Consider the following 57,671-nt stretch of genomic DNA (forward strand, 5'->3'; position numbering starts at 1 on the left):
CGAATCGTCTCCACGAAGATATTTTTCAATAGCTGCAATTTTTTCTTCTCCTGAAATTTTGGCCTTATGAGACATGAAAAAGCTCCTCCTTGTAATAGACAGTTTTATTATTTAAACTGTCTACCACAAGGGGAGCATATCAATTCAAAAATAAGTGAAGGCTTTTGTTTTTAATCCTTCTCCAGGGTTAAATTTTATAAGAAGCTGTAAAGGGTGTCTGATACTTTGTCAATCAACATCTGGATATCCTTTGTTACAGCTGTTAAATTGTCATCAATCGTTTTAACATGGATATAGAGTACTACATCTGCACCGTTATAAATAGCAGCTTCCCCCTTTAATGTACTACCTCCAAAAGGATCGCTACCATTGGGCTCCCTTCTCATTGAAGTTAGATAGTACCTATACCCATTGATATGTTCACCCTTCTTTGCCCAGAAATTACTACCCATTTCTTCGAATTCTGCCCGGGCAGATTCACGGTCCTTGTAAATAACTAGGCCCCCTTCAATGGCACCATACTCTAGCCCCTTTTTCGTAATCTTATAATTTGTTAAATATTTATCTTCTTTTGAGGGATGTACATCTTTTTCAACAAATTCCCACTGATTGTCAGTTAAAATCTTTTCAAGGGCAGATATTTTGGGCTGTTCCAAGCTTCCACTTATAACAGGTATCAGCCTAGACATGCTTTCAAAATTCAGGTTAATGGACTTAAACCAATGTCCATACAACAGAATGCCAATGATTGGTAAGGAAAATATAATGGTTATAAAAAACAACCTTAGCTTTCTTACCTTAAACTTTCTTTTCCTACGTCTCAACTTCAGCTTGCCCCTTTATTATGATAATAAAAATATATGAATCTCACTTAGAGTTCAATGATTTTTGTAGCAATATTATTGCAGAACTCACGGTCATGCTCTACAAAAAGTAGGGTTGGTGAGTATTCAAGCAATAACTCTTCGATTTGCATGCGGGAGATAATATCAATATAGTTTAGGGGTTCGTCCCAGATATGCAAATGCACCTTTTCACTAAGACTTTTGGCAATCAGAACTTTCTTTTTTTGCCCGCTGCTAAAAGAAGCTATATCCTTTTCAAATTGGATTCTGGAAAAATCAAGTTTCCTTAAGATAGCCTTAAACAGGCTTTGATCAATCCCGCTATTGGCAGCATAGTCTGTTAAATTGCCCTGTATATGGGATGTATCCTGTGACACATAGGAAATTTTCAGTTGACTTGCCTTTCTGAAATTGCCTGTGTACTCTAGGTCTTCACCACATATTAGCTTGATAATACTTGATTTTCCGGAACCATTCTTACCTAAAAGGGCAATTCGATCACCCTGCTCAAGGGTAAGGCCTATATCCTTACAGACCATCTTTTCTCCATAAAATATTGAAACACCTTCAAGTTCAGCAAGCTTGGTATTGTGATAGTCAAGTTGTGAAATCTTCAGGCTCTCGGATCGTTCGAGGTTTTTAAGGAGGTTGGACTTTTCATCAATGGCGGACTGCTGTCTTTTTTCAATTGATTTAGATCGCTTCATCATTTTGGCTGACTTGTGTCCAATATAACCTTTATCCGGCTTAATGCCGGAGTTTTTTGTTCCAAATTTTGTTTTTTCCACTTCCTGTGACCATTTGTTGGTTCTTTTGGCAGAATCCGATAGGCGTTTTATATCTCTTTTGAGTTTTTCGTTTTCCGCAAGCTCAAAATAATCCTGCCGCTTTTTATTTTCCCACCAGGAAGAAAAGTTTCCTTTTTGGATTTCTATATTGGTTTTATTGATTGCTATAATATGATCAACGCAGTTGTCCAGAAAGGACCTGTCGTGGGATACAAGTATAAAACCACTCTTGCTATTGAGATAATCACTGACAAGCCTTCTAGCCTTCATATCAAGGTGATTGGTTGGCTCATCTATTAGCAGAAAACTATTTTCCTTAAGAAACAGGGTGGCAAGCAATACCTTGGTTTGCTCTCCATGGGATAATGTATCAAAGGGGCGATATAGGGTATCTTCTGAAACCTCCAGAAATGAAAGTTCCCGCATTAATTCCCAGTGAAGATATTCCGGGTAAATGTCGCCGACTATATCAATGGTATGGCATTCCTTGTCGTCGACCTTGTATGGAAAATATTCAAAGCAGACATTTGCAGAAATTTTTCCGCTGTATTCATATTTACCAAGCAATAAATTGAGAAAGGTAGTCTTTCCCCTTCCATTTCTCCCGGTAAAGCCCAGCTTCCAATCAGTATCTATTTGAAAGCTTACATTCTCAAATATATTATCGTAACTGCCCTCATAGCCAAAGGTCAGGTTTGAAACCCTTATTAGTGACATAAATTAAACCTCCTGTTGTCGAAAAAATGAGCTGCAAGAAAGTTAATCCTTGCAGCTCATCAAATACGGCAAAGCCATACCCATATTGGGTGTGACGAGGTTTATTTTCTGAACGAAAAGAATTAGTATCTTTCTTGCATTAGCACAATAAAAAGCAAGCGGTTTTGTCCGCTATGTTACTTTATTATGCTTGGAAAAAAATTAGCAAGAAAGATTAATCATCTTTTCAACTCCAATCACTCTAATTAAAAATAACTATATCATACTGTTTAGGAAAACTCAACACACTCAGCATCTAGTAGAATTGGTGATTGTAAATGTAACAAAACAAAGTAATTACCATATAATGTATTATTCCAAGGTAAAGGAGGATTAACACATGGGATACGGAGTTGGTGGAACAGGATACGGTGGTTTTTATGATCCTGCATTCCTGATCTTTTTAATCCTTATTTTGCTTCTGCTTAGCACTCCCTGTGGCCCCTTTGTAAGAAGCGAATAATATTGAAAAATAGCTAGCTAATCCTCGTGGTTAGCTAGCTATTTTTTATTTAGCCATTAGGCACTCTATGTTTTTAGTTTCTTAATATGATATAGCCAACATAACCTATATACGATGCAGATAAAATAATCCCTTCTACCCTATTGACCCTATGGTGTGTCAAGGAAAAGAAAAAGAGGATAAGGGTATAGATTATCATAATAATTGCATCAAACAGGTACTTGTCCTCAACTGTTAAGGGAGTAATTACGGATGAGATACTTAAGATAAACAATATGTTGAATATATTACTGCCAACAATATTTCCTATGGCGATTTCGCTTTCCTTTTTCAGAGCAGCCGTAATAGAGGTGATTAATTCTGGCAAAGAAGTACCAAAGGCTATAATTGTCAGGCCTACCAGGGTTTCAGACATTCCTAGCTGCAGGGCAATGCTGGTACTTCCCTTTACCACCAGGTTAGCACCCAAAATAATTCCAACCATACCGCCCACTGCATAGAAGACATTTAGACCCATAGGCTTCGAGTCAGGTGTCAATTCATTTTCACCTGATAAATTTTCCCGGCTGTTTAAGGCAATTTCAAATAAATAGTAAAGGAATATTAAAAAGAATAAAAATAAGATCAGTCCATCGGCCCGGGAAACTATATTTTCATTTAGTGCTTGTAAGCTTTTGTCAGCAATCAATATATATACTGCAATGCTGGCCAGGAGAGTAAAGGGAATCTCTTTTTTTATGGTTTCTCTTTCAACTCTAAGTGGTGAGATTATGGCTGTCAGTCCGATAATAAAGGCTATATTAATAATATTGCTTCCTATTACGTTGCCTAGGGTAATACCTGTTACACCCTTAAGTGATGCATTTATACTAACTGCAGCTTCCGGAGAGCTAGTACCAAAGGCCACGATAGTAAGTCCTATCAGCATAGGTGGAATTCTTAAAAGCTTAGCAATACCAGATGCACCTGTGATAAAATAGTCCGCACTCTTTATTAATAATATAAGGCCTATTAACAGTAATACATATGCCATAATAAAGCCTTCTCCTTAAAAATATTTACCCAATAAGGTAAATATCAGTATTATCCGATTTAAGAAAAATTACCCCTTTGCCATATATATTTTTATTTTGACCAAATTTAGTTTACCAATAATTTTATTATGTAAACTAAATTTGGTCAAAAAATGAAGCTGGACAAACTTACAGTCCAGCTCCCGGCATTCCCGCTTTATAATACTTGATATTCAGGTTTAAGGTCATCTTTAATCAGGCTCAGGGGTATTTCAAATTCAGGTATGCCTGAAGAATATGGGGCGATTTCATAGAGTGAAAAATAGACTACAATCTTCCCTTCCTTTAGGTAAAAGTTTTGTTCATCAGAAATTGTATTAAAGCCCATCTCTCCATCAAAATAAATCTCCGGCTGTTGAGCTATTTGATTCCTAATCTCCTTATTAATTATTTCTTTATAGTCTACACCTTCATTAAACATTGCTTGAAGCGGAATTATATTTCCCGAATTAATATCTATATTGTAGGTTGTTTTTCCAGTTAAGCCATGGGCTCCACCTGTAAAGGAATAGACAGTTGTAGTCAGGCTTAAATAGCCCCGCTGATTGTAAGAAACATTGTATTTAGAGAACAATTCATAGGGCCAAAAAGGGAAGCCCTGTTGTTCTGAATAAATGGCAGCTTCCTCAGCCTCCCTCTCCAGGGTTTCCTTCAACTCATAGACTGAATCAAACTTTTTGTTGAATTCTGCCTGGGCCTCCGTATTCTGCATGTCAGTAATCTGAGGTATTTGCAACTGTATGTTGATGGTTTCGGTCTCGATATTTTCAGTTTTTTCAGTGATAGTCACCTTTTCCTGCTTTGTTACATTATTGTCAGCAGCACCACAACCAGAAGCGGTAACTAAAACAGCAAATAGTATCAATAGCAATATTTTTTTCATGATGTCTCCCCTAAATCACTACATATTTTTGATGAATAGACTAAATATATTGGCGCCGGCAACAAAGGTTCCCAAGGTACTTCCCAAATTTGTAAAGACAACTATAAGTAAAATACGAGTCACCTTATTTGTCCAAAACCCTTTAATTGATATTACGTCATCCGCTAGGCTTTCAAAATCCTCCACCTTGGGCCGACGTATATAGGCTTGTACAAGACCGGAAAACCAGCCGGCCGCCAGGAGCGGATTTAATGAGCTAAAGGGAGCTACCAGAAATGCTGTCATAATGGCTAATGGATGTCCACAGGCAATGGCTGCGCCTATTGCTGCAAATAAACCATTCCACAACAGCCAACTCATAGCTTGATTGTACCCGGCAATGGGGTTTAAATAAAAGGTATATCCAATTATCCCCAGGATTATTAGGGGAATTGACCAGGCAATAATCTTAGGGGCTTTGGATTTGGGAGGAATACGATTTAATTTTTTTAAATCATGTTCTTTGTCGATTTCCTTTTTTATCCCTGGTACATGTGCAGCCCCTACAACAGCAACAACCTTATTACCCGGAGCCTCTTTAATTTTTTGGGATAAATATTGATCTCGCTCATCAATTAAAGGTGTTTTTAAATCAGGAAAGGAATGGGAAAACTCATTCAGCATGGCATCCAGCATATCCTGGGTTTTTAGCTGCTCAAGCTCTTCTTCAGAAATGTCATCTTTACTGAAAATACCCAGGGATATTTGGGAGAGTAATTTAATCTTTCCCCAAAACCCTAGGCCATGCCATATACGTGAAAAGGTAATCTGAATATTCCTATCTGCCAGAACCAGCCTAGAGCCGATCTCTTTTGCTGATTCTATTCCTTGAATCATTTCTTGCCCAGGTTTAATACCCATTTGCTTGGCCAGTCGTTTTTGATAGGAGGATATAAAAAGGTTGATCAAAAGAAAAGTAGCTCTCTTATCCTTAATAACCTTAAAGATATCCATCTTCTTCCACTGGTCATCCGCCATGATTGATTGATATCTCTGCTCATCCAATTCAATACAAACCGTATCCGGCCTTTCTAATTCTATAACTTCTTTTACCTGCTCAGCACTATGCTTAGAGACGTGGGCGGTACCAATAATAATAATTTCCTTGTCGCCCTGGTATATTCTGGTGATGTTTTGCTCCGACATTAGATACCTTCCTTATAATAGAATTCATCTTTAATAATTGGCGATTTATCGTCTGCATTCCTTCCATTTATAATTAACTATTTTAAGAGAATATAGCTAGTATTACCATTCCTGACCCTGACTTTACACCTTAAAGTATAGTTCAGTAATCAAAAACTACCTGAACCATTGGCCCAAGTAGTTTTTGATTACTGAACTATTATTTGTTTAGTATTGCTGCCAAATCTTCTTCAGCAGTGGTGATTGGTTTAATGTCAAAGTTTTTGACTAAAACATCCAGTACGTTTGGTGAAACAAAGGCCGGTAAACTTGGGCCCAAGCGAATGTTTTTAATGCCAAGATGCAGCAGAGTCAGCAGGATCGCCACTGCTTTTTGTTCATACCAGGATAATACCAGGGATAAGGGTAGTTCATTTACTTCACATTCAAAGGCGCTGGCTAAGGCTACAGCGATTTGGATAGCTGAATAGGCATCGTTGCACTGGCCAACATCCAGCAAGCGCGGTATGCCACCGATATCACCTAGCTTCTTATCAAAGAAACGGAATTTACCGCAGGCTAAGGTCAAGATTACAGTATCCTGAGGTGCCTTTTCCACAAACTCGGTATAGTAGTTGCGTCCGACCTTAGCTCCGTCGCAGCCTGCCACCAAGAAGAAATGTTTAATATCTCCACCCTTTACTGCCTCGATAACCTTTCCTGCCACACTCATAACAGTATTTCTAGCAAAGCCAACCAATACACTGCCCTTATCTATGTCCTCCTCAAAACCAGGTAAAGCCAGGGCCTGTTCAATTACGGCACTAAAGTCTCCCTTATCAACATGTTTTACTCCGGGCCAACCCACCAAGCCGGTGGTAAAGATGTTATTCAGGTAAGCCTGGGGGTCTTGAATACAATTTGTAGTCATCAGAATAGCACCCGGGAAAGCAGCAAACTCTTTTTTCTGATTTTGCCAGGCTGTCCCGTAATGACCATAAAAATGCTTGTATTTTTTCAATTCGGGATAACCATGGGTTGGCAGCATTTCCCCGTGGGTATATACATAAATTCCCTTACCCTCTGTCTGCTGCAATAGGTAGCTGAGGTCTTCCAGGTCATGCCCAGATATCAGAATGCATTTACCTTTCCTTTGCCCCAGGGGTACCTCTGTTGGAACTGGGTGACCAAATTTTCCTGTGTTACCGGCATCGAGCAGTTCCATTGTTCTAAGGTTGACTTCTCCACACTTAAGTACAAGGCCTACCCACTCGTTTAAGCCTAGCTCCTTGTTTGTTAAAGCTTGAAGTCCCTCATATATAAAGTTGTATACCACTTCATCTTCTTGACCAAGGATTCGGGCATGGTCGGCGTAGGCGGCAATGCCCTTTATGCCATAAACCAAAATTTGCTGAAGTGACTGTATGTCTGGCAGTGCTTCATGGTCATTAACCAAGCCAACCTCTTCACCCTGTTTAACAAGTTCGGCTAAGTCAACTGCAGGGCTAAAGGTGGTTGATTTATCGGTAGAAGTTATATTTCCCCCGGCGGCTGCTACCTTTTGTTTTAGCATTTCTCTATATGTAACAGTTTGATTAATCAGCTGCTGAAATCTGGCTGGATCAAAGTTTACGTTGGTAAGGGTACTAAATAATCCCTGAATAGTAAAACGATCAATCTCTCTGTCATGAACACCTACCTTTATTCCCTCCCAGGCATAAATGGACAATCCCTTTAGAGCATGCAGCAATAAATCCTGCAAAGCTGCAACCTCCGGTTTTTTACCACATACACCCACTACTGTACACCCAGTGCCCTTTGCTGTTTGTTCACATTGATTACAGAACATCGTAAAACCCCCTCTTCCTAAATCGTTGACCAATTGGCATTGCTTATATCGCAATTTTCAGTTAATTTATCATACATTAGTTTTATAGTTCCTACTGTGATATACATCACACTAAGTCTGGATTTAAAAAAATAATAGCCACCGCAAATTTGTACAACTTGCACCTTGAGTTATATTATGGTAATATATAAAAGCTAAATCAAATCCTTGATTCACATATTCTAAAGGATTTTCATTTGCGCAATGGAATCTTTTACAATGTGTGATTTTTTATTTTTTGGTGAAAATAAAAATGCATATTAATACTATTATGGAGGTTATACAATGCAAGGTATCGTAAAATGGTTTAATTCAGAAAAGGGCTTTGGCTTTATCGAGGTAGAAGGAGAAAAAGATGTATTTGCCCATTTCAGTGCAATCACTGGTGATGGCTACAAATCATTAGAAGAAGGTCAGCGTGTCGAGTTCAATGTTGTTCAAGGTAATCGCGGACCACAGGCAGAAAATATTGTAAAATTATAATAAAAATAATTGCTGCAATATAAAGCATTAGGGACCACTTTTTATATAAAAGTGGTCCCTTCTAATTATTAATAACCTGATTTAATAAATCAACAGCTTGTTCTTCTTCAATTCCTTTTACTAATACTAGTTCGCTTATTAGTATTTGTATAGCATTTTCCAGCATTGTTTTGTCACCTGTGGAAAGATTCCTTTTTTTACTCATTAGAATTAGGTCACGGATTACTTCAGCCCCCTGATAAATGTCGCCGGACCTCATTTTATTCATATTACTGCGGTATCTTTGGTTTGGCTTAAGGCTTAAATCAGACTCCCCATCATTAAAAGTCATAAATACGTCGTCCAATATATTGGAATCCACAAGAGGTCTTATTCGCATATCAGACTCCATGGGAAACATTACCTGCATGTTTCTGATATTCATCACATAGTAAAGTTGCTTATTCCCAAGTATCTCCTTTTCCTCAATTGCATCAATTATTCCAGCCCCGTGCATTGGGTATAGAACTTTATCACCAATATGATACATTAAGCACACCTCCATTTTGTCTACTAGCTATTATACCACAGATATGCTAACGCATCAAAATTAATATTTTACACTTAATTCATGGTACCGTCAATATTTATGTTTGTCACTTATTTGTTTTCTGATGTTATGGAGTTATTTTATTGACATATTAACCGTCCGAGTTAATTCGTCCCAACTAATATCAGCACCTAGCATATTTGCAAGTTCCCTTAACTGAACCCAATTATCGCTTAATAGAGCCTCTGTCCGACCGTCCATAATACGCAGCGGCACATTTACAAGCCTACCGTTAACAATAAGTTTAACCAGCTGACTAGTTATGTTCTTAAACTTATCTAATGGGAAAAGAATTCCAGGACATTGGGTGGAATCAGTGTCACTGTGTCCAACAATGTTAATTAATGGGTATTTATGTAATAGGTAGCTATTGATCAACCATTCAAGACTGACCAACTGTATTTCCGACGGTTGGTATATGGTAAAATCCCCAGCTAAGCATATACCAATAGACCGCGCGTTTACCGTTAGGCTGTGTGCTCCAACGGCCCACTCCGGCCTCCCCCTTTCGATTGTTCCGTCATGGCGTATAAAGAAGTGATATCCACAGCCGACCCACCCGTTATTTAGGTGCATCTGATGAATATCAGCTACTGTTGCATTTCTATTTCCTGCCGTATGATGGATAACAACCCGGTCAGTCTTTGCTCTTTTCTCCAAGTTCTTGAATTGGAGGTTCGTTTCATTTATTTTCAATAAATTCACCTTCTCTTACCCTACTAATTACTGCATAATTTTTAAACTGAGAAAAAGAGGATGTCCACAATGAGTGGACACCTCTTTTTCTCAACGGAAAATATTCTGTTGTTTATTTCATGTTGGGTTTAGAGTATCCCTTGCAGGCCATTCTATATAATTTGATGCATATTTTAAGTCGGTTACGTATTTGCAAGTTATCTCTTTACTTACCCGTTCTTTTAAATCGTTTTTATTCATTACTTTGCAATTCGATCTTGTTCTTTTAGCAAATCATATATCTCAGATAGTCGGGCGTTAGTATCATTAAGGTATTCATATAAGTCTTTATTTGTTGGATTGATTTTTTGATTTCTAAAACGACCCTTAATACGAACCTCCCTTTCCTTTTTTGCTAGATATTTCTCCGATGCATTAATAACAACCTTCTTAACCATACACAGTCACCTCTAATTCTGCGTTTTTAGCACCTTCATTTGTAGAAGCAATTACATATTTACCAGGTTCAAAACTGGAAAATTCAATAACTTCTCCTGGTTCCACATCTAGTTGATTCCCTCCAATGTAAACATGAATTTTATCAATGTTATTATTATCAACAACATAGTCTGCGGTGATTGTATTAAAAATATAATGTTTAAAAACAATATTAGTAATTTGTCCTACAGAAATTGTACTATTATTACATTCTGCAATAATACGCTTTGACAATCCTACAAACTGTTTCATAACGTATTCTTCTAATTCTTTTACTATATATAGTTTGTTGTCATTCTCTATACGATATTCAATATTCATAAGACACACTCCTTATCTATTTATAGTTCCACCATATGAATATCTACAATGAGATGTAGAACTATTATAGTCAATTTCAATTTTTAAATTAGTTTTATATACTAATGGAGAATGAAGTATAAACAATTTTTCATATTGTAAAGCACTATGTGGGAATAATCCATCAAATACACTATTCATAATTGAGCCAACGTAATATATTCCTGTATACGTGTCACTAAACCATAACATTGCAGGGTTAAATAATCCAACCACATTTGGGCCAGCATAACTACCCTGCACATATAAAACTACTTGACTATCAATAGTTATTCTAATTCGATGTGAAAACCCACCCGTTGAATATGTTCTTGAACACGCATGACTAAGAGTGCCAGAACCAGTAATATTAAGAACTGTTGTAAACCCTCCTGTATTATTAATAGAACCCTGATAACTGAATAAATCATTCCTAGGCGAATCCAAGCCACTAATAGCACTCTTAATATCCTTCAACTTTCCATGGACACTACCGCTAGCACTAGCGGCATCAGCATTAGAACCTACGTTTACGTTAACCGTAGAGAGTAAAGCTTTGATGTCTTTAGCTTTGGCGTGGACACTCCCGCTAGCCGAACTTGCGTCGGCATTAGAACCAACGTTAGTATTTATCGTGTTAACCGTGGTTAGGTCCGCGCGGCTAGAGATGTTTGTATCTATCCTGTCCCGGTGGGTAGTAGTCCCTGGCATACGACTACTTACTGCAGCATCCAAATTATCTATCTTTGCAGTCCTGGCACTACTTAGATTTGTTTTCAAGTAGTTAACTATTTCCGCTGCCTTTGCAAATACCACCCACATTTAAGCCACCGTCCTTTGTGCACTGGTTAGTTCACCAGCGGTGTAAGTTAATGTATCTGTGTACTCTGAGGTGACTGTAGTCCCATCAGGTGCATACAGCTTGACGTTGACGCTAACAAGGTCATCGCCAGTATAGGTTAAGGTGGTTCTTTGCCTTAATACCCCACCAATCTTATCGTCAACCCTTGTTAACTTACCGCTGGTATAAACCAAATCAGAAGTATGATTAAACCTTCCATGCGGAGATAAATCGGCCAAATGCGTATCTAATTTATCTTGAACTGAAATATGATCACTCATAATCACATTTGAGGCTTTTGTTACCGGGTGCAACTCAACCCAATCTGTTCCGTTCCAATACTTTTGAAGGACATTTTTTGCTGGCATCACTTATCCCACCTTTACACTAATTCTTCAATCCAAATATCTGCTCCCGTAGGCTCCGTTGCACTTACAACAATTTTAGATTTTTCCGATGCGAGGTCATAGGTTACCTTAACAGCGTTAGCTGTGGCTGCCAGTGAAGTGCTTGTACTGTTTGTTGTATTGTTTAACTGCACTGCTCCCTTTGCAGTGGTGCTTGAGTTAGGAAGTCTTGCAGCAGATATTGTACCGCTTGTGATGCTTTCCCCTGAATGAAGGTGTGATTCAGGTGTGAATTCAGAAGGTTTGCCAATAATACCTGCCCAAGGAACACTGTCAGCCTGTTCAGCTGTATCCACTTTCCCATTATTGTTTAAATCATATACAGACTTAAGCATATCCCCTCCGCCAAGATTGGCAGTCTGTGCCGCAATTGCTTGTTTAGTTCTCTGAGGGGTCATATACTTGTTAGTCACGGTTCCAGCCTCAGACTCAGCCTGTGTAGCGATAGAGTAATTTTCTACATTACCTAAGCCTACATCGCTTTTAGTCAGTGCTACTGCACCTGTTTTATTTGCTACACTGGTGACTGAGTTTACCTGAGCCGCAGCCTCAATTCCTTCCAGCTTTGTTTTTTCAGCGAACGTATAATCTTCTGTGGATAGTCCCTTACCAGTAACCTTATCTACCTTATTATTTAGAGCTGTATCTAGCCCTTCAACTACTTCCACGTTAGTTTTAGGAAAAATATTATCCCAGTTTTGTCCATTTTTAATTTTTATCTGAACTTTTTTATCTGCCAATACTCTCGCCTCCTAAATATTTCTATCAAACCAAATTTCTTTATCGTTATCCATACTGGCGTTTCCTATTATTAAGCCACCACCAGCCAACTCAATAGACTCTCCTAAATCTTCAAACCAGTAGGTGCTTGCATTGGATTCAGGAGGTGTTTGTGACACTATTACCCTCAAATGTCCACTTAAATGGGCATTAAGCTCAGATTTCTTGGCAGCGTTTTGATCAATCAGATCCAAATTCTCGTTATATGCCTGCCGATTAACGGTCTCATTACCTAGTGGTTTTTTCAACCCTAAGTTCGGAGTAATATTAGGCATTCAGCCACCCCCCTGTTTCATAGTCATCCCAGGTTAAGTTTTTAGTGTCCAACTGGTTCCAAGTTAATTTCTTAGCATCCAGCTCATTCCATAAGAGATATCTGTATTCATATACAACTGAAAGATGTGCAGGCTTAATTTCTTCAATGAGGGCTTTAAGATCGTTTATGTTTGGAGGTATGCCACGTGTATCGATGAACTTAACTGTAAACTGATATATTAGTGGCCCCTTTGTGATTTCAACTCTGCCACCATCATAGGCTTCAGCGACATTCTTTATTAAGTTGATGGTGACTGTCCCGACACCTCTAATTTTAGATTTAATAACAGCCCTGCGTTGGTCATCAGGCTTGCCTGCATTAGATTTGATTGCAAGTTCTTTTTCCCAGTTATCAAGACCCCAGGTTGCAGTGTTAACATAATTTTGCTCAAGTATTTCATTTAAAGCATTTCTTAACTTATCAACCTCTGTACCTTGAGCAGCTATTACTGACTTGACTATCTTTGATGTCTGATAATAACGGGGCAGGTATGACAACATTTCCTGCCCTCTTTTACTAATCATTTGATAGCTGCTCATACAATGTCACCGTTCCTTTAACAGCCACTTCACCCTTACTTGCATCTATTAAGACTCTCTCTGTACTGTTGTTTACCTTTAAATCTGTGAAGTCTTCAACTCCGTCAGTAACTAACAACAGAGATCCTATCTTTGTATACTTAACATTTGGATTAGCTGTAAAGGCAATGCTTCCAAGGTATTCCGTCAAGGCAGTCTCAAAGGCTGTTTTTATCTCCATTAGTGTCCTAGTACCGGTTAATTCCACAGTGGCGGATATTTCTATGTCAATCGCCTCTGCAGCTGCCACTGTTACATTTGCCCCAATGGGGGCTTTCCCTTCACCGGTCCCCAATGAAGGTGCTATATAGTTCTGAACATCATTGACTAAATTTTCATTTGCAGGATATTTATCCGTACCAATTAATACGACTTTGACACTACCAGGACCATCCCAAAGAGGAATAACGTGAACTCCGCCAACTCCAGGCACTTCACGTGCCCAGTTAATATAGTCTGCTTTATTACCGCTGGTTCCTGGTGAGCGTACTTTAGAGTAATACCTGACTAAGAGGTCTTCGTCACTTTCTTGGTCACTGCCGCCACTTGTTTCGTTTGGGTTTGTGACGCCGGCTATGCCGGTTACAGGAGTTACCATAACACTAATACTTTGGGCTCCCACATTCCCTGCCTTGCCTGCTTCAATGGCTTCTACTTCAACATAGCCAACCCCTGAACCATCAAGGATAGCATCTGTATTAGTAACAAATTTTACTGATGGGTTGTTGGTAGCCGGATCGGACGGTGTTGCCACTGTTGTTCCTGCAGGAATTACCGTACCTGCGGCACCTGAAAACATGACCTGGCCAACTGCCTTTACGGCAGGCAGCCTGGTAACTCCGTGCTCATCACACCTCAAATCTAGATATGGGCCAAAGGTAGAACCGGCAAAACTCATTTTTAAAACATCCTGAGCCCACAATGCTGCAAGGGCTAACTCTATGGCTGCAGGAGACAATGAGTCCCAAATAAAACTGCCCTCGGATTTATCTAAATTCGAGGGCAAGCTATTAAACATTTTCTGCCTTATAGCTTCTTCTGTCTGGCTAGTTAAATATTCGGGTAAGGTTGTCAATGAATCACCTCCCATTATTCCTTCGATTTGTATTTTTCCGCTTCGTTTTTGATTTGAATAAGTGCTGCTTTTAGTGGTTCCGGTATTGCCATTCCTGCCCTAGCCATATTTTCCAGCATGGATAGGCCTTCATTGGCTATATAGAAATAGGTGATTAGATTCCGCAAAAATCCTGGTGAATCGAAGGCCATATCCATCTTATGGGCCACTGCTATCAAAAGAAATATAAACAGCTTTTTGGCAATACCGCAGAACCCAACCTGACTGGAAAGTTGGCCTTGTGAATAAGCGGCATATAAGCCAGTAATGTAGTCAATTACCACCATAAAGACCAACAATTCCAACGTTGGAGACCACCCCCCAAATAAATATGTAGCCACCGTGCTAATTGAAGCAACAGTGGCCTTAATACCGAATTCCCGCATTACCCTACCTCCCTATCGATGTCAATCAGAGGGTAAAATTTGTTATTCTGGGTATAAAAAATGTCCGCTCTACAGCATTGATGTTATTTTGTATACTTGTGTTTTTGTTTTTCAAGCCCTAGCATTGGATTATAATTATATTTTTAATAAAAGATATATGTTTGCTCAATGCTTCGCATTTTAAGTCTATTATGTAGTTGTGCTATAAGCTTCTCCGGTAATCTCCTCAAATTCCTCGCCGGTGATCACGCTGTACTGAACGTACATTTGCACCTGGACCACAGTAGCCCAGCCCTTCTCAAAATAATACTTCACCCGTTCTAAATTACTCACTTGCAGTCCCTCCCATTTCTAAATTTAGTAGCCTTAAATCCATGTCGACCAATTGTTGTTCTTGCATTTGATTTTCTAAAGTAAGCTCCAGGTTGCTTAGTTCAAGTCCAACCACCTGGCCACCTAACATAGTGTTTTGATTTTGCAGTTCTAGGTTTTGTAGTTCTAGTCCTACAACCTGCTGGCCAAGTAGTTGATTTTGACCTTGTAATTCCAGTATTTGTAGTTCCTTGTCGACTAACTGGCGACCAACTACTTCTATTTCGCTGGGCGGCTCCGGTACCGGGGTTGGGTCATGGGATTCGACCTCCTCCCCAATAGCATCTAATTCCTCCTGAGTTATGCCAGGGTAGACATAGATGGTGACTGATTCCTCTGTTCCATATACCGTACTGGTTCCATTGGGCTGTAGGGGTTGGATGAGGTTTTGAGCTAACAATTCGTCAGCTAGTTTGCTGAGGTTGACGGGTTTTTGGATGCAAATGGGTAAGTAGTTCATGTTAATCACCTACCTTAAGTATTATTAATCTTGCATAAGTTAAATTTATTGCATTCCCTGAGTTTTGGTATACCTGTAAACTTATTTGTTGGTTAGGTGTGGTTATTTTAACTATATCGAAAACAGAAACAAAAGTATTTCCTATACTTACAGCGTTCGTATTTTGTCTAACTAAAAAGTTGTCATTGTACATTATAGTTAAAGTGCGAATTCCAGAGGTACTACCTGCAAATGTGGCATATCCTGTAATCACATACGTACCAGGTTCTTTTATAATTATTGAACTAGAGACCAGATTAGCTAAACCATGAGTATCTTGGTTTACGTAATTAAGTCCTACTTTTGTATCTGTTGCTGTTGGTATACTTTGAGCATAATCTGTTTGTATTGAGCAATGAAGTAATTTATTCAACAATCCCCTATTCCTCAACGCCACCTCCAAAGCACCAACATCCGTAGTTACTTTAGCCAATTCATCCACCAGAGTATCTACCGTAGTCTTTAGATTATTATCAACCGTGCACTCGACACTAATCAACGGGGCTGTAAATTCCTCTGGTAATGCTAGATAGGTTACTGAGTATTGGGCGGTTGGGTCGAAGTTACTACCTAAAATGTATGCATATACCCCATTAATCCATCCCGTTACTGTACCGTCAGCACCTAGTACCCAGCTAGAATCTAACTTACTATTCTTAAACACTTGCAGTATTTGCTTTGGTTTGTGGGTTAAAGGGTTACTAGGGTAACTACCAGCGGTATTAGCATTGATTGCATAATATGGACTAGCTGCATAGTTGCTATGTTTAGACGGATTAGCCAGCTCCCTAACCACAACGCCTTTAAACACTTCCACCTGATTTAATCCTTCATTTACCACCAACTTACCTTCTACCTGTACTTCTTCAACAATTGGTGTTGCTAGTTGGTAGTGTAGTTGGTAGGGTGTGTAATTTGGAGCTAGCGTTGTAGGCAACGTATTAACGCTACCGTCTGGTTTACCGACCCACGCCCACTTTTTAGTACCAGCGCCACTGTATGTCGTTCCTAGTGACGTGCTTGCGGTATACAAATCCCCGTTATACATTCGCCAACCCAGGAAAAACGCCTTAATCTCGTCAACTGTCGGTGTGTAATTTTCGCCCCATCCGGAGTCACTATTAAGGATAATGATATGCAGATGGTTAGTAGTGATAATATGTTCTTCTTGATCGCCCCAAGGTTGAATAAAATTAGATACCAAATTACCATTGTATTTAATTAAAAAACTGTTAGGGTTATTATTTACCCCATCTGTTGCATTTGGTAAAAAACTTACAGGGATAGAGACACGCTTATAGTTTGTATAAATAACAGTATTTACAAAATCCAAACTCCCATCTAATACAACCTTTTCCCACTTCTTAGTTCGCAGCCACTTGCCGTCAATTTCCTCCAAAGTTTCACCTTCATAAAGAGGGGTTTGAAGATAGAGAAAGGATGTATTATATGGTTTGAATTCTGTTGATAAGGTGTCGCCAAGGACTAGCATTGGATTAGAGAAAGTAAATGTACCTGTTGTAGTATTAGACGCTTCTATGTAAATTGCATTACAGTTAGCAGGTGTAGTAAATGTAGCCTTTCCAGTACCAATAGTAACGGCTATTTCTGCACCACTAGCTACATTTTTTACATATAAACCACAATTACTTGGATGGCTACATAAAATTGTATACTTGGTATTTGTTACTACCTTTACGGTCAGATTTGTTGATTGCCACGCACTGCTAGCGTTTAGCTCCAACTTATACGGCTCGACAACTTTAGCATTAGCATGTACATCCCATTGACTAAAGGGTGGCAGTAAATTAACCCCTTCAACCCTTACTGCTGGATTTTGCACACATTGAAAACTATCTACATAAGGATAGCGTTCGGCTATTTCTTCTGAGGTTAGGGTACCTAGTTCGTTGTATTCAGCTTGGGTTATTTCATAAACTCGTATACCGTCCATATAACAATACTGCCCTGAAGCACCTGCACAGCTTACTTCTGCATGTAATTCACCTACTGAACCACCCGTTCCAAACTTTACATAGGATAAAGAAAATTTAGAAGTATCAGTTACATTATTCCCGTGCACATAATTACTACCATAATTAAATCTTATACGTAACCCATCCGCAGCGTTTCCATTCTTTAAGTCCCCTAACAGAATATAAAAAGAATTAGGTTTTACCAATTGCGTAATAGTGCTATATAGTGCGGTAGCTGTATACCCATTTAACGTTAGCTTAATGCTATTACTCCCGTAAACTTTATTATTAGCATCCAATTCTTTCGCAGCACCTGTATAAGTTGACCATTTATTTACATCCTCACAATTCCCATCACTACCTAACAAATTCACCAATTGCCTACCCTTGAACTTAGGCTTTAAAACCGAAGACCTGCCAGCATTAACTAAACTCAACCCGTGGGGTAAAGTTAGCGACACCGGAGATGCATCCCCTAAGATGGCCTGCAGGCCATGAGCATCATCCTGAACACCATCGGCCAAATGCGCAGCAATAGCGTCAGACTGTGCTGCATCAGTTACCTTAATCTGCCCTATTTCATTATCAATCTTATCCCAGTTATCATTCAAATGAGTATCAACATTAAAAGTATGAGCCCCGTCTGTTTCCGGGTTTATCTTATAAAGTCCTATCTTAGGTGTGTTGCTTCCCACTAGTAGCCACCTCCTGCGAATTTGTGTAGCGGGGTTGACTGGAGTTCGTTTATGGTCATGGTTTCGTGTATATCTCTGATAAGCAGGTATTTAAAGATAAACCGGATTACTAAATGGGCCGGTTTTATTTCTTCCAAGGCCCCTTTAAGATCTGACAAGTTCTGGGGTACTCCGGTTGTATCAAAAAATTCTACCGAGATTTGATAAATTTCCGGCTGCTCGGTAACTTCTACAGTTCCGCCGTCATATGCTTCGGAAACGGTTTTGATTAGCTCTGTGGTTATTGTGCCGATTCCCCGCAGTTTAGATATGATTAAGCTGCGCCGCTGTTCAATGGGCTTACCGGCTAAGCTGGTTAAACCCAGCTCCTGCTCCCAAATGTCCAGTGCCCAGGTTGCAGTAGGGGCAAAGAACTGGTCCAAGGTTTCCGCAATACCTTGCTTAAAAATATCTAGCTCCGGACCAACTGCTTGTAAATACGACTTAAACACCCGGGAGGTTTCGTAATATTGGGGACAGTAACCAAGCATTGCTTTACCCCTTTGCGATGATATAATATTAGACACTCAAATTCACCGTCCCCATAACGGCTACCTGTCCCTCGCTTACTACTGCGTTACTCTCCGAACCGTTAACTAATAGGTTAGAATAATCTTTAACCCCTTCCGTATCCAAGAGAAGAGAACCAATTCGAACATAGCGTGCAGTCGGATCGCTGCTAAAAGCTATGCTTTTTAGATATTCTTGAAGTGCCTTTTCAAAGGAAATCCTAATATCAGACAGTGTTTTTGTTCCGGTACACTCCACGGCTGCGGAAATGTCTAAACTAATTGCCGCAGCCGGAACGACCGTAACATCGGCTCCTACCGGGGCCTTCCTTTCGCCGCGGGCCGGCTCCGGGGCTATATAAGCCTGTACTGTATCAACTATTGCTTGTCCTGCAGGTTTGCTTTCCGTATCAAGTAAAACAACTTTTACTGTTCCGGGGCCGTCCCATAGGGGTATAACCTGGGCATTTCCAACTCCGTTGACCTCTAATGCCCAATTTAAATAATCCGCTTTATTGCCGCTGGTTCCAGGGGTTTGGACCTTTACTAAATAGCGGGATAACAAAGCGCTGTCACTTTCTAAATCACAACCTCCGGTTGTAGTAGATTCATTTATTACTGAAGAAATACCTGAGACAGGTATGGCCATAAGATTAATTTTTCCGGCGGAAACATTGCCTTTTACTCCTGGCTCCACTGCTTCTATTCCCACATAAACACTTCCATCAGCAGCTATTGTTGCCGTGGCGGTGGTGGCAAAACTAACAGATCTTGTATTGGTTAGGGGGTCTGCCGTGGTGCTCACAACTGTTCCGGTCGGAACCATTGTTCCCGGTGTTCCGATGATTTTGACCTGACCAGCGGCCTTCACCGCATTACGCCTGCTTAATCCATGCTCCTGGCAGCGTAGATCTAGGTATTTACCAAAGGTTTTACTGGCAAAACCAAGGTTGATATATTGGCTCATTTCTGCCTTCAGCTGCGCCAGTTCTGCAGTTACCGCAGCTAGAGCGTCGTAGATATATGAGCCTTCATTTTTATCAATGTCCTCAGGCACCCTTGAGAGCATTCGCTGTAAAATTGCCTGCTCGTTTTCCTCTCCCAGAAAGGCAGGTAATATGGTCTCGGACAATTTACACCACCCCCTTGGCCAGACTGTCAATGGTAAAGATATCTCCCCTCACGGTAGATACACTACAGCTAAAATAAACTGCATCTTCACGATGCTCAAAGAAAAAGCTGTGAACAGATGCAGTCCTGGGATCAACCATAAGGGTTTCAGTTGTTATTCGCATTATTTCACTTTCAATTGCAGCTCTAGTTAGTCCCCGCCCTATAAGCTCCTCAAACTCGCTGCCGTAGTTTCGACTATAGATAAGATGCCTGTAGCGGGGTGTAAGCAAGGCTTTCCGACACCATTGAATATAAGACTCCAAATCATCTACAACTGCAATTTTTCCAGTGGGAGTTTGAACAAAATCTCCTGCATTAAAGTCAAAGGCATAGGACTTACCAAATTTAACCTGTACCTTTGATTGTTCAAGCTCAGAGGTAGGGACTACGGGTAGAGTGGGAAAGAGGTTTGGCAAATTAGCTCACCACCTTACATATCACTACAACATCTTGTCCGCCGTTTACCGGAATTACTAAAACTCTATCTCCGGGTTTAAGATTTGGTTTTATTTCAATATGAACACCCTCAACAGCTATTGGGTTAAATTGAAAGTTAGTCGTACCTATATGGCCTGTTTGGGTACCTGTGGCCTCGAACGAAGGAATAGATAGTTTGGCAAACCAATCTGCCAATAGATAATCTTGAATCTCATGTTTAAAAGTATCAAGCTTTATGCCGCTTGAGGTTACTGTAGCCAACTCGCACGGTACTCCCGAAACTAACTGTGATGACTGTTTTGAAATACGTCTATCCAGGAGGGAGGCTAGTTGATTAAAGGGATTTGACATAATACCTTCTCCTTACATATTCCGATGAACCAAGCTCCAGGCTCATATGACCGGGATTGCCCAATTCATGCCGAACTGAACAAACAATTAAATCTATCCCGTTTAATCGCACTTTGTCACCGGCCCTAATTGTATTTATATCAAGGCTTGTTACCGAAAAGGTCTCCTGTATTCCGGTCAATAGGTGGTTTCCTGCTTTAGCGGCTGCACCAGGGTCAGTAATGCTGCTGTCCCTATGTACCTTCTGAAGGGTACCGTACTTAGCAACATCTCCAACTACAAGGGACAATACCGGAGAGCGTTGATTTTCTGCAGCATTGCCTATCACTTTAACCTGAGTAACAGTTCCTTCCAGTGTCCGCTTTTGGTTAACCTCTTCCAGATTTTGGGTAGTCTCCAACACCCATACCGTTTCATTACTGCCAAGCTTAAATAATTCTAGTCCGCTCCCTGGTACCATTCGAGGGCGATACATATCACCCTCCTGCTCTACGGTCATTTTAAGATCATCTTGAAGCATACTGTATACGGACTGTGCCCGGTAAACTGATTTAGCCAAGGGGATACCGGTATCTTCCAATTGGGCAAGGGGAATGTCCCAGTCAGCGGCGTATTGCTTTAACCGCTGAGTGGCTGTATGTCCCGGGGTAAAAAGGTATTCATCTTCACTCTTAGATATATAAATAGTTTTATCGTAAACAGTGGCTGTCAGACGTTTTTGCCCCCGGTTGTTGCTCTGACATTCCCAAATTACTCCTGGGTGTAAAAGATAAACCATATTAGCTCCACCAAAGGGTATACCGCTCACCCTTAGCTCCTGACCGGGAGCTATACCGGGAAAGTCTGAAGTTACAATTAGCTTTATTTCTGCCCTGTAGGCTATTTCGTCGAGGGTATCACTTAAGGTTATACTTTCAACCAGTTCCCTCAGAAAATACTGGTTGTCCAAAATTACCTCATAGTGACTTAAACCGGGATTAATCATTAGGGCATCACCAGCCTTGTACCTGGTAGAATCAAATTTGGGTTTTTGCCGATGGTCTCTAGGTTTGCTTCATAAATATCCTTCCATCTCCCGCCATCGCCATAATTTAGTTTGGCTATAGACCATAAGGAATCCCCAGACTTTATATCATACATCAAAGGCTTTGGTTTAACATCGTTCCGATGGCCTTGTGATGTTGTTGAAGCAGTCGGAGAAATTTGATTGACCTCTGCCCTTACCTTTACCTCCCGCCAAGTTCGACAGGTCAGATCAAAATATATATCTCCCGGTTCACCGCCCTTGATGATGCTTGTATGGGCCGATACCAGCACTAAATCGTTATAGCTATTACCAATAATTAATCTAACCGGCCTTTTACTCTCTGTCCATGACAGTATTTTATTTATGGCTGCTTGCGGCTCCGGGATGTCGGTATAACGGCAGTAGGATATATCATATTCCCTGGGAAAAAAGGAGGAGAAGGTAATGTCCTTCACCTTCTCCCCATTGGGAAAATCAACTTCACCTAGATTGATAATATTTATTGTCTCCAACTGTTTTTCAGATTTGATTTGAATCTCTTGCGGGTTTACAGGAAAGCGGAGTTGCTCACCAGCAGGATCCCTGAGGAATATATCCATTAGCAATCACCTCACTTGCAAATCTAACTAACATATATCTAACAACGGTTCTCTATTGCCTTCCTAATACTATTGACAACTCTCCACCCTACTTCATCCTTGAGCTCTTCATAGTCAATACTCTCATTACCGTATTGTAAATTAACATTTACGGGCACTGAAACATTTACACCTCCGGCAGCAGGTGCGGATAGTGCAAGAGCACCAGCGAAACCTCCCAATTCATAGGGTCTTACACCTAAATGCTCCCCCGCTTGCTGCCAAAGGGATAAGGCCCTGTTTCTCATCCTTGAAGACAGAGGGATTATGGCCTCCGGTCCGGCCTCCGCCACAATACCCAGGTGTGGCCTGCTTAAAATTCCGCCGGTGGAGTAACCCTTTATCATTTTAAATTGCTCGTAACTATCCCTTTCAATACCTTGATTTGCCGGAGGTGATGGTATATATTGAACTCCTGAGAAATCTATCAGCCTGGCACTGGCAAAGTCTACTGCCTGGGCCAGGGTGGTGAATGCCTTCATAAGATCGTTCTGACTATTAATTACAAAACCGTTTGATGTGACTATATTCTTTTGGCTATCAAGATAGACCCTGCCGGTAGCTGCAATAGGTTCCTGTTGTTCAGAGGCTGTCTTGCTGGTTGTCGTTATCTCATCCTCATTTTTTGAAAAAACTCCCGCAAGCTTTCCTCCTAACCATTTGCCCCCAATATGGCCTGCCACACTGCCTAATACTTTCCCTGTCACCGTTCCCATACCGGGCATTATAGCAGTTCCAATGGCCGCTCCTATTACCCCTCCAATATTCTCTCCAACTTGTCCACCAAGGTCTGCTGCAGCACTTGTCTTATCTTCTGCTGTGAGTACATCCACTGCACCTTTTTCAAGCCCCATACTACTAACAGCTGTTCCTACCTTTTTTCCAACCTTCTTTATTGCAGGGAAAGAACCGCTATTTTTTAGGGCAGATCCCGCTGCTAAAGCCCAGGGTGCCGCCACAGCCACACCGGTTAGGGCATATGCAGCTTTCAAGGAAGGACTATTTGTTCCACTTCCAGGCTCTTGGGTCTTTTTTGTAATATCTCTTCCTGTTTCAGAGGCTGCCTGCTGCACCGAAGTTTGAAGTACCGAACCAGAAGGAGCTAAATTACTTAAAGCGTTAACGCCTGGTTCCTTAATTCTATTTTCAAGGCCGTCACCAAACTTAGACATTTCATGTTCCAATAAGGAGGTATTTATTGAAACTGAGATGTTGGACAGACTATTTTTAAGTGTGTTACTCAACACTTCAATTCTTTTTAGTGCATCTGTTGTGTTGTCAATTATGCTTATTGGAGTGTTAATTTTTAAACGGTTAAGCATATCCATACGTTTTTTATAATTATCTAAAAATTTATCGGTAGCCTTACCGGCTTGTTTTAAGACGGACTGAAGCTGAGAGGTATCTCCCCTTATCTTAATAGAAGCCTCAGCTGTACTCATTTATTAGCCACCTCTCTCCTGGCTTTTTCCCTTTGCACCAATTCAATATCACTAAATGCTAATAATAGCAGTTGCTCCCCCCTGGGTAATTGCCAAAACACTCCGGGGCGAAGGTCATGCTGTACCCACATGTAGTACAGCATGCCTACGAGTCCGCCGGACTTTATACGTTTTTTAGTTCTTCCAGGTCGACATTAAAGCCGCTGAGATCAAGTACAACATCACCAACAGCGGCTAATTCTCCGGCTAAAAGGATGCGTCTCACCACTTCCTCCGGCCCGGAGGCATTATATTTTGACAGTAATTTAGGATCTGCAAGGTTCGGTTTTACTGTGGCAGCTGCAATAAGTGCCGCATTAAACTGTTCTTCATCCAGCCGCTCAGAGATTTTGCCTCTCTTTTCACTCCTCTCTGTGCAGCGTTCCCGAATATTGGAGACCTGCTTGCCCGTTAACCCCTTAAGGGTTACAGGAATGCCCAGTCGTGGAAGGGAAACAGTTTTTTCAGGTAAATTGTCGGCCTCCAGCAACCTTTGAATAATTTGCTCATCTGTCATATTTTCCAATTGCATCATTTACCTCCTAGCCTTCAACGATTGGGTCAAGAAGCTCATAACCCTCAAAGGTGAAGGCAACCTCTTCCGTAACTTCTTCACCGGCTGTCCAATTGGCTAGTTGCAGTTCATCTGCCATTACATTTTTTAACCTAATCCGCTCAAAACCATATGCTTCCGGATCTGCTAATTTACTTACAATTTCAAACTTATCAAAGCCTTGTTGCAGCATAGCGCTGGTGACCTTAAAGCCGCTCATAGTCCCACTGCCTTTTTTGGGACCTTTTTTATGACGTACCCAATCGTCACCGGATAGGTTTAATTCCTTCTTTTGCATAGCTACCTTAGCTTCCAGATGGTTAATATGGGTTTGCCATACACCGTTAATAAAGACCTGTCCATAGGAACCGTGAATAACTCTACTTGCATCTAAAGCCAAATCAATCGCCTCCTTATTTCACCATAAAGGTTCCAAAGATTTTTTCCATACCATCGGTAATTCGAGCTTCCCATTTGGGATATACCTCATCGGGTGCAGCCAGAGGAGGATTCCCATGATAATGGGGATTTAGGTATACCGAATAATCGCTTTCAACAATGCCGCCTTGAACCAGTGTGTCCATATACTGTTTAAATGCATTCAGCAGGGCAACCTTGCCGTCATCGTTATTATTTACCTTGCCGATATAGTTATCGCTGGCGGCTTTAAGCAAGTCATTATTGATTGCATCCATAGTTCGAATGGCCCTGATTTTTTTCCACTGGTTATTTTGGCCCTGACGCAAGCCTGTTAAGGTATTAATGCCTTGCTCAACCTTAACTTTTTCCCCATCATGTACCAGTACAAGTGAACCGGCCTGAAGGGCAGCAATCACCTGGTTGTTGGTAAGGCGCGGGGAAACATCACTAAAGGGGCATAGGGCATAAGTAATGGTCTCACTTAGCTTCTGACCGGCAATTAAACCTGCAACATAAGGGGCTACCATTGCACTGTTGTAGTTTTCCTCGTTTAGTACAGCACCCACAATAACGTTGACAATACCCTCATGATTAAAACCAATCGAGCGTAAATTACCCTGGGCCGGATCGGCATCGGACTCGTTTGAACCGCCAAAGACACCGATTACACCGATGCCGTCATTACGCAGGCGCTCAATCCAGGATTTAAAAGAGGTCTGAAGGGCACCTTCAGACCTGCCATCCAAGGTGAACAGGTTCCACACCCGGGACTCAAATTTAGCTTGGGCAGCAATATAATCAGCATTAGTCAGACCTGCAATTCCATTATTCCCGCCTGTGAAATCCTGACTGTTTACCGAGGCAAGGACACCGTTGCCTGAAGTTAGTTTTGTTGCAGTTACCCATTCATTGCCGACATTTTGGTTAATAGCAGCTATGGCATTATCTACTCCATTTACGCCGGAATTAAAGGTGAATGTATGAAGCAAAGCAGTACCGTCATAAAGTTGGAGATCTTGTTTTGCTGAATCAACCATATTAATCCTGGTTGTTACTTTAAATGGCCGGGCGGTCTCAAATTTTGTTTCAAGTTTTATCACATTTACTGGTGTTCCCGATGTATCTTGCAAAGTAATGCTGGCTTTAGCAGCATTGCTGTCGGCTAGACGGTATGCAAGGACTGTTTTAGCTCCCCCCAGCAGAGCCATACGGATTGTCTTATAAGCAGTTGCTCCTTCAACCTGATCTTGGCCATATACCGAAAGAAGGTTAGCCTCACTGGTTATTTCTTGAAATACTCTTGCCGGACCCCAGTCAGCCTTAACCGGGCAGGCAACAATGCCGCGGGCACCCGGCTTAATAGCCGCTAAGGCAGCAGCCTCAAAATTAAGATAAAATCCTGGCCTAACTTTTTGCTCGGTGGGGCTCCATGTTCCTCCTGCCATTATTTAACTACCTCCTCTAAAAATAATTTAACCGCCTGCTCAACCTCGCTGACGGTTAGTTCATGTTTTTTAATATTATGCAGGGCACCAATTACAACCTCCGGTTTTACCTTAAACAAAATCTCGGCATTCTCGATGATTTCTTCCCTAAGGTACTTTTGTTCAGGTGAATTCTTCTTGTTCACTATTGCCAGCTCCCTTCTATGTCAATTTTCATCATTAACGGCATTTCTTCCGTTAGTCTATTGGTCTTTCTGCTGAGGCTTACGGTTACCTGACCATTCACCAAAGAATCTTTACGGATAGACGTTTGTGGATTGATTACTGTTAAATATTGGCTGCCGGCTAAGGGTATCTTTATGTCCCTAGTTAGTCCTTCAACAATGGCTAAGCAGCCGGATATTTGCTGATTTGGCAGGTGACCAAGCACTTTGCCTTTGAATTTTTTACTTACTTCAAAGGTTGATGCTGTTATCTGCTTAGCATTTATATTTACCAAGTTCCAGATAATTGCCGGTCTTTGAAATTCTTCCGTATAGACATTATGAATGATTGTCCAATCCTTACCCAACTCCTTCTCTGTCCATAGGGCCAGCGCTTCAAGCCAAGGATCATTTGGGGCAACAGCCTGTACCGTTGTTGGTTTCCACCAATGCATATTATAAGTAAGGAAGATTGATTTATTTGCCGGGTCCTCAGGATAGGCCACCTGTTCTTCTGCCGGTGAGGTTAATGGATTAATCTCAAACCAGATTTCACCGGCCTGGACAGGATTATCCGGATTGGCCCAATCGTATCTGGGAATTATTAAGCCGTTCCGTTCAGGGCCTGCTAAAGCATCGTATAGCTTGTCCCTTATACGCATGGCAGTATTCCAATTGAAATCATTGTTAATATCAGGGGCCCTAGTTTTAACCTCAAACTGAACCACTGTTTGAAATCGCTCGATTTGTTTGCCGGTAGCTATTATTTTGTCAAATAGATTCTCGGGTTTGTTATTAGGTAAAGTTGTTGTTGCCAGCATAATCAACCAAATGCCGCCATCCGGCATAATATAGTTAGATTGTCCCATTAGCTTAAAGTCCTCAGCAGAGTCCAAACCAAAGTTAGCATAGTTATTATAGATGTAATTTCTTACAGAAGTTATTGTGTTTTCCAATTTTTCACCTCACTTTCGAATATGGCGACTATCTAATATGTTTTTATCCACCACCTCCTTACATTTCCGCTGTGTTAAAAACCAAAAGCTGCTTCCACTTATCTTCCAGCCAGGCCTTCTCTATGGAAGCCCGGGCCTCATCAAGGGTTACCTGGATACCTAGCTTTATAGCCTTGTCCTCCAGATATTTTACTGCCTCAGCCAGCTTTTCTGGACCCGGTAATTCCCGAAAGACCGTCTCAGCAAAGGCAAAGGCCTCCCTTCCCAAAATGGCTAAGGTAGCCCGTTGAGCAGCGCTTATCTGGGCTTGGAAGTGTGCTTCGGCCTTTTTCTTTAACTGGTTAAGCCATATTTTTACATATGCAGCCAACAGACCAATGAAAGCGAAAATTATTATTGAGGAGAAATAGTATATTTTTTCTTCCATGAAAAACCCTCCTAACAAAATTGCTTGACGAATTAATGGAGATTTAAAACACTAACATAATGCAAATTCAATTTATCACCTTCCTCCTGATTATTAATCATGTTTCTCAACTGACCCTTTTACCGCTGTTACATATCTATAAAAATGACGGTTTAAAAAAATCAAAGCACCCTAGCCAGGGTGCTTTTCTGCTTCTTATAAATCTCTCTCACTTATAGTTTGCTTTCGTACGACAAGGGCAATTTTTCTCTCGGCTCGGCTAACTAGATTTTGCACACTACCTTTTTTGCAGCCCATTAACCTACCGGCCTGCTCAAAGGAAAAGTACTGTCCGCGGACCAGTTCGTAGGCCTCCCTCTCCCTTACGCTAAGGGATAACATTAAGCTTTCCAATAATTCCACCATCCATTGGGGGGCACAACCCTGGGGCAGCCTGTTCTTCACATATCGGGACATTTCTAAGGGGTCCACCGGGATCTCTCTCTTTTCCCGGCTCCATCTAGCTACGCTCCACTTGGCACCAGGCATATGCCCTTTTTCCATGTATTCTATCGCCCACTGGGTATCGGAAATCATACTATTTAGGTAAAGCATGTCCGTCTTGACTTTTTTGAGTGACTTCAAAGATTTCTTATATTCTCGGATTAATTCTTTCATTTATTTCATCCCTCTTTCAATAAAAATAAAAGAGGCCCGAGCTTTAAGCTCGGGCCTCCCGTTTATTCGAGTCAGCCTTCCATACTGTTTTAATTTCCCCCCAAACAGCTTTGCCGTCTTGGATTTTAATAACTACCTCACCATACCGGAGTTGGTCTATGATATGGGATTTTTTTTTAATTTCAGATATCAACTGTTCTGAAGTCCTAAACAAAAAGCACAATCACCTCCGTTTCTATTCAGCCATTTATTTGAGAATGGCCATAATTAACTTAATTTTTTGAATAAGGAGGTAGTTATATCTTGCGGGAACGTAACAGTACTGGCAAAAATATTTTAGCTTTATTTCAAATTAGTAGTTGTCAATCAACTATTCCTATTATATATGTATTAACAGTACAATTTTTAGGCCTAATAGGTATCCATTAAATTTTCAGGTTCTACAGCAATTAAATGGCCTTCTGCAGTATAGACATATTATCATAACCATTGCGTCCCCGCAAGGAATTTTTATAATTTTATACACCGTCGTAATGTTACGGGCGTGCAATATAGGATATAATATCTAAGGGGGTGAATTATATGTCGAAAAGTGTTGGAAAAAATATTTCTAAACTTCGTAAACTGGCTGGATTTAACAGTCTTGGCCAGTTATCAAAGGCTTCTTGCGTATCGGTGGCAACTCTGTCAAGAATAGAAAAGGATATCCAAAAGCCATTACCCGAAACCCTTGAAAAACTTGCACCACTTCTAAATGTTTCATATGAACACTTGATGTCTTTAGCGGGATATTTACCAGTGGATAATTCAGAGGATACTAGCAGTAAAAGCCCTCTTTCATTTGAAATAGAAAAGGTATTACGTGAAGAAAACATTACATTTGAAGGAGTCCTATTGGATAATGACGATAAAGACGATGTTATTGAATTTATAAAGGTAGCATTACGAGCTATAAGGAAAAGAAAGAGTATGCAAAAGAAAGAGTCCATAACATTTGACGATAATCAGAATAAATAAACAAAAATAGATTTATCTAAGGTCTGTATTTAAACCTGTACATGTATGGACTAACTCCATTTGAAAACATCTGAACTGTAACGTACATTAATAAGGTTGTGGCCAAGGTCTTTGCTTTGTTACAATGACAACAGTATGACGTTACCAAAGCGAGGTTAAGCAATGTTAAATACGGCTTTTAATCAACTAAAAGATAACATTTCAAAGGTTATGGTGGGCAAACAAGACGTTATTGAATTATTAATGGTGTCCTTAGTGGCTGATGGACATGTTCTGATTGAGGATGTACCAGGCTTAGGGAAAACCATCTTGGCTAAGACCTTTGCCATTTCCCTCAACTGCCGATTCTCTAGAATTCAATTTACTCCAGATTTAACCCCTACTGATGTAACTGGTTTCTATGTATATAGTAAACAAAGGGATGATCTTATCTTTCGGGAAGGTCCTGTGATGACCAATATTTTGCTGGCCGACGAAATTAACAGGGCGGTCCCCCGTACCCAGGCAAGTTTATTAGAGGCCATGGAGGAAAGGCAATTTACCCTAGATGGTCAAACCAGGCACCTGCCTAAACCCTTTATAGTTTTAGCTACCCAAAACCCTGTGGAAATGGAGGGTACCTTCCTATTACCCGAAGCACAGCTTGATCGCTTCCTTATGAAAATCAGCATGGGCTATCCAACCACTGAGGAAGCAGTCAATATCCTTTTAACCCATGGTAATAACAAACCTTTAGAAAATTTAGGGGCAGTGGCCAATGTTGAGGATATCCTACATTGGCAGGAATTACGCAGCGGGGTTCAAGTGGACCCTTCCATCATGGAATATATTGTTTTGTTAATTGAAGAAACCCGTAAGCACCCGGCTATCGAATTAGGAGCGAGTCCCAGGGCCTCTTTGGCTCTTTTTAAATCATCCCAGGCCCTGGCATTGCTAAGGGGTAGAAATTATGTACTGCCTGATGATGTTAAATTCCTTCTTCAACCAGTATTGCAGCACAGGTTGAAGGTAAAAAGGACAGAGAGATTGCGGGGCATTAGTGAAAATGACGTTCTTCAAGAGATCCTTAATTCGGTTAGCATTCCTAGGGTCACAAAGGAAGAGCAGTAATGGCCCGTCAAGAAACACATCCTGACATTGCCTCTTATTTTTCCATTGGCCTGGTAAGGATTATTCTACTGTTATTCCTACTTGTCTCTCTAAGATATGCCCTATGGCTCCCCGCCCTTCTGCTGTTGTTTTTAGTCTTCACCCTGGAAAGTGCTGCTTGGTGGAGCAAATTTGGGCTTAGAGATCTAGTTGTGGCCAAACAATTAAAACACCTTCGCTGTTTTCCCGGTGAACATACCACCCTTACCCTACAAATAACTAACCCCAAAAGGTTGCCGTCAATCATAGGCTGGCAGCAAACACTACCAGTAGGCTTGTCGGCCCCGGATATTAAAGAAAAGGCTTACATGCTTACCAGATATCAGTCTGCCACAAGAGTTTATGAAATTAAGGCCCTGGGGAGGGGCTATTGGCAAATACCGGGGTTGCAGGTATCCTCCCAGGATGGACTTGGACTTTTTGAACGTCACACCCTGTTCCCTGATAATCGGTGGCTAATCGTTTACCCTTCCCTAATTCCCCTGGAACAGCTGTCTTTGGAGGTGTCAGATCTGCTTGGGGATAAAAAAATACAGCGTCCCTATATGCCGGATCCTGTACGCCCGGTGAGTTTGCGGGAATATACCTATGATACTCCGGCCCGTCTGATTCACTGGAAGGCCAGCCTTAGTAAAGATCAGCTCTATGCTAAAGTACTGGAGCCCTCCGGCGATTATAAAATCTATATCCTGATGGATGTGTCTTCTTTTGCTAGAAATAACGAGTCAGAGAAATTCGAAAAGGCCCTCTCTGTGGCAGCAACCATTATCTCTTGGGCCCAGGAGCTGAATATACCCTTTGGCCTGTTGATCAATGGCCGGCAAAAGGGCATCCAAGGTCCCTTAACCATGCCCGTCGGTAATGGCATTGAGCACCTTATGCTAGCTTTGGAAAGACTGGCCAGGCTGGAATTGGTATCGGTTGGAAAGCTGCAGATGTTACTTGATTTTGAGAGCCAAACCATCCCCCCTGGAACAAGCTATATGTGCATCGGTGATTGTGCAGTTGAGCTGCCCCGGTTGTTACGATATCCCATATGAATATAAGGTGGAGTAATCCATGACAACAAAACTTCAAGTCAACATTTGCGCAATATTGGTTGAAATGGCCTATCTATACCCACTATATTATTTAATTGCATTAGCCCTGCAAACACCCCCGTGGGCCATGACTTCATTGGTAATCTTCGCCGGGGTTTCTTTGCTTTCTGTCATCTCCATGGCAGCATTACAAAGTAGAAATTGGTCTAATCTTATGCTTTGGTGTGTTTATGGCCTTGTTTTTATTGTGTCGGTATTGTTTTTTTATAGGTCAACAGCTTTATTAGCTAATGTGCAGGCTGCGGTTCCCCTAGTGTTCTATGGCTGGATTTGGCTTAGGATTGGACTATTAGCTAAAAAAACTATAAGCTACCCCCAGGCGGTCCAACGTTTTGAGCTAAGTATAGTAATCCTTTTGGCCTTACTTCTATTAATAGATTTTTTAAACCAGGATGTGCCTAACATTATTCCAAGTATGCTTATTCTTTTGCTGGGAAACCTACTGCTGCTCTCCCTCACTAGGCCAGGCCATGAGAAGGCGAAAGCCTGGGTAATTTTCACCTACTTTGCCATCATTATGGCCCCTGTTTTGGTGCTGGCCAGTTTTTTAAAGGGTCCTCTTCATGGATTATCCAACAAGCTATTTGAGCTACTTCAGCCCCTGTTTAATTTCTTGTTAGAGCTATTAACTATAGTCTTAAAAGCTATATTAGTACTTACCAATATGGCACCCCAAAGGCCGGGGGCCGTTGACAGCAGCAACCCACCCAATCAGGCAAATGAGCAATTGCCCTTGTCAGAAGGCAATACTGGAGATGGTTTCATTTCTGAACTACTACTTTATGTCTTACTGGTGGTACTGCTGGTTGGTTTATTAATTATGGCTGTATTATTGCTCAGGATCATCTGGCAAAGGCTACGGCTAACTAATATACCCCAGGAATATGGACTGCCCAGGCTAAAGATAAAGCCTTTTTTGCAGGAACTATGGTTAAAGATTAAGTTATTGTTGACTTTTTTTGTTCCAGGAAAATACGGTGTTACCCAGGCTTATCAACATTTTTTGAAATGGGCTGACCGGAGAAACCATACTAAAGGGGCCTGGGAAACGCCCTATGAGTTTAGTGAGCGGATCTGCAAGGTATTCCCCCACTATGACGAATCTATCAAGAGAATCACAGAAAGCTATGTGCTTCACTGCTATAGTCATAAGAAATTTTCTTCCAAAGAAATTTTAGAATTAAAGAGAGTGATTCGCAAAATGTATTTGAGTCTTTAGAAAAGTAACTCTAACGACAAAACAATGCTACAAATGACTAAACGTAATATAGCGTATTATGTTCGCTATACAAGTTATGTTATAATACTTGTCAATAGGGTTGGAGGTAAAAATTATGGAAGAAATCTCTTTGACACCTGAAGAAGTAGCAGCAAAGCTTAAAATAGCCAAGAATACTGTCTATGAGTTAATAAAACGTGGTGAATTGCCGGCTTACCGAGTGGGACGTAAAATACGAGTTGATTTAAAGGATGTAGAAAATTATAAACGTCAAGGCAAAAAGGTAGATTTGAGTTCCGACACAAGGCTGCTAAATTTAAGCAATGGTGGCAAAAGCAATAATATATTAGTCAATAAGCCACCTCTACCCCAGGGGATTGTAATATGCGGGCAGGATGTTCTGCTAGATGTCTTGTCACGTCAACTTGAACGACATCCCAATGGCATTCATGCCTTCCGTCATAATGTTGGAAGTTTTCCTGGGCTAATGGCTCTCTACCATGAAAAAGCGGATCTTGCAGCAATTCATTTGTGGGATGGGGATACAAATGTCTATAATATCCCCTATGTTCGTCATATGTTACCAGGTGTTAAAACCGTTATCTTGCACTTGGCTTGCCGTATGCAGGGTTTTTATGTAGCAAAAGGTAATCCAAAGAACATTAATGCTTGGCAGGATTTAACCCGGGGAGAGATAAGCTTTATAAACCGCGAAAAAGGCAGCGGCACAAGGGTGCTATTAGATGAAAAGCTTCGTCTCTTAGGCATCAATAGGCATTTAATTAAAGGTTATGAGATTGAAGAGCCATCTCATCTTGGTATTGCCAGTGCTGTTGCCAGGGGAGACGCAGATGTTGGCCTGGGAAATGAAAAAGTATCTATGCAGGTCAGGGGGGTAGATTTTATTCCCTTGCAGAAGGAGCGTTACGAGTTAGTTTTAAGGAAGGAAGATTTACAAAAACCATATATTCAAGCTGTGGTAGAAATATTACAATCAAAGGAATTCAAAAATGAACTCTATGGTTTAGGGGATTACGATGTAACGGAAACTGGTAAGATTATTGCCTTTTCCCTCTCGGATTCGGAATACTTGGTCAATAAGTAAATGGGCAGGTACTTTAAACTGGTATTTAAGATATTCAAAAATATTTTAATATACAAAGGAAAAACAATTATCATGTAGAATATACTTTTTAACTACATATTAGCTCCGAGTTTATAAATCTAACACTTCGGTTATGGTTTATAAACCCATAGGGTTTGTCTGGAAACGGACATGCCTCCCATTGTGGAAAGGAGGGTTTAGATTATTTGGCATTTATTTAGCCGTGTACTCCTTTAAACACAGTACACGGTTTTTTTGTTTTTTGTACTGGGTTAATAAAGAAGGTAAAAATCTATAAAATTTGAGGAGGATCCAAGATGAAACGTTTTTCAACCCTAATTGTCCTGCTATTATCCTTTATGTTGCTTATGGCAGGTTGCCAGCAGGCCCCCAAAGAGGAAGGCAATAGTGAAGGTGCTAAGGAGCCGGCCATAAAAGATGTAATACTGGCCACCACAACCAGCACCCAGGACAGCGGCTTACTGGACGTTTTGAAGCCAGAATTTGAAAAGCAAACCGGCTACAACTTAAAGATCATTGCTGTTGGAACAGGCGCTGCCCTTAAGATGGGTGAAAAGGGTGAAGCAGACGTATTACTGGTTCATGCACCGGAGGACGAAAAGGTATTGGTAGATAGTGGAGTAGGTATAAATTACTCCCTGGTAATGCACAATGACTTTATTATAGTAGGCCCCGAAAATGATCCTGCAGGAATCAAAGAAACAAATACCACTGCAGAGGCCATTAAGAAAATTTATGATAGTGAAGCAATCTTTGTTTCCCGTGGTGATGACTCAGGTACCCATAAAAAGGAATTAGGGCTATGGAAGGAAGCTTCCCTTGATCCCAAAGGTCAAAAATGGTACCAGGAATCCGGCACCGGCATGGGTCAAACCCTTAATATCGCATCAGAAAAGCTTGGCTATACCCTTACAGATCGGGCTACCTATCTGGCACAAAAGAATAATGTAAAGCTGGATATCCTGCTTGAAGGTGACCAGTCCCTTCTCAATATTTATCACGTAATGAATGTTAACCCTGAAAAGTTTGACAAGGTTAACGCCGAGGGCGGCAAAGCCTTTGTTGACTTCATGGTAGCCAAAGAAACTCAAGATATTATTGGTAATTTTGGAGTAGATAAATTTGGCAGCCCTCTTTTCTTCCCTGATGCAGGTAAAGACAAATAGTGATGCAATTCTACCTCCCGGTCAACTTAGTCCGGGAGGTTATCTAATTTAGAGAAAAAAATTCCGGGATTACATCCCGGTGAAATCCAAGCAGGCAAGTTTATAAATTATTTTTAAAACCCCTTAATGAGTTTTGCTTAACTTGTCTTTCTGCACTTTTAGCATGTCTTTTTAGCCCTATTAACTCAAGGTCATGTTGTTTACATGCCACATATAGCTCCTCCCGAGGATAGACCACAGAATCAAGATAAGTACGAAGCAATCTATTTATTATAAGCTGGCGCTTTTCTAAGATACTCTCCCCCGTTAAATAATAGAAAACAACAATAACTGCTCGGGAATTAGTTCTCCTTTCCTCCCTCACCAGCCAGCCTTCATCAGCCATATTTGATAGCTCCATATATGTATCAAATACCTTATCACTAAATCCACCTAGGGCTTGGCTGATATTTTTAATCTGCCATTCTTCCCCGTCAAAACGACCAATAACTTCTCCAGGGCAAAAATAACATAAAAGTTTTCCTTTTTTACGCTGCAAAACAACCCCACCTTTCAAAAAGAAAAAGCTGAATAATGCACTTAAAGAAAAGCAGCATTATCCAGCCTAGTATGCCCAGGTAGATAATTCTCCTTTCCAATGGGAGGCCAGCCGGTTTCCCTGCTAACCCTAAACGGCCGGTAAACCCTGGCTAAAGCTTTAGGTTTAAAGGCTCGGAGAAACATTTAAAATTATAAAGCCGCACATAGTGCGGCCAGAGAAGGACATAGTAAATAATCCTACCCTCCTTTCCGCACGGGAGGCTTACCCGTTTCCAGATAAACCCTATCGGCCAAGTGAACCATGGTACTCTCTACCTTAGGTTCAGTGGCTCGGAGGATTAAATTTAGTTCTTAAAATATATATTCAACAACATACCGGAAATTCCTCTGTAACCTTTTGATATTTCTGATATATTATTGATTTCTGCCCAATTAAGAAGTATAAGGCTGAATACCTATGCTGGAATAATCTTTGTTAACTTGTTTAAGGTCTTTAATCGATATTTTCCCTTCGACCAACCAATCAAATTTAAGCAGCCGTAGTCCTGGCTAATGCTAAAAATGTTATCTATGGGTACACCTAGGATGTGACATATAATTACACGGTTAACCCCTGCATGTCCTGTAATTAGGATATTACCATCGGTATTTTCCATGATATATTGAAATTTATTTAATACCCTTTCAGATAATTGTCTAAAGTTCTCTCCTCCTGGAGGACGGAAGTTTGCTATATCCTTACCCCTTTGTATAAATTCCTTTGGAAACTTGCGGCGTATTTCTTCAAAATATAGCCCTTCCCATTCACCAAGGGATATTTCCTTCAACTCCTGATGAAGAATAGGTGTAAGGTTATGTTTATCAGCAATTATCTCTGCCGTTTGACGAGCGCGACGTAAATCACTGGAACAGATATGATTAAAACGGATACAGCTTAGCTCTTCCCTTAATCGGTTCGCTTGCATAACTCCTTCTTGGCTGATAGGTAAATCAATCTGACCTATAAATCTTTTGCCGCCTTTTGACTCTATCGCCCCATGTCGGATTAAATAAATATATCTTTGTTCCATTTAAAAACCCCTCAAAACTTATAAAATTATTTTTTCTAATGGAAGAGAAATGGCTTTTTCTATCTCACGCTTAATATTTTCTGCTTGGCTCAACCTTCTTGTGACTGCTTCTAAGGCGAGTGGTTCTGAGGCATACTTATGACTAGTCTCCCTAAGTCTTTGCTCTAAGGATATAATTTTATCATCTTTAACCAATTTATCAGCTAGGTATACAATTGAAGCTTCACTAAAGACCCGCTCGCTATTTACAGGTAGATCCATATGAATGGCAACAATCTCCGCAACCTCCGGGTAGCCTAACCTCCTCAAGCGCTCTGCCCCAACCTGGGCATGATTTTTTTCACCCCTTGCTAGATCGTGTAATAGGGCAGCAGACAAGACTAGCCCATGATTAAGGGTGTAGCCTGCCCCTGCTAAAGAATTTGCTATCCTTTCTGCCACCTGGGCAACGGTTTGGCAATGGCGTAGTACCTGCTCAGGAACCTCCCAATTATCAAGTAGCCTATGGCACTCATGTACAGACGGGATAACATAGCCGCTGACACTTTCACGGACCCTTTGATAGTCCAGAGGTGTATCCATATCTTGAAGAACCCCCTGGTCTTCCACCTCAATATCCAACACATCTGCCTCATATTCTTGCAGCAAAGACCTCAGCCCCCCTTCTTTGTCCCAGGATAGTATAGTGTCTTTATAAGCAGTTGAGATAAGTGGCGGGTGTCCACGCTCACCATTTAAACATGGGTATATAATTCCGGCAGAATTGCCGCGGTAAGCTGCTATAAGGGCTGTAATAGTTTTAGGGAGAACCAGGGGTATATCCCCTGGTAGAAAAAAGAAAGCTTCAATGGACGGTTCAATTATCCTTATCCCGGCCTTAACTGACGAGAACATTCCTTCGTAGTAATTGTTATTAGCAACAATATTAACTTTTAAAGGCTTTAGAATTGGCAGAAGTTCATTGGACTTATATCCAACCACTACATTTATGTTATTTATGCCGGCTGACTCAAACATCCTCACAGACTTTTCAATTACCGAAGTATTGCCTAGAGGTAATAGTGGCTTAAAAGACCCCATGCGCGAAGAAAACCCTGCTGCTAAAATGATGGCCGCAATGTTTTCTGTGTTTTTCATTAGCTTAGACCCGCACGAATTTTGATTAATTCTGCTGCAATGCTTACTGCAATTTCTTCCGGGGTCTCGGCAGCAATTTCTAAGCCTATTGGGCAGTAGACCCTTTTAAGATCCTGCTCAGTAAAGCCTTCCGACAGAAGGGAACGATAAAGGGTATCCCTCTTCCTCACACTACCAATCATACCGATGTAGCTGGCATTTGTCTTGAGGGCCTGGGCAAGGACAGTCTTGTCATGGGCATGGCCTCTGGTGACAATTACCAAATAGCTGTCCGGGTCAAATTTAAAGTCAGCAAATGCCTGTCCAAAGCTTTCTACAACCAGCACCTCGTCGGCTGTAGCAAAACGTTCGCGATTAGCAAATTCCCTTCGATCATCTATTACAACCGTTCTAAAATCTATCAAACCTGTCAATAAACCCAGTTTTTGAGATACATGACCTGCTCCGAAAATATATACCGTGCCATAGGTACTGATTGGTTCCACCAGGAATCGTTGATTATCAAAGGTCAATACCTGGGGGTATCTGCCCTTGGCCTGACCAGCAAATGATTCTAACAACTCATCTGGCCAAGAATATTCACTGCCATGGAAGGATCCGTCACTTTGAACTAAAAAGGATTGATTATTTTCCCATAAATAATTGGAGATAGGGGTTACCAAAACAGCTTTTTTCCTCTGTTCTATAGTGCTTATAATATTTCGATAGACATTAAGGAGAGTATTATTTGTGGCATCCATATATTCTATTAGCACTTCCAATCGTCCACCACAGATCATATCCATTTGGCCACCCTTACTGCCAGTAAGGTCATATTCTTTAATTAAAGCTCCTTTATTCTCGAAAAGTCCGGCAGCCAATTCTTGTACCATAGCCTCCACCTGACCTCCACCTATGGTGCCAAGGATAGTTTTGTCTTTTAATATTAGCATTTTCGCCCCCGCAGTACGTGGGGCAGACCCGGATTGTGTTAGAATTGTAGCCTGTACGAAGCTATTTCCCTGTTCAAACAACTGCAACATAGAGTGGTACAAATTTTTCATAACATCTCACTCTTTCTTAAGTCTTTAATGGTTCTTTTAGCAGCGGTACTTTTTAATTGTTCCGATAAAATCAAAAGCTTAATACCTAAGCAGCCTTTTTTTTCTGAATGATAAACTGAGGGAATGGTATTTAGATTTCTTCGGATTGCATCAAATATGCTGCCATTTTCCCCGTGGTTCATAAAAATCCCAATGTTTAGAATATCCTTACCATTTTCATTAGATAAGCTGGCTTGATAATTTATTACTCCAGCAACACTAAAAAGAACCTCGTCTAATTCACCTATGGTTAATGGTCCAGCAGGCAGCTGATATACACCCCTAACTCGGCCTTTTACAGGTGATAACCTTCTCAGAATGGAACCGCAATGGCAACGGTCTGGAATAAACCTGGCCAGGTCTCCTGTGCGATATCTTATTAAGGGCATGCCAACTCTGGTTAGGGTAGTAAAAACAACCTCCCCCTCTTCACCGTCTGGAACTGACTCTCCATTAGTCGGGTTTATTATTTCAAAGTAAAGATCCGCTTCCCTCATGTGATAGCCTGCCAAGGCCTGACATTCAACTCCACCACCTAGCCCCATCTCTGTCATGCCGTAGTGGCCATAGACCTGACAACCCCAGCTAAGCTTCAACTGACGGGTGATTGCCTGTGACACATAATCCGTACTTAAAAGAACGCTTTTTAATTGAGGCTGATATTTATTGATAGCCCCTCCCCAGTATCTTGCCAGGGATAGCACCTGGGTAGGTATCCCTACCAGGGCATTGACCTGTTCCTCCTGCATTATTTTCAGAGTCTTTTCCGGATCTTGCACAATTCCGTGGGGAATAGCTTTAACACGAAATCTTTCTAAAGCCCTCGCCAAGAGGTCTCCAACACTGCCAGGAAGCTGCCCTGGCAAGAGAATCAGGACTCTGTCTCCAGGTCCTACCAGGGTTGACATGCCAATGTGGAAAAAATCAATGGTTAGCTCTTGGTCCTCCTTAGTAAAGTACAGTCTTTTTGGCTTCCCGGTGGTTCCTGAGCTTTGAAGGGTAACTACCCTGTTAATGTAATCCTGGGAAACACAAAGGAAATGTAATGGGTTATTTCTGACGTCTTCTGAAGTGGTAAAGGGCAATTGCAGCAGGTCTTCAAGCCTATTGAGCTTATTAGGGTATTTCGAGAGATTTTTACGATAATAGGTGCTGCGGTTAATCGCTAAATCTAGTGTTTCCCTAAGTTTTTTAAGTTGGTAGTCAATAAGGCTTTCCCTGGTTAAGGAGGCTTCCGAAACCCCAAGTCTACCAGCTATCCAGTTTTGCAGCGGTGTCTTTTCCAAGGGCTAGCCTCCTTCACCGATATAAGGGCTGGCCCTTGCTGTTGGTTAGGTTGTAGGCACAGAAGGGTATCAGCCCTCCCTCGGGGGACATGACGTGGATGCAGCAATCCTTCAGCCTCTCTATATCCAGGTTCCAGGCATCCTGAAAGGCCATACCGGAGATACTGAAGGAATGGGTGCGGGTCCTTTCGATAAAGGAGTCCCAAAGGGAAAATGCTCCACCACCAGCACCCAAGGAAACCCCCAACTTTTCTGGTGCAGACCAATATTTAGCTACAAAATTTCTAGCCTTTGCCGCCCCCTCTTCGGCCTTTTCAACCTTTCCACAGCATCCCTCATGTTTTGTCCAGGGTCTTAATTCCCCCTCCGGCATCAGAATAAAATTACCATGAAAAGAGCAAAGGGCATTCTCACAACCCGGTGGCTTAAAGCTCTCCTTATTAATCAGTCCCTTGCTTTGAACTTCTATTTCCCTAATAACCTCCGGTATAGTAATGCGGTCATTATCTGCCGGCGGTTCTGGATAACGACCGAAATAACTTACCGGCTGAAAATGAACTCCCCTCACAGTTGGTAAATAATTAAGGGCTAGGTCAATAATGGCTCCAATATTATGCACGTTTACCCCAGGAACCAGGGTCGGTACCAGTACTACCCCAATATTGTATTCAACACATCTTTCAAGGGCTTTCTTTTTCAGATTTAATAGAGGCCTACCCCTTAATGATTTGTAAATATCATCCTCAGTCCCGTCAAACTGCAGGAAAATAGAAGTTAATCCAGCTATTTTACACTTTTTTACAAAGTCCGGGTCTTCTGCCAATCGAATACCATTGGTGTTCAGTTGAATGAAGTTGAAGCCAAGGGATTTGCCAAGCTTTATTATTTCCGGCAAGTCATCCCTAAGGCTAGGTTCCCCTCCTGAAAGTTGAATATTATAAGGGCCACCGGCCAGCAATACCCTCTCAAACCAACCCTTGATAACCTCAAGGTCCGGGTCAGGAAGCTTTTTGGTTCCGGCATCGGCAAAGCAGAAGGCACAGCCTAAATTGCACCTCTTTGTTATTTCTAATAACACCGTACAACTGTGCTGTCTATGCTCAGAACATAGACCACAATCAAAGGGACACCCCCTTTGCACCTCTGTAAAAGACAGCTTGGGGCGGGAAGGTATCTTAGGCCTTGCCCATCCTTGGTAATCTATTGATTCTGGTGATCCCTTCCAGAGAATAGTTTCAAAGGAGCCATGCTCCGAACATTCTTTAACAAGGAAGACATCTCTTCCCTTAAGCTCCCTGCGGGCAGGAAGCCTTTTCATACATATTGGACAAATGCTTGATGTGTTACTTATTGTCCTATAGTTTTCCTTCATCATATCCGTACCTCGGTAGTATCAATTCCGTAGTTTGCCAATATTTCTTTCACCTTGTCATAGGTTGAACCTACTATATTGCCACAAGTCATAGAAACTATCTTGTATTGTAAATCATCACCTAAAATATCGGCACAGGTAATGCCGCCGTATTCTGTTCCCACCTGTTCTTTAAACCAATCCACCAGTTCGTTAACCATCAAATCAAATTTCTCATGGGGTTGTTCTTCAAGGGTACCCTTACCTGCATATAGCCCCAGCAAGCAAGCAGCACCCGTCAAAGCCCCACAGGTTTGGCCGGAAAACCCCATGCCACCGGCCAGTCCCGACATGGCTCTAATTAGTTCAATATCCTTTTTTCCTTGGGCCTCGAGACCCATTATTAATAGGAGCTGACTGCAGGAGAATCCCTGCTGGGACAATTCAAACATACGGAACATATCCTCGGACAAGCTGCCATCTCCTCTCCAGCAAGCTGTAATCATTCCTTATCCTTATGGGCTATTAACAGGAAGTAGCTGGGCTTTGCCCCTTTGATGATAGCCTGTACCCAATTTACATCAAAATCACCAGATCCGGCTTGCTGCCAAAAATTATTCATTGAACCATAAGACATTATTAATTTGAAAACCAATTCCTTTAAAAGTTCAGAGTGATCCTGCCAATAACTCACCCTAAAGCCAGCCTTGCTAAGCTTAGCTTCCAATTCCAAACGAGTCCTGGCACCGGTGAGACAGCTGGCCAGGGGTAGTTTATGAAGCTCAGAGACAAAATCCTGGTTCCGAACATAAATATCAGTCACCACCAAGCAACCTTTTTTCTTTAAAACCCGGTGGCATTCTTGTAAAGCCAAATCAGGATTTTCCATTACCGACAGGGTACATTCTGCAAAAATGCAATCCATAACACCCTGTTCGAAGGGTAAAGCTTCCCCCGCGGCCTGTAATATAGGCAGGTTCTCTGTTCTTTGTCGACCCTTAGCTAATAGAATCTCAGATGGATCTACACCCACTGCATTATAGTTATATTTTGTTATCAGGTATTCGACAGTCGCTCCTGTCCCACAGCCAATATCTAGAATATTGACCCCTTGTGGCAATGCACATAGGTTTAAAGCCTGATCTGTCAGCCTAAAACCCCCTGGTCGGATACTGTCACCCGTTACTTGTCTGATGGCATTGCCTTCATATAATTTGCATGTTTTATTTGAGGACATATTTTCACCCGTCAAAGACATTATTTATCTTCCAAAGCCTTCTCAACCTCCAGCATCTTGCCGATAGCTAATTCTTCCGGAATGTACACTAATCCGCATTTAGGACATTTGAGCAATTCAATGGGAAATTTATTATTTAAATAAAAAACCTCAACCTTTCCCAGTTCCATAGGTATTTGACATTTCATACAAGCTATAGACTTAGCTTCTTTCTTGTCCTGTCCTTGGCTCATGAATTCACATCCTCATTAATTTCCATTCGATGAGAATAGGTGTTAAAAATCATATATCCCTCCGGCTGGGGCAGGTACTCAACCCAATAAGTTACACTTATTGGTCTATGGTAAGCCAGGTAATGACCATTTTCCTTGATTTGCATTTTTGTGCCGGTATTTTCGGCAAAATGAATAACCTTTTGTATGTCTTCAGTAAGAATCAGGCGATCCTCCATAAGCTGGCTTACTGATTCAGGGATGATTAGCTGTATACTTTCAAAGGCTTCCTTTTCTTCCAAAGTCTTCTCCCCCCAAACCTCCTTAAGTATTTTATTCTTCAGTCTGACCCTGTTTTCGCGTCGCTGGGAATAGCCGGGACCCCTTTTTGCCGGGGCGTGGGGATCTGCCTGGCCGTAAATAACATCAAGGAGATGATAGGTCTTTTTACCATGGGCAGCAAAATTATCCCGACAGATGGCACAGTAAGCAACATAGTCCACTGGACTTTCACTAATACGCCGCTTAACCACCTGATCTGCTAATCCTTTGTTGGCAAACTGCATCATTCCACCGTAACCACAGCATTGGGTCTTGTCCTGACTGGTGGGCAGTTCTTCAAGCTGACAGCCAATTTGGCCAATTATTTTTCTAACAACCCCATGTATATGTCCCTCATCCCTACTGGTACAGGCATCATGAACAGCAACAATAAAGGGTCTTTGCATATCGTCAACCTTGGGCAAACCATATTCCAAATACACTTCCCATAGGGATACCAGTTCAATCTCGGGCAGGTATTTCTTAAAGGTTTGATGGCAAGTGGAACAGGCCAAAATCATCCTTGGTTTTCCTAGGCTCCCCCACTGCTCTTTGATCTGCTGCAATTCCGAAAAAAACAAATCCATTTGTCCTGACCATTCAGCAGGCGCACCACAACATCTCATCATCAGCCCTACACCCCCAGAAAGTTTCTGGGTTAAATAGGTATATGCCCTTTGTACATGTTCGGGAGCGGAAGCAGTTAGCTGGCAACCGGGATAAAAGGCATGGCTACTTGCATTACAGCCAGGCTGATGAAGGGTTAAGACACATTGTTCTCCATTGCTGAATTTCATATCTCTAATTGGAAAATCATGGGCCGATGGAGGCATTTTACCCTTCTTGACCATCTCCATACGGACCTCTTGACAAAGTTCACCCAGGTTTAGGCCCTCCGGGCAAACCTTCTGGCAAAGTCCACAAAGGCTGCAGGAATTAATCAGGATATTTGCCTCGTGCCTACCCTTAATCATTTTTAAATTATGGTTGATTTGCCTTATAAATTTTTTTGGATACCCCTTAAAGTGGGTCATGTACTGGCATACCTTAACACATTCTAAACACTGACAATCCAAACATCTGCCAGCCTCCTGCATGGCTTCATGCTTGCTATAAAAACTCCTGCTGTTTCCCATTGGTACAGGTGGAACAGGTTTTACTCCCTGTGTACTGGTAAAAAGACGTGTTGGGTATGAACCTTCATTCTCACGGACAGCACTTAGAGAAACGCCCTGAAGGTAGCGGTCAATGGATATAGCCGCCCTTCTGCCATCGGAAAGGGATGTAATGGGCGAGTAGCTATACTCCCTTAGCAGGGTACCACCGGCAAAGACACCCTTCTGCCCGGTTTCATAGGTAACGGGATCTACCTTCAACTTCCCCTGTAAATCAAGGGGCAGCTCAAATTCATTAACCATCCTTCCGGTTCCCAGATAAATAGCACTAAATTCTTTATAGATTGATTTTAAAGAAATGTCTAATCCTACACTGGTATTTAGTTTAATAATCACTTCAAGTTGCTTTATTACTGCCAATTCTTCATCTATTATTTGTGGTGGTAAATCTACCTCGGGTATGGTTCGTATTCTTCCACCCAACCAGTTCCCCGACTCAAAGAGGGTAATCTGATACCCTTTTTTTGCAAGCTCATAGGCAGCCGTTAGACCACTTAAGCCACTGCCTACAACCGCCACTCTTTCTTTCTTACTTTTTGGGGTTGAGATTTTAGGCGGATCAGCTTGAACCTGTAAAACACAGGCCTTCTCTAAGGCAGCTATGGACACGGCTCCTCCCACCTCCTGCCGTTTACAGGCCAGTTGGCAGGGATGATCACAGATACGACCAATAATGGCTGGAAAGGGAATAGACTTTCTATATATTTTTAATGCTTCAGCTAAGCGACCGGCCTTGATTTCTCGTATGAAACCCCTTACATCCATGTGAGCGGGACATGAGGTGGTGCACCCTGGTGGCTGCTCCTGAATACATTTCTCTTCAAATTCAAATATTCGTTTATGGTCCATGTTATCCACCCTTCAAACCTAAAACGAACTAAAAGCGCGAGACTGTTTAGTTCGTTTTAGGCAAGCCGTTATATCAGAAATTCAAATGTATTATTTTAGAATTCAGGGTTTTTTATGGGACGTTTAACAACAGGTATTTCTTTACCTTGGAGACCAGCCAGTACTTTTTCCGGTAGGGCTGGAAGTTGAGTAATACGTACGCCGCAAGCATTGTAGATGGCGTTGCAGATGGCTGCATGGGGAGCAGTCAAGGGCAGTTCTCCTACACCAGATGCACCGTGGGGGCCAAATTTACGTGGGAAATTCACATAAATTATATCCAGGTTATCCGGAACATCCTTGATATATGGGATGCCGCAAGCTGCCATGCTGGTATGCTTCTTCAAGTCCTCGAAGTCTTCGGTAAGTGCCAAGCCTATACCTTGGGCTAAGCCGCCGTAAATTTGACCGTCGAGAACGGTTTGGTTAATAATTTCTCCCACATCAGCAGCTAGAGTCATATTTACAACTTGAACCTTGCCGGTCTTAGTATCCACTTCAACTTCAGCCAGGAAGATACCATACATATATGTGGCAAAGGGTTTACCTTGACCCTTTTCATCGCAAGCAGTGCAGTTATCTGCAGCTGTACTCCACTGACCAACATATTTTAACGGAATACCCTTAGCCACTGCCTCGTCATAGGTCAGATAGGTGCCGTCATCCTTCTTCAGTGCGTTCACCAATTGCTCGCAACCGTTAACGGCAGAATTACCAACAACAAGCTGAGAACGGCTACCGCCAGCAGGACCACCAGCAGGAGCTAAATTCATATCGTTCATAACCAATTTAATTTGATCCGGTTTAATACCCATAGGACGTAATGCTTCATGGGAGGTAGCCAGTAGACCCATGTCCGCACCCTGACCATGGTCTTGCCAGTTTGTGCTTACCTGAACCCTGCCGTCTGCCAGTAGTTCAACCCAAACTTCAGCACCATCAACACCATCCAGTCCACAACCATAGGCACCCACGGATACACCTACGCCCCGCATTTTTTCCGGAGTTGAGAGCTTTTTAGCATTTTCTAAAGCTGCCTGGTATTTGGGACGAATAGCATCAATTAAGGCAGTCATGGAATATACCTCTGGCTCATGGCCTGAGGGATTGGTATCTCCGGGGCGATAAGCGTTAATATAGCGCAGTTCCAGCGGATCCATGCCTAACTTCTCGGCTAAAACATCCATTAAAGTCTCGGAGGCAAAGAAGCTCTGGGGTGAACCATAGGCCCGGAAGGCGGAACCCCAACCATGGTTGGTGCAAACTGTGTAGCCGACACCCTTAATATTGGGAATACCATAGCCGGCACCGATAAATTGAGCGCCACGCAGGGTAAGCAGGTCACCGAATTCAGAGTAAGGACCGTGATCCACTGCCCAGTTGCTTTCCATGGCAATAATTTTACCGTCTTTGTTAGCGCCGTATTTTAAATCAACAAAGAAGGGAGACCTTTTGCCGGTGTAAGTAATCTGCTGATAGTAACTGAAATTCAGGAAGCAAGGCTTGCCTGTAGCCATGGTGGCAGCGCCAACCAGGGCTTCAATGGTGGGGCTAAACTTGTAGCCAAAGGTTCCACCCACACCAGGGAACTGGGATAGGAATAGGTTTTTGCCAGGCTCAAGTCCAAGACCTTCCCCAATCATAAGGGCATGCAGGTCTAGACCAATACTCTTGGATAAAATTTGTAAGTTTCCATTGGCATCATAGTAAGCAGCTGCCACGTCTGGCTCAATTGGTAGGTGGGGTTGACGTCCCACGAATAAATCTTCCATGGCTACAACAACATCTGCTTTTTCCATTAAAGGAGCAGTATCTTCACCCTTTTCGATGGGCTGCTTATAATATACATTGGGGGTTCCGGGATGAATTTCGATGGCATCAGGCTCCATGGCAGCAGGTGCACCCATATAAGCGGGCAGGATTTCCAGCTCAACCTTAACCTTTTCCACAGCAGCCTGGGCATTTGCTTCAGTATCGGCACATACGATGGCAATGGCATCGCCGAACTGGAATACCTTTTCGTCGCACAAAATGGGACGGTCGAAGCTATCACCCTTGTTGCTTGGGAAGTTTAAGCCATTGATTCGGTTTTTGCCTTTAATGTCTTTATGAGTAACAACCTTGTATACACCTGGCATATTTTCAGCTTCAGAGGTGTCGATGGACTGTATTTTGGCATGAGAAACCTGTGCCTGAACCAGTTTTAATTGCAGGGTGCCAGCGGGCATCTCCAGACCAAAATCAGAGCCATATTCAATGGTGCCTGTAACTTTACCAATGCCGGAGGGACGTGGATAGTCTGTACCAAGGATCTTCCCATCAGCTGGCATTTGGAAGCTTAAATCTTCCACAGTAATCTCGCCGCGCATTAATTGGGCAGCAGCCATTACAGCATCTACGATGGGCTTGTATCCCGTGCAGCGGCAAACGTTTTTGTGCTTCTGGAACCAGGCCCGTACGTCTTCACGGGTGGGGTTTGGATTTTCATCTAAGAGAGCTTTAGCCGATACAATAAAACCGGGTGAGCAAAAACCACACTGGGCTGCTCCGTATTTAACCCAGGCCATTTGTAAAGCGTGCAGGTTGGTGGGAGTACCAATTCCCTCAATGGTAGTAATTATTGAATCGTCGGGTAAGCGCTTCATCTTATAGGCGCAAGACAGGGTAACCTTGCCGTTTAAAATTACAGAGCAAGCACCACACTGGGCTTTACCGCAACCGACTTTGGTTCCGGTGAGATGTAGCTGTCCCCTCAGGACATCTACCAGCATGGCTTCCGGATCGGCAACCACAATTGAATTGACTCCGTTAATATTAAGCTTCTTTTTTATCAACTCGTACACTCCTTTTTGTTTTTATTTAAGGCTTTGAGCCTCAAATTTTTTTAAATACTTTTACCAAAACCACAGTCAGGATATCTGCATTCCTTACAGTTAACACAGAGTCCACCGTGACCTAGGGCCACGATATCCTTACGGGTTATTTCCTCACCGGCGAGAATCCGTGGGACCACCAGGTCAAAAATGCTGCTGCGGCTGTACATTACACAGCCAGGCAGACCTAAGACAGGAACATTTCCTATATAGGCCACCATAAACATAGCCCCTGGTAATGTTGGTGCACCATAGGTTACAATGCGTCCTCCTGCCGCCCTGATACCGGCAGGAGTCAAATCATCGGGATCCACTGACATGCCTCCGGTAACTGTAATCATCTCAGCCCCCTCTCGAAGTAATTGGTTGATTGCATCAACAATCATATCTGTGCTGTCAGACACAAAAATTTGTTTGAAGACATAACTCCCCCAGGTTTCCATCTTTTTTGTGACTACAGGTCCGAATTTATCCTCTATGCGTCCGTGATAGACTTCACTTCCTGTTGTTACAACACCTACTTTAAAAGCTTTAAAGGGCTTAACTTCTAACAGAGGGTAGTTCATTCGACATATTGCTTCAATATTGCGAATTTTGTCGTCCTTAATAACTAAGGGGATGATTCTAGTTCCTGCCAGAATCTTATCCTTCTCAACTATTTGGTTAGTATGAATGGTTGCAAACATTACCTCTTCAAGCTCGTTAATACTATAAAGGGCCTCTGTGTTTACTTTAAGCAATCCCTTTTCCTTGGCCACTAGATTTACCTTGCCCTCCTTTGGTTCAGTAAGGGCTATACCACCTCCAGCAGCCGACCTGGCAATCCTTAGAGCTGCATCATCCTCGTGGATAAGCTCATTATTTATCTCCCATACATATAAGTTTTGTTTACCTATATCTAATAGCTTGGGAATGTCTTCAAAGGTTACTATATGTCCCTTCTTGAATGCCCGACCCTTAAATTTACCCGGGATAATTTGTGTAATATCATGGCAAAGGACCATTCCCACCGCTTCTTGAACCGATACCATTTTCATAAACCCATCTCCCTTGTGTTAGGTCAAAATAAAAATACCAGGGTGCTGTGGATGGATAAACAGCACCCTGGTATTTTCACTGCCAAGGTTAATTACTGTACTCCTTTCCACAGGGGAGGCTTACCAATTTCTCAGTAAACCCTAACGGCCGGGAGATCTTAGCTGCAGCCTTAGATCTAGCGGCTCGGAGACAAAATATTAAGTTATATGCAACGCTTAACTAACTAAGTCTAATTTTTTAGCCAAGGAGGACACCCTCTCGTTCTCTATACCATAAATGACAATGACGGTCTCTTCAACTTCGATTTTCATTTTTATCGTAGTGCTTTTACCATCAAGTCCCATGTAATACAATAGATTATTATAATTATTCCGGTTTGTTTTTACTATTAAATTCCCGTCTTGGTTCAGCCCATACTCAAAGAAGTAAAGCTTGCAATTATAGTTGTTTTTAAATAATACCTTTTGTTTATCGGTAAATTGTTGCAACTCAACTCCTTCAAGCTGTTTTGCTAATATTTCAACTATTTCTAGCATTATTAAATACCCCCATATTAAACTTGATGACCTTGGCAACTGTCAGTCTGAGAATGAGTTAGACTTGCTAAACGAATAGCTGCCAGCATCCCAGGTTTTAGTAAATAGCCCTTACTACTTTCTCCGAGGAAGCAATATTTATTACTTGAGTGCTCTCGTATAAGCCTTCCAATTTGCCAGGTAGCTACCCCCTCGACTTCTATAAAGAGCTCAATTGGATAGCCTTCCTTCAAATCAATATTAACACCATCTATCCGGTACAAACCATTTTGGGCCAGATAAATTTTTCCTTCTATTCGTTTCTTAGATAGATAACTAACATCTTTATGAAGAATATTTATGTCGTCATAATAGCTTTCACTGAGGTTGACTAACCTGTCCAATTCAACCTGCTCCATCCCCTCCGCTTGCCCTCTAAAATTCCTTAACTCTAAAATTCTTTCCATACTAGCCTTAACCTTTTCCAGGTAACTTGCTAAGCTATTAGCCTCAGCATCCAACAAGTCTTTTACTTTAGCCATTTTATCACCTCAGCTTTGTTCATGAAAAAAATAAAGCCAGGATCTCTGCTAAGAAGCAGGCAGATCCTGGCATTTTTGGCCAAGTATTACCGTACTCCTTTCCACAGGGGAGGCTTACCAATTTCTCAGTAAACCCTAACGGCCGCAAGATCATAGCTATTGCCTTAGAGCAAACGGCTCGGAGTTATTTTGAATTAAGAAATATAATTGCAATAATCGTACCAAGGAAAAATGTTCATATTTATTACAATTATGATTCTATTTCTAGACAGTTGTTCCATTATGGAATTTATCTTGTTCCAAAAAGAGAAATTTGTTAGAAATTTTAGTAATCATTCAATTTAGGTGGTAATATATCCATTCTTAAATAAAAAGCATATTTTTATACTATACAGTTTTATTCTATGAGCGCAGTTAAATTCCTCTCTCCTAGTTAATACTTTGGGGAAAGTTAAAAACATTTAGTGGGTCATATATAGCTTTTATATAGTTAAGGATATTTGCATTTTTACCAAAGTAAGCTTCTTCATAATTTTTTAGAGGACTGAAAGGAAAATTTATATATGAACCAGTGGTGATCCCTTTGAGAAAATCAAATTTATCTTGCACCCATAGTATATTTTCCGGTTTGAATGCCGGCTCTTCCCATACAGACTGAATTCCCAATATATACTTTGCGTCTCTGTAGTAAAAGGCTGTATATTACCATTATTATTTTTTTAAATTTATTAAAAAATAATAATACTTTTATTTGCACACTACTGAATTGGTCTTAAAAAAGATTACTAAATGTAACATTGAAATTTAATTTACCATATAATGTATTATTCTAAAGCAAAGGGGGATTTACACATGGGATACTCCTGTGGCGGCTCAGGATACGGAGGGTTTTATGATCCTGCATTTCTTATCTTTCTGATCCTTATTTTGTTACTCCTAAGTACACCCGTTGGTTACTATGGTGCTAGTTAATAATATTTCAAACTGCCGGCTGACCAAAAATAACTAACCACATATATAGTGGCTAGTTATTTTTTTATACTTGTAACAACTAATTCATATTTCCATACAATGTACTATCTACTAGCAAAGGGGGATTATAAATGGGTTTTTCATACGGTGGCGGAGGATGCGGAGGATCTTATGATCCTGCATTTCTTATCTTTCTAATCCTTATTCTGTTACTTCTAAGCACTCCATCAAGACCTTGTACTAGGGGTGAATAATCAGCTTTTTAATAGGAATATAGCTAACCATATTTGAAGTATGGTTAGCTATTTCTATGTCTATGGGCTATTATCTTCAAAAACTTTGCAAAATTAACTCATTGGCATTATTTTTGTCTGATATGAAGTATTTATGATATAATTAGAAATTGTTGGCTTCAACTAAATATTTCATGAAAGTTGGTATTTAATGCTTAGTACACAAGGATTATCCCTTCGTTTTGGAAAACGGGCCCTCTTTGAAGATGTTAATATTAAATTTACACCTGGAAACTGTTACGGACTCATCGGTGCCAATGGAGCAGGTAAATCAACATTTCTAAAGATATTGGCGGGGGAAATAGAACCCAGCTCAGGCTCAGTAATTATTACTCCCGGGGAACGCATAGCAGTTCTAAAGCAGGATCATTTTGAATTTGATGAGTATGAAACCTTAAAGGTTGTTATTATGGGACATGCCCGGCTTTATTCTATAATGGAAGAAAAGGATACCCTTTATGCAAAGCCCGACTTTTCAGAAGAAGATGGCATCAGAGCCTCTGAATTGGAATGTGAATTTGCGGAGCTAAACGGCTGGGATGCAGAAACCGAAGCCGCCCGTTTATTAAACGGTCTGGGCATTAACGAAGAACTTCATTATAAGACCATGAAGGAATTGAGCGGGGTTGAAAAACTAAAAGTCTTGCTGGCCAGGGCCTTATTTGGCAATCCGGATATACTATTGTTAGATGAACCAACCAACCACCTTGATCTGGAAGCCATTTCCTGGCTGGAAAATTTCCTTTATGAATTTAAAAATACTATTATCGTTGTTTCCCACGACCGTTACTTCCTAAACAAGGTTTGTACCCATATTGCAGATATTGATTTTGGCAATATTCAATTGTATGTAGGTAATTATGATTTTTGGCTTGAATCAAGTCAGTTGGCCCTGCAATTAGCCAAGGATGCCAACAAGAAAAAAGAGGAAAAAATCAAGGACCTGCAACAATTTATTGAGAGATTTAGCTCTAACGCTTCCAAGGCCAAACAGGCTACTTCAAGGAAAAGACAATTGGAAAAGTTAACCCTAGAGGATATCAAGCCTTCTTCCCGCAAATATCCCTATATTGATTTTAAGCCGGATCGGGAGGCCGGTGACCAAATCCTTAATATAGAGAGTTTAAGTGTTACAATAGATGGCGAAAAAATATTAAAGGACGTAAGCCTTACTGTAAATAAAGGTGATAAGATTGCCTTTGTGGGTCCCAATGGCCCGGCAAAAACGACACTTTTTCAGGTATTAATGGGCGAAATAACTGCAGATAGTGATAATTGCTTTAAGTGGGGCATATCCACTACCCAGGCTTACTTCCCAAAGGATAACACTGGTTATTTCAATACTGATTTAAATCTGGTTGACTGGCTTCGTCAATTTTCCAGGGACCAGGAAGAGACCTTCGTGAGGGGCTTTTTAGGCAGAATGCTTTTTTCGGGAGAAGAAACTCAGAAAAGTGCTAGGTTACTCTCCGGTGGGGAGAAGGTACGCTGTATGCTGGCAAGAATGATGCTAAGCGGAGCAAATGTGTTATTATTTGACGAGCCTACCAACCACCTGGATTTGGAGTCTATCACTGCCCTTAATAATGGTTTGATTAAGTCCGACAATACAATCCTTTTTGTATCCCAAGATCATCAGTTTGTACAGACCATAGCAAACCGAATTATAGAGATTACACCAAAGGGTCTTATAGATCGCGAAATGTCCTATGATGAATATCTAGAAAATGAAGACGTTAAAAAACAGCAACTTACTTTCTATGAAAACTAATACGAATAAATGGAAGGGTTTATGCCTATTAGGCCTTACCCTTCCATTTATTGTTCTAATGGGCTAAGAAAATTATACCAAACAGCATGGATGAGACAATTAAAATAATAGGGTGAATGTCCAGCCAAAATATGGCTAACAGGGTAATGGCCAAAATAATCCAAGTGACTGGGATAGGAAAAGAGTTGAATCCCATATCCCAAACTGTTTGTATAAGTAGTGCAACCACCACGGGACGAACTGCCTTTAGTGCACCAACCATTTGTGGAGCATCCTTATACTTGAAATATAGACTTGCCAGACCAACCATAGCCAGGGCCGTTGGTAGCACTGTTCCTATTATTGCAGAGGTGGCACCTGCAATTCCGGCAATTTTATAACCCACGTAGGCTGACATTTTAGTGGCTATGGGACCAGGCAAAGCATTTCCCATGGCCAGTGAGTCCGTAAACTCTTCAATTGTCAGCCATTTATAATTATCAACCACCTCATGTCGAATTAAGGGTATTACAGAGGGGCCACCTCCAAAGCCAAAGATATTAGCCTTGGCAAAGGCGACAAATAACTGCCACAGTGCTATATAGAGAGGTACAGCTACTGCCGCTGCAGCAACGGCTGCCTGAGCTTTTTCTTTAGTAGGAGCTCCGATATCCATTGGTTTAGAATCCATTAAAAGCACACCTTTCTTATTGGTATACGGTATACCAATGTTGGGTAATTTAAATTACGTTATAAACAGCCTTTAAAGTTTACTTTTTTGAATTGCAATTTCATTGAAATAAGCTCGTCTAGAGTTATCTATATGCTCCCTGGCAATCCTTTCAGCTAAGGCTCCATCTCTAATTTTAATGGCTTCTACCAACTGGCGATGCTCCCTTGTAGCTTCCTCAACACGACCTGGATGGCAGTAACCAACCCTGGTATACCTGGTGATATGATCTACTAAGGTTGTAATCATACCGTATAAACGATTGCTATCTGCAGCCCGGTAAATTAAATCATTATAATCCTGATGAATTTTTTCAAGTTTTTCAAAGTATTTATCCTTTGACAGCTCCTCAATTGCTTCAATATATTTGATTAGTTGTTGTAGCTGGACTTCAGTTATTTTTTCAGCTGCCATGCGTGCAGCTAAACCTTCCAGTACAGCCCTGATTCTATATATATCTAATACTTCGGAATCTGTTACTTGGGATACCACACAACCTACCCTGGGGAGATGGGCCACTAAACCCTCTAACTCTAACATACGTATAGCTTCCCTTACCGGTGTTCTGCTCACCCCAAGCTGCTCGGCCAACTTACGCTCCACCAAACGATCCCCAGGCTTTAGCAGACCTTTTATCATTGCCTGGCGTAATCGCTCATATACCTTTTCCCTTATCTGAGGATAGGGCTCATTTTCAATGGGCTGTAGACAGTTTTCTACCATATTTTCACTCCCTTTATGGTGTACTGGTATACCAGTATATTCGATGGCCTATGTAATATTCCTTCATAAAATAAATATTTTTTATTGGGTGGAGCTTAGCTTGTTGTTCACTAGTGTATATTATTATAATTAAAACTGCTAGATCCCTTCTGAATCTAGCAGCTTATTATTTGATCTGTTTCTTTGCTAGCAATATTGTAGTTCTTTCTTTTCCCCATCAACAAAGTTAAATACCTCATCTAATTCCTCAGCTGTAAAATCCCAGGCAACATTATGGGGCGGCACAGGCTCTTCAAAGAATTCTGGCAGCCTGTCAGCGGCCTTGTTGATACCAGCTGCTTCATTAAATTTTCGTTCAACACCCAGGACATATTTGCCCAATTCTATTATGTCATCCTCTGTGGTGTTGGGACCTATTCTAGCGTCAATAAGATCTATCATGGCCTGATAGACCTCTGGCTTATCTAATAGGCTAAAGGCTACAAAAAGGCATAGGCCAGCGCTGTCTATAGCTGCTGTGGCGATTTGCAAATCCCTGGATAGTTTAATGTTTCCCTCTTTAACCAAAGGATCAATATGGCCGCCAACCTTTAAGACATTATGGGTAACGGAGTAACCGGCTGTATGGTCAGCACCCATGGGTGTAGTTGCATAGGTTACCCCGATCCCCTTTACAGCCCTTGGATCGTAGGCTGGGATGGCCTGGTTTTTTACAACTGCTACCCTATCAACACCGAAGGCTTTGCCGGTAAAGGCAGCTCCGTTGCCAATAATTCGCCCAAGATAGCTTCCCTTTCCGATTTCCCTAAGCAGTCCCAACATTCCCTGCCCATCTCCAAAGGGTATGATGCCACCTTCCATAGCTGTTGAAATGGCAACCGCTGTTTCTATGGTATCAATCCCGATATCATCACAGATACGATCGGCCTGGGCGATAATATCTAAATCATCCACCATACATACCGCGCCAAAGCCCCATATCGTTTCATACTCAAAGCCGGCAGTAACAAAATTACCATCTTTGTCATTATAAACCTGGGAACAGCTGATTACGCAGCCTGCATGGCAATTATGGGTAGGCTTGCCCTTACGGTCCACTATATACTCATACATCGTCTCCCCACTGATCTTGTTAGCACCTTCAAAACGACCCATTCTGAAGTTTTTAGTGGGCAACCCGCCGGCCTCATTAAGTATGTTTACCAAAACGTTAGTACCATAGGTTGGCAGTCCTTGTCCTGTTACAGGATGTTCCTTTAAACCTTTAGCAAATATTCGGGCTGCATCCATGAATTTGTTTTTATCGGTAATAGGCACACCTGGCCCGCCTTGATCATCTATGGTGATATACTTTATTTTTTTAGAGCTCATAACCGCTCCAAGCCCACCTCGTCCTGCACTGCGGATATAGCCATGGTAATCTTTGATTGAAATATTGGCGGCAGACATTTTGTATTCGCCCGCTTGTCCAATTGTGATAACACCTATTCTATCACCAAACTTTTTTGACAACTTATCTATAACCTCATAATTTCCTTTACCTACAAGCTCTGTTTCTTCCTGAATTTTTACTCCACTAATATCAACATGCAGGCTGTAAAATGTATTATCTTCAGGCTTTCCTTCAATTATAAGAGCTTTAATTCCTAGCTTGGCAAGTTTCTGGGCGGCTGATCCACCAGAATTACTCTCCTTTATTCCTCCTGTTAATGGACTCTTAGAACCCACAGACATACGTCCAGAGTTTGCTGCAGCTGTACCGGTTAACAAACCTGGAGCAAATACTAACTTATTTTTCTTTCCTAAGGGGTGGCAGGTTGGTTCTACTTCCTCAGCTATTATAGTTGAGGTTAAAGCCCTCCCACCCAGCTTATGCCATTTTTCAGGAACACCTTCACTGGTCACTGTTAATTTAGTCATATTAACCCGGTAAATCTTCATACACATCACCTTTTTTCTAATTTTTCTTATTATTTGTATCTATGCACCCTTTATTCTAGGTAATCTCCTTATAGTAGTTTATTAAAAATTAAAGTAGGCCTTAGGCAGTATATTACTAATGCCTAAGGCCTACTTTAATTTACTCATGCCGATAATCCAGGATTTTTTGTGATAATCCTTGTAAATACCTTTACCATATACTCATCAAATTGACTTCCTGCATGCCTTTGCAATTCAACCAGTGCCTGTTCCATAGGCATTCCTTTCCGGTAAGAACGATCTGAAGTCATAGCATCCCAGGCATCCGCAACTGAAACAATACGAGCTTCAAAGGGAATATTTTCACCCATTATACCAGTGGGATAACCCTTACCATCCATTCTTTCATGGTGATAGTGTATGATCGAGCTGGTACTCTGTAAAAAATCTACCGGCTGTAATATTGCCAGACCAATGACGGGATGTTTCTTGATCTTTTCATATTCATCCTCTT

The 57,671-nt window shown here is 41.4% G+C and carries 64 protein-coding genes and 5 riboswitches (1 of these 69 running past the window's edge); of the genes, 9 read left to right on the plus strand and 55 right to left on the minus strand.

The window, feature by feature from the left end; genetic code table 11:
- Positions 1–194: 194 nt before the first annotated feature.
- Both P6N53_RS09635 and P6N53_RS09640 read right to left on the minus strand, forming a co-directional pair.
- Entirely contained in the window at positions 195–824 is a 630-nt protein-coding gene (locus P6N53_RS09635) for a hypothetical protein (protein ID WP_304542637.1), read from the minus strand.
- A 47-nt stretch (positions 825–871) separates the two neighbouring features.
- On the minus strand, positions 872–2,350 hold the full coding sequence (locus P6N53_RS09640) for an Lsa family ABC-F type ribosomal protection protein (protein WP_304542638.1): 1,479 nt from the start codon (positions 2,348–2,350) through the stop codon (positions 872–874).
- Positions 2,351–2,729: 379 nt separating this feature from the next.
- Here P6N53_RS09640 and P6N53_RS09645 point away from each other — a divergent pair, with 379 nt between their 5' ends.
- Complete coding sequence (locus tag P6N53_RS09645; RefSeq protein ID WP_304542639.1) at positions 2,730–2,852, plus strand: hypothetical protein; 123 nt, start codon at positions 2,730–2,732, stop codon at positions 2,850–2,852.
- A gap of 73 nt (positions 2,853–2,925) precedes the next feature.
- Here the strand turns inward: P6N53_RS09645 and P6N53_RS09650 are convergent, their stop codons facing one another.
- The 4 genes from P6N53_RS09650 to hcp all read right to left on the minus strand — a co-directional run bounded on the left by P6N53_RS09650 (position 2,926) and on the right by hcp (position 7,821).
- Positions 2,926–3,885: a calcium/sodium antiporter gene (locus tag P6N53_RS09650; protein ID WP_304542640.1), complete on the minus strand. Its 960-nt coding sequence runs from the start codon at positions 3,883–3,885 to the stop codon at positions 2,926–2,928.
- Positions 3,886–4,082: 197 nt separating this feature from the next.
- Positions 4,083–4,808: a DUF3298 and DUF4163 domain-containing protein gene (locus P6N53_RS09655; RefSeq protein ID WP_304542641.1), complete on the minus strand. Its 726-nt coding sequence runs from the start codon at positions 4,806–4,808 to the stop codon at positions 4,083–4,085.
- An 18-nt stretch (positions 4,809–4,826) separates the two neighbouring features.
- Positions 4,827–5,993, minus strand: a complete 1,167-nt coding sequence (locus P6N53_RS09660; RefSeq protein WP_304542642.1) for a TraB/GumN family protein — start codon at positions 5,991–5,993, stop codon at positions 4,827–4,829.
- 199 nt (positions 5,994–6,192) lie between these two features.
- Positions 6,193–7,821 carry a hydroxylamine reductase gene (hcp, locus tag P6N53_RS09665; RefSeq protein ID WP_304542643.1) on the minus strand — a complete coding sequence of 543 codons (1,629 nt, stop codon included), beginning with the start codon at positions 7,819–7,821 and terminating at the stop codon, positions 6,193–6,195.
- Positions 7,822–8,145: 324 nt separating this feature from the next.
- Here hcp and P6N53_RS09670 point away from each other — a divergent pair, with 324 nt between their 5' ends.
- Complete coding sequence (locus P6N53_RS09670; RefSeq protein WP_304542644.1) at positions 8,146–8,343, plus strand: cold shock domain-containing protein; 198 nt, start codon at positions 8,146–8,148, stop codon at positions 8,341–8,343.
- A gap of 61 nt (positions 8,344–8,404) precedes the next feature.
- On the opposite strand, the gene P6N53_RS09675 is transcribed toward P6N53_RS09670, so the two are convergent.
- From P6N53_RS09675 to P6N53_RS18750, 30 genes are all read right to left on the minus strand, one after another.
- Positions 8,405–8,872: a CarD family transcriptional regulator gene (locus P6N53_RS09675; RefSeq protein WP_304542645.1), complete on the minus strand. Its 468-nt coding sequence runs from the start codon at positions 8,870–8,872 to the stop codon at positions 8,405–8,407.
- 135 nt (positions 8,873–9,007) lie between these two features.
- Positions 9,008–9,628, minus strand: a complete 621-nt coding sequence (locus tag P6N53_RS09680) for an N-acetylmuramoyl-L-alanine amidase (RefSeq protein WP_304542646.1) — start codon at positions 9,626–9,628, stop codon at positions 9,008–9,010.
- Between the two features lie 239 nt (positions 9,629–9,867).
- Positions 9,868–10,065: a hypothetical protein gene (locus P6N53_RS09685; RefSeq protein ID WP_304542647.1), complete on the minus strand. Its 198-nt coding sequence runs from the start codon at positions 10,063–10,065 to the stop codon at positions 9,868–9,870.
- Positions 10,058–10,426, minus strand: coding sequence for a hypothetical protein (locus P6N53_RS09690; protein ID WP_304542648.1), 369 nt, complete (start codon positions 10,424–10,426; stop codon positions 10,058–10,060). The genes P6N53_RS09685 and P6N53_RS09690 overlap by 8 nt, the downstream gene beginning before the upstream one ends.
- Before the next feature lie 12 nt (positions 10,427–10,438).
- On the minus strand, positions 10,439–11,266 hold the full coding sequence (locus tag P6N53_RS09695; RefSeq protein WP_304542649.1) for a hypothetical protein: 828 nt from the start codon (positions 11,264–11,266) through the stop codon (positions 10,439–10,441).
- Positions 11,267–11,653, minus strand: a complete 387-nt coding sequence (locus P6N53_RS09700; protein WP_304542650.1) for a hypothetical protein — start codon at positions 11,651–11,653, stop codon at positions 11,267–11,269. It abuts the gene before it with no gap.
- A 14-nt stretch (positions 11,654–11,667) separates the two neighbouring features.
- Complete coding sequence (locus P6N53_RS09705; RefSeq protein ID WP_304542651.1) at positions 11,668–12,432, minus strand: tail fiber protein; 765 nt, start codon at positions 12,430–12,432, stop codon at positions 11,668–11,670.
- A 12-nt stretch (positions 12,433–12,444) separates the two neighbouring features.
- Entirely contained in the window at positions 12,445–12,747 is a 303-nt protein-coding gene (locus P6N53_RS09710; protein ID WP_304542652.1) for a hypothetical protein, read from the minus strand.
- Positions 12,740–13,312 (minus strand): YmfQ family protein, encoded by a 573-nt coding sequence (locus tag P6N53_RS09715; RefSeq protein ID WP_304542653.1) that lies wholly within the window; start codon positions 13,310–13,312, stop codon positions 12,740–12,742. Before P6N53_RS09715 ends, P6N53_RS09710 begins: the two co-directional genes overlap by 8 nt.
- Positions 13,305–14,441, minus strand: coding sequence for a baseplate J/gp47 family protein (locus P6N53_RS09720; RefSeq protein WP_304542654.1), 1,137 nt, complete (start codon positions 14,439–14,441; stop codon positions 13,305–13,307). Before P6N53_RS09720 ends, P6N53_RS09715 begins: the two co-directional genes overlap by 8 nt.
- A 14-nt stretch (positions 14,442–14,455) precedes the next feature.
- A complete protein-coding gene (locus tag P6N53_RS09725; protein ID WP_304542655.1) occupies positions 14,456–14,866 on the minus strand; it encodes a phage holin family protein in 411 nt (136 codons plus the stop codon).
- A 189-nt stretch (positions 14,867–15,055) separates the two neighbouring features.
- On the minus strand, positions 15,056–15,199 hold the full coding sequence (locus P6N53_RS09730; protein WP_304542656.1) for an XkdX family protein: 144 nt from the start codon (positions 15,197–15,199) through the stop codon (positions 15,056–15,058).
- Positions 15,192–15,698 (minus strand): hypothetical protein, encoded by a 507-nt coding sequence (locus tag P6N53_RS09735; protein ID WP_304542657.1) that lies wholly within the window; start codon positions 15,696–15,698, stop codon positions 15,192–15,194. The genes P6N53_RS09730 and P6N53_RS09735 overlap by 8 nt, the downstream gene beginning before the upstream one ends.
- A 1-nt stretch (position 15,699) precedes the next feature.
- Positions 15,700–18,408: a hypothetical protein gene (locus P6N53_RS09740; protein WP_304542658.1), complete on the minus strand. Its 2,709-nt coding sequence runs from the start codon at positions 18,406–18,408 to the stop codon at positions 15,700–15,702.
- Entirely contained in the window at positions 18,408–18,974 is a 567-nt protein-coding gene (locus tag P6N53_RS09745; protein WP_304542659.1) for a YmfQ family protein, read from the minus strand. The genes P6N53_RS09740 and P6N53_RS09745 overlap by 1 nt, the downstream gene beginning before the upstream one ends.
- Positions 18,967–20,088 (minus strand): baseplate J/gp47 family protein, encoded by a 1,122-nt coding sequence (locus P6N53_RS09750; protein ID WP_304542661.1) that lies wholly within the window; start codon positions 20,086–20,088, stop codon positions 18,967–18,969. Before P6N53_RS09750 ends, P6N53_RS09745 begins: the two co-directional genes overlap by 8 nt.
- Position 20,089: 1 nt before the next feature.
- Positions 20,090–20,545, minus strand: coding sequence for a DUF2634 domain-containing protein (locus P6N53_RS09755; RefSeq protein WP_304542662.1), 456 nt, complete (start codon positions 20,543–20,545; stop codon positions 20,090–20,092).
- A 1-nt stretch (position 20,546) separates the two neighbouring features.
- Positions 20,547–20,918 carry a DUF2577 family protein gene (locus P6N53_RS09760; protein WP_304542663.1) on the minus strand — a complete coding sequence of 124 codons (372 nt, stop codon included), beginning with the start codon at positions 20,916–20,918 and terminating at the stop codon, positions 20,547–20,549.
- Positions 20,902–21,903, minus strand: a complete 1,002-nt coding sequence (locus P6N53_RS09765; RefSeq protein ID WP_304542664.1) for an XkdQ/YqbQ family protein — start codon at positions 21,901–21,903, stop codon at positions 20,902–20,904. The genes P6N53_RS09760 and P6N53_RS09765 overlap by 17 nt, the downstream gene beginning before the upstream one ends.
- Positions 21,903–22,544, minus strand: coding sequence for a LysM peptidoglycan-binding domain-containing protein (locus P6N53_RS09770; protein WP_304542665.1), 642 nt, complete (start codon positions 22,542–22,544; stop codon positions 21,903–21,905). The genes P6N53_RS09765 and P6N53_RS09770 overlap by 1 nt, the downstream gene beginning before the upstream one ends.
- Positions 22,545–22,582: 38 nt before the next feature.
- A complete protein-coding gene (locus tag P6N53_RS09775) occupies positions 22,583–24,025 on the minus strand; it encodes a glycine zipper domain-containing protein (protein ID WP_304542666.1) in 1,443 nt (480 codons plus the stop codon).
- A complete protein-coding gene (locus P6N53_RS09780) occupies positions 24,022–24,168 on the minus strand; it encodes a hypothetical protein (protein WP_304542667.1) in 147 nt (48 codons plus the stop codon). Before P6N53_RS09780 ends, P6N53_RS09775 begins: the two co-directional genes overlap by 4 nt.
- A 20-nt stretch (positions 24,169–24,188) precedes the next feature.
- Positions 24,189–24,596, minus strand: a complete 408-nt coding sequence (locus P6N53_RS09785; RefSeq protein ID WP_304542668.1) for a phage tail assembly chaperone — start codon at positions 24,594–24,596, stop codon at positions 24,189–24,191.
- 10 nt (positions 24,597–24,606) lie between these two features.
- A complete protein-coding gene (locus P6N53_RS09790; RefSeq protein WP_304542669.1) occupies positions 24,607–25,017 on the minus strand; it encodes a phage tail tube protein in 411 nt (136 codons plus the stop codon).
- Positions 25,018–25,030: 13 nt separating this feature from the next.
- Entirely contained in the window at positions 25,031–26,482 is a 1,452-nt protein-coding gene (locus P6N53_RS09795; RefSeq protein ID WP_304542670.1) for a phage tail sheath subtilisin-like domain-containing protein, read from the minus strand.
- Positions 26,482–26,667: a YqzN/YkzM domain-containing protein gene (locus P6N53_RS09800; RefSeq protein ID WP_304542671.1), complete on the minus strand. Its 186-nt coding sequence runs from the start codon at positions 26,665–26,667 to the stop codon at positions 26,482–26,484. Before P6N53_RS09800 ends, P6N53_RS09795 begins: the two co-directional genes overlap by 1 nt.
- Positions 26,667–27,641: a hypothetical protein gene (locus tag P6N53_RS09805; protein ID WP_304542672.1), complete on the minus strand. Its 975-nt coding sequence runs from the start codon at positions 27,639–27,641 to the stop codon at positions 26,667–26,669. The genes P6N53_RS09800 and P6N53_RS09805 overlap by 1 nt, the downstream gene beginning before the upstream one ends.
- Positions 27,642–27,699: 58 nt before the next feature.
- Positions 27,700–28,068, minus strand: a complete 369-nt coding sequence (locus P6N53_RS09810) for a phage holin, LLH family (protein WP_304542673.1) — start codon at positions 28,066–28,068, stop codon at positions 27,700–27,702.
- Between the two features lie 195 nt (positions 28,069–28,263).
- Positions 28,264–28,725, minus strand: a complete 462-nt coding sequence (locus tag P6N53_RS09815) for a sigma factor-like helix-turn-helix DNA-binding protein (RefSeq protein ID WP_304542674.1) — start codon at positions 28,723–28,725, stop codon at positions 28,264–28,266.
- Between the two features lie 43 nt (positions 28,726–28,768).
- On the minus strand, positions 28,769–28,948 hold the full coding sequence (locus P6N53_RS18750) for a DUF2292 domain-containing protein (RefSeq protein ID WP_373323030.1): 180 nt from the start codon (positions 28,946–28,948) through the stop codon (positions 28,769–28,771).
- 359 nt (positions 28,949–29,307) lie between these two features.
- On the opposite strand from P6N53_RS18750, the gene P6N53_RS09820 reads away from it, so the two are divergent.
- The 6 genes from P6N53_RS09820 (at position 29,308) to P6N53_RS09845 (ending at position 35,502) form a co-directional block, all read left to right on the plus strand.
- Positions 29,308–29,742 carry a helix-turn-helix domain-containing protein gene (locus tag P6N53_RS09820; RefSeq protein ID WP_304542675.1) on the plus strand — a complete coding sequence of 145 codons (435 nt, stop codon included), beginning with the start codon at positions 29,308–29,310 and terminating at the stop codon, positions 29,740–29,742.
- A gap of 162 nt (positions 29,743–29,904) precedes the next feature.
- Positions 29,905–30,852: an AAA family ATPase gene (locus tag P6N53_RS09825; RefSeq protein WP_304542676.1), complete on the plus strand. Its 948-nt coding sequence runs from the start codon at positions 29,905–29,907 to the stop codon at positions 30,850–30,852.
- A complete protein-coding gene (locus tag P6N53_RS09830) occupies positions 30,852–31,931 on the plus strand; it encodes a DUF58 domain-containing protein (protein ID WP_304542677.1) in 1,080 nt (359 codons plus the stop codon). The genes P6N53_RS09825 and P6N53_RS09830 overlap by 1 nt, the downstream gene beginning before the upstream one ends.
- A gap of 19 nt (positions 31,932–31,950) precedes the next feature.
- Positions 31,951–33,210: a DUF4129 domain-containing protein gene (locus tag P6N53_RS09835; RefSeq protein ID WP_304542679.1), complete on the plus strand. Its 1,260-nt coding sequence runs from the start codon at positions 31,951–31,953 to the stop codon at positions 33,208–33,210.
- A gap of 115 nt (positions 33,211–33,325) precedes the next feature.
- Positions 33,326–34,315: a substrate-binding domain-containing protein gene (locus tag P6N53_RS09840; RefSeq protein WP_304542681.1), complete on the plus strand. Its 990-nt coding sequence runs from the start codon at positions 33,326–33,328 to the stop codon at positions 34,313–34,315.
- Between the two features lie 91 nt (positions 34,316–34,406).
- Positions 34,407–34,526, plus strand: a riboswitch (molybdenum cofactor riboswitch).
- 106 nt (positions 34,527–34,632) lie between these two features.
- Positions 34,633–35,502 carry an ABC transporter substrate-binding protein gene (locus tag P6N53_RS09845; protein WP_304542682.1) on the plus strand — a complete coding sequence of 290 codons (870 nt, stop codon included), beginning with the start codon at positions 34,633–34,635 and terminating at the stop codon, positions 35,500–35,502.
- A 100-nt stretch (positions 35,503–35,602) separates the two neighbouring features.
- Here the strand turns inward: P6N53_RS09845 and P6N53_RS09850 are convergent, their stop codons facing one another.
- From P6N53_RS09850 to P6N53_RS09920, 15 genes are all read right to left on the minus strand, one after another.
- Positions 35,603–36,040 (minus strand): hypothetical protein, encoded by a 438-nt coding sequence (locus tag P6N53_RS09850; RefSeq protein ID WP_304542683.1) that lies wholly within the window; start codon positions 36,038–36,040, stop codon positions 35,603–35,605.
- A 73-nt stretch (positions 36,041–36,113) separates the two neighbouring features.
- A riboswitch (molybdenum cofactor riboswitch) is annotated at positions 36,114–36,231 on the minus strand.
- Positions 36,232–36,268: 37 nt separating this feature from the next.
- Positions 36,269–36,390: riboswitch (molybdenum cofactor riboswitch) on the minus strand.
- A gap of 107 nt (positions 36,391–36,497) precedes the next feature.
- Positions 36,498–37,112 carry an alpha-ribazole phosphatase gene (gene cobC / locus P6N53_RS09855; protein ID WP_304542684.1) on the minus strand — a complete coding sequence of 205 codons (615 nt, stop codon included), beginning with the start codon at positions 37,110–37,112 and terminating at the stop codon, positions 36,498–36,500.
- An 18-nt stretch (positions 37,113–37,130) separates the two neighbouring features.
- Positions 37,131–38,249 (minus strand): DVU_1551 family NTP transferase, encoded by a 1,119-nt coding sequence (locus P6N53_RS09860; RefSeq protein WP_304542685.1) that lies wholly within the window; start codon positions 38,247–38,249, stop codon positions 37,131–37,133.
- Complete coding sequence (locus P6N53_RS09865) at positions 38,249–39,292, minus strand: XdhC family aldehyde oxidoreductase maturation factor (protein WP_304542686.1); 1,044 nt, start codon at positions 39,290–39,292, stop codon at positions 38,249–38,251. Before P6N53_RS09865 ends, P6N53_RS09860 begins: the two co-directional genes overlap by 1 nt.
- The gene (locus P6N53_RS09870; RefSeq protein ID WP_304542687.1) at positions 39,289–40,617 is read right to left on the minus strand and encodes a DVU_1553 family AMP-dependent CoA ligase; all 1,329 of its coding nucleotides are present in this window, start codon (positions 40,615–40,617) and stop codon (positions 39,289–39,291) included. The genes P6N53_RS09865 and P6N53_RS09870 overlap by 4 nt, the downstream gene beginning before the upstream one ends.
- 13 nt (positions 40,618–40,630) lie before the next feature.
- Positions 40,631–41,989, minus strand: coding sequence for a radical SAM (seleno)protein TrsS (trsS, locus tag P6N53_RS09875; RefSeq protein WP_304542843.1), 1,359 nt, complete (start codon positions 41,987–41,989; stop codon positions 40,631–40,633).
- Positions 41,989–42,441 carry a DVU_1555 family C-GCAxxG-C-C protein gene (locus P6N53_RS09880; protein ID WP_304542688.1) on the minus strand — a complete coding sequence of 151 codons (453 nt, stop codon included), beginning with the start codon at positions 42,439–42,441 and terminating at the stop codon, positions 41,989–41,991. Before P6N53_RS09880 ends, trsS begins: the two co-directional genes overlap by 1 nt.
- A 29-nt stretch (positions 42,442–42,470) precedes the next feature.
- Entirely contained in the window at positions 42,471–43,226 is a 756-nt protein-coding gene (gene trsM, locus P6N53_RS09885; protein ID WP_304542689.1) for a DVU_1556 family methyltransferase, read from the minus strand.
- Entirely contained in the window at positions 43,226–43,438 is a 213-nt protein-coding gene (locus P6N53_RS09890) for a DVU_1557 family redox protein (protein WP_304542690.1), read from the minus strand. The genes trsM and P6N53_RS09890 overlap by 1 nt, the downstream gene beginning before the upstream one ends.
- Positions 43,435–45,762: a pyridine nucleotide-disulfide oxidoreductase/dicluster-binding protein gene (locus tag P6N53_RS09895; protein WP_304542691.1), complete on the minus strand. Its 2,328-nt coding sequence runs from the start codon at positions 45,760–45,762 to the stop codon at positions 43,435–43,437. The genes P6N53_RS09890 and P6N53_RS09895 overlap by 4 nt, the downstream gene beginning before the upstream one ends.
- A gap of 95 nt (positions 45,763–45,857) precedes the next feature.
- The gene (locus P6N53_RS09900) at positions 45,858–48,635 is read right to left on the minus strand and encodes a molybdopterin-dependent aldehyde oxidoreductase (protein WP_304542692.1); all 2,778 of its coding nucleotides are present in this window, start codon (positions 48,633–48,635) and stop codon (positions 45,858–45,860) included.
- A 50-nt stretch (positions 48,636–48,685) separates the two neighbouring features.
- Positions 48,686–49,711, minus strand: coding sequence for a molybdopterin-binding protein (locus P6N53_RS09905; protein ID WP_304542693.1), 1,026 nt, complete (start codon positions 49,709–49,711; stop codon positions 48,686–48,688).
- A gap of 84 nt (positions 49,712–49,795) precedes the next feature.
- Positions 49,796–49,913, minus strand: a riboswitch (molybdenum cofactor riboswitch).
- 14 nt (positions 49,914–49,927) lie between these two features.
- Entirely contained in the window at positions 49,928–50,248 is a 321-nt protein-coding gene (locus tag P6N53_RS09910; RefSeq protein ID WP_304542694.1) for a DUF3909 family protein, read from the minus strand.
- Positions 50,249–50,265: 17 nt separating this feature from the next.
- Positions 50,266–50,769 (minus strand): hypothetical protein, encoded by a 504-nt coding sequence (locus P6N53_RS09915; RefSeq protein WP_304542695.1) that lies wholly within the window; start codon positions 50,767–50,769, stop codon positions 50,266–50,268.
- Positions 50,770–50,847: 78 nt separating this feature from the next.
- A riboswitch (molybdenum cofactor riboswitch) is annotated at positions 50,848–50,965 on the minus strand.
- Between the two features lie 233 nt (positions 50,966–51,198).
- Positions 51,199–51,378, minus strand: a complete 180-nt coding sequence (locus P6N53_RS09920) for a BBE domain-containing protein (RefSeq protein ID WP_304542845.1) — start codon at positions 51,376–51,378, stop codon at positions 51,199–51,201.
- Positions 51,379–52,185: 807 nt separating this feature from the next.
- Here P6N53_RS09920 and P6N53_RS09925 point away from each other — a divergent pair.
- Positions 52,186–53,805 (plus strand): ABC-F family ATP-binding cassette domain-containing protein, encoded by a 1,620-nt coding sequence (locus tag P6N53_RS09925; RefSeq protein ID WP_304542696.1) that lies wholly within the window; start codon positions 52,186–52,188, stop codon positions 53,803–53,805.
- Between the two features lie 55 nt (positions 53,806–53,860).
- On the opposite strand, the gene P6N53_RS09930 is transcribed toward P6N53_RS09925, so the two are convergent.
- From P6N53_RS09930 to P6N53_RS09945, 4 genes are all read right to left on the minus strand, one after another.
- The gene (locus P6N53_RS09930) at positions 53,861–54,475 is read right to left on the minus strand and encodes a chromate transporter (protein ID WP_304542697.1); all 615 of its coding nucleotides are present in this window, start codon (positions 54,473–54,475) and stop codon (positions 53,861–53,863) included.
- A gap of 72 nt (positions 54,476–54,547) precedes the next feature.
- Complete coding sequence (locus P6N53_RS09935; RefSeq protein ID WP_304542698.1) at positions 54,548–55,237, minus strand: GntR family transcriptional regulator; 690 nt, start codon at positions 55,235–55,237, stop codon at positions 54,548–54,550.
- Positions 55,238–55,423: 186 nt separating this feature from the next.
- On the minus strand, positions 55,424–57,178 hold the full coding sequence (locus tag P6N53_RS09940; protein WP_304542699.1) for an aldehyde ferredoxin oxidoreductase family protein: 1,755 nt from the start codon (positions 57,176–57,178) through the stop codon (positions 55,424–55,426).
- Positions 57,179–57,321: 143 nt separating this feature from the next.
- Positions 57,322–57,671, minus strand: the end of a protein-coding gene (locus P6N53_RS09945) for an HD-GYP domain-containing protein (RefSeq protein ID WP_304542700.1). It continues 817 nt past the right edge of the window; 350 of the gene's 1,167 nt are visible here — the last part of the coding sequence; its start codon lies beyond the right edge, outside the window — the gene reads right to left on this strand; the stop codon is at positions 57,322–57,324.

This window comes from Desulforamulus aquiferis, from assembly GCF_030577015.1.
Classification (GTDB): domain Bacteria; phylum Bacillota; class Desulfotomaculia; order Desulfotomaculales; family Desulfotomaculaceae; genus Desulfotomaculum; species Desulfotomaculum aquiferis.

Coding starts and splice junctions, on each gene's coding strand:
- P6N53_RS09640 (WP_304542638.1), bottom strand. CDS start 2,350: ATGTCACTAATAAGGGTTTCAAACCTGACCTTTGGCTATGAGGGCAGT.
- P6N53_RS09645 (WP_304542639.1), top strand. CDS start 2,730: ATGGGATACGGAGTTGGTGGAACAGGATACGGTGGTTTTTATGATCCT.
- P6N53_RS09650 (WP_304542640.1), bottom strand. CDS start 3,885: ATGGCATATGTATTACTGTTAATAGGCCTTATATTATTAATAAAGAGT.
- P6N53_RS09655 (WP_304542641.1), bottom strand. CDS start 4,808: ATGAAAAAAATATTGCTATTGATACTATTTGCTGTTTTAGTTACCGCT.
- P6N53_RS09660 (WP_304542642.1), bottom strand. CDS start 5,993: ATGTCGGAGCAAAACATCACCAGAATATACCAGGGCGACAAGGAAATT.
- hcp (WP_304542643.1), bottom strand. CDS start 7,821: ATGTTCTGTAATCAATGTGAACAAACAGCAAAGGGCACTGGGTGTACA.
- P6N53_RS09670 (WP_304542644.1), top strand. CDS start 8,146: ATGCAAGGTATCGTAAAATGGTTTAATTCAGAAAAGGGCTTTGGCTTT.
- P6N53_RS09675 (WP_304542645.1), bottom strand. CDS start 8,872: ATGTATCATATTGGTGATAAAGTTCTATACCCAATGCACGGGGCTGGA.
- P6N53_RS09685 (WP_304542647.1), bottom strand. CDS start 10,065: ATGGTTAAGAAGGTTGTTATTAATGCATCGGAGAAATATCTAGCAAAA.
- P6N53_RS09690 (WP_304542648.1), bottom strand. CDS start 10,426: ATGAATATTGAATATCGTATAGAGAATGACAACAAACTATATATAGTA.
- P6N53_RS09695 (WP_304542649.1), bottom strand. CDS start 11,266: ATGTGGGTGGTATTTGCAAAGGCAGCGGAAATAGTTAACTACTTGAAA.
- P6N53_RS09700 (WP_304542650.1), bottom strand. CDS start 11,653: ATGCCAGCAAAAAATGTCCTTCAAAAGTATTGGAACGGAACAGATTGG.
- P6N53_RS09710 (WP_304542652.1), bottom strand. CDS start 12,747: ATGCCTAATATTACTCCGAACTTAGGGTTGAAAAAACCACTAGGTAAT.
- P6N53_RS09715 (WP_304542653.1), bottom strand. CDS start 13,312: ATGATTAGTAAAAGAGGGCAGGAAATGTTGTCATACCTGCCCCGTTAT.
- P6N53_RS09725 (WP_304542655.1), bottom strand. CDS start 14,866: ATGCGGGAATTCGGTATTAAGGCCACTGTTGCTTCAATTAGCACGGTG.
- P6N53_RS09735 (WP_304542657.1), bottom strand. CDS start 15,698: ATGAACTACTTACCCATTTGCATCCAAAAACCCGTCAACCTCAGCAAA.
- P6N53_RS09760 (WP_304542663.1), bottom strand. CDS start 20,918: ATGTCAAATCCCTTTAATCAACTAGCCTCCCTCCTGGATAGACGTATT.
- P6N53_RS09765 (WP_304542664.1), bottom strand. CDS start 21,903: ATGATTAATCCCGGTTTAAGTCACTATGAGGTAATTTTGGACAACCAG.
- P6N53_RS09770 (WP_304542665.1), bottom strand. CDS start 22,544: ATGGATATATTCCTCAGGGATCCTGCTGGTGAGCAACTCCGCTTTCCT.
- P6N53_RS09775 (WP_304542666.1), bottom strand. CDS start 24,025: ATGAGTACAGCTGAGGCTTCTATTAAGATAAGGGGAGATACCTCTCAG.
- P6N53_RS09780 (WP_304542667.1), bottom strand. CDS start 24,168: ATGCTGTACTACATGTGGGTACAGCATGACCTTCGCCCCGGAGTGTTT.
- P6N53_RS09785 (WP_304542668.1), bottom strand. CDS start 24,596: ATGCAATTGGAAAATATGACAGATGAGCAAATTATTCAAAGGTTGCTG.
- P6N53_RS09795 (WP_304542670.1), bottom strand. CDS start 26,482: ATGGCAGGAGGAACATGGAGCCCCACCGAGCAAAAAGTTAGGCCAGGA.
- P6N53_RS09810 (WP_304542673.1), bottom strand. CDS start 28,068: ATGGAAGAAAAAATATACTATTTCTCCTCAATAATAATTTTCGCTTTC.
- P6N53_RS09815 (WP_304542674.1), bottom strand. CDS start 28,725: ATGAAAGAATTAATCCGAGAATATAAGAAATCTTTGAAGTCACTCAAA.
- P6N53_RS09820 (WP_304542675.1), top strand. CDS start 29,308: ATGTCGAAAAGTGTTGGAAAAAATATTTCTAAACTTCGTAAACTGGCT.
- P6N53_RS09825 (WP_304542676.1), top strand. CDS start 29,905: ATGTTAAATACGGCTTTTAATCAACTAAAAGATAACATTTCAAAGGTT.
- P6N53_RS09830 (WP_304542677.1), top strand. CDS start 30,852: ATGGCCCGTCAAGAAACACATCCTGACATTGCCTCTTATTTTTCCATT.
- P6N53_RS09835 (WP_304542679.1), top strand. CDS start 31,951: ATGACAACAAAACTTCAAGTCAACATTTGCGCAATATTGGTTGAAATG.
- P6N53_RS09840 (WP_304542681.1), top strand. CDS start 33,326: ATGGAAGAAATCTCTTTGACACCTGAAGAAGTAGCAGCAAAGCTTAAA.
- P6N53_RS09845 (WP_304542682.1), top strand. CDS start 34,633: ATGAAACGTTTTTCAACCCTAATTGTCCTGCTATTATCCTTTATGTTG.
- cobC (WP_304542684.1), bottom strand. CDS start 37,112: ATGGAACAAAGATATATTTATTTAATCCGACATGGGGCGATAGAGTCA.
- P6N53_RS09860 (WP_304542685.1), bottom strand. CDS start 38,249: ATGAAAAACACAGAAAACATTGCGGCCATCATTTTAGCAGCAGGGTTT.
- P6N53_RS09865 (WP_304542686.1), bottom strand. CDS start 39,292: ATGAAAAATTTGTACCACTCTATGTTGCAGTTGTTTGAACAGGGAAAT.
- trsS (WP_304542843.1), bottom strand. CDS start 41,989: ATGAAGGAAAACTATAGGACAATAAGTAACACATCAAGCATTTGTCCA.
- trsM (WP_304542689.1), bottom strand. CDS start 43,226: ATGTCTTTGACGGGTGAAAATATGTCCTCAAATAAAACATGCAAATTA.
- P6N53_RS09890 (WP_304542690.1), bottom strand. CDS start 43,438: ATGAGCCAAGGACAGGACAAGAAAGAAGCTAAGTCTATAGCTTGTATG.
- P6N53_RS09895 (WP_304542691.1), bottom strand. CDS start 45,762: ATGGACCATAAACGAATATTTGAATTTGAAGAGAAATGTATTCAGGAG.
- P6N53_RS09905 (WP_304542693.1), bottom strand. CDS start 49,711: ATGAAAATGGTATCGGTTCAAGAAGCGGTGGGAATGGTCCTTTGCCAT.
- P6N53_RS09910 (WP_304542694.1), bottom strand. CDS start 50,248: ATGCTAGAAATAGTTGAAATATTAGCAAAACAGCTTGAAGGAGTTGAG.
- P6N53_RS09915 (WP_304542695.1), bottom strand. CDS start 50,769: ATGGCTAAAGTAAAAGACTTGTTGGATGCTGAGGCTAATAGCTTAGCA.
- P6N53_RS09925 (WP_304542696.1), top strand. CDS start 52,186: ATGCTTAGTACACAAGGATTATCCCTTCGTTTTGGAAAACGGGCCCTC.
- P6N53_RS09930 (WP_304542697.1), bottom strand. CDS start 54,475: ATGGATTCTAAACCAATGGATATCGGAGCTCCTACTAAAGAAAAAGCT.
- P6N53_RS09935 (WP_304542698.1), bottom strand. CDS start 55,237: ATGGTAGAAAACTGTCTACAGCCCATTGAAAATGAGCCCTATCCTCAG.
- P6N53_RS09940 (WP_304542699.1), bottom strand. CDS start 57,178: ATGAAGATTTACCGGGTTAATATGACTAAATTAACAGTGACCAGTGAA.